The organism is Indolivaga alginatilytica (genome assembly GCF_003201355.1).
GTDB classification, from domain to species: Bacteria; Bacteroidota; Bacteroidia; order Bacteroidales; family Dysgonomonadaceae; genus Dysgonomonas_A; species Dysgonomonas_A alginatilytica.
Map to the genome: position 1 here is coordinate 17265 of NZ_QICL01000008.1, position 57671 is coordinate 74935.

General features: G+C 37.4%; 38 protein-coding genes. 19 read left to right on the forward strand and 19 right to left on the reverse strand.

From position 1 onward, the window contains the following. The first annotated feature begins 314 nt into the window (after positions 1-314). The gene (locus CLV62_RS08185) at positions 315-1064 is read left to right on the forward strand and encodes a potassium channel family protein (RefSeq protein ID WP_110310298.1); all 750 of its coding nucleotides are present in this window, start codon (positions 315-317) and stop codon (positions 1062-1064) included. Positions 1065-1161: 97 nt separating this feature from the next. Here CLV62_RS08185 and CLV62_RS08190 read toward each other — a convergent pair whose 3' ends face one another. From CLV62_RS08190 to CLV62_RS08245, 11 genes are all read right to left on the reverse strand, one after another. Then, complete coding sequence (locus CLV62_RS08190) at positions 1162-2754, reverse strand: RagB/SusD family nutrient uptake outer membrane protein (RefSeq protein ID WP_110310299.1); 1593 nt, start codon at positions 2752-2754, stop codon at positions 1162-1164. A gap of 13 nt (positions 2755-2767) precedes the next feature. Beyond that, a complete protein-coding gene (locus tag CLV62_RS08195) occupies positions 2768-5818 on the reverse strand; it encodes a SusC/RagA family TonB-linked outer membrane protein (RefSeq protein WP_110310300.1) in 3051 nt (1016 codons plus the stop codon). Positions 5819-6471: 653 nt separating this feature from the next. Then, entirely contained in the window at positions 6472-8634 is a 2163-nt protein-coding gene (locus tag CLV62_RS08205; protein ID WP_110310302.1) for a helix-turn-helix domain-containing protein, read from the reverse strand. Positions 8635-9016: 382 nt separating this feature from the next. Further along, entirely contained in the window at positions 9017-10027 is a 1011-nt protein-coding gene (locus CLV62_RS08210) for an aldose epimerase family protein (RefSeq protein ID WP_110310303.1), read from the reverse strand. A gap of 64 nt (positions 10028-10091) precedes the next feature. Continuing rightward, positions 10092-11630: a RagB/SusD family nutrient uptake outer membrane protein gene (locus tag CLV62_RS08215; RefSeq protein ID WP_110310390.1), complete on the reverse strand. Its 1539-nt coding sequence runs from the start codon at positions 11628-11630 to the stop codon at positions 10092-10094. A gap of 49 nt (positions 11631-11679) precedes the next feature. After that, a complete protein-coding gene (locus CLV62_RS08220) occupies positions 11680-14727 on the reverse strand; it encodes a SusC/RagA family TonB-linked outer membrane protein (protein WP_110310304.1) in 3048 nt (1015 codons plus the stop codon). Positions 14728-14815: 88 nt separating this feature from the next. Continuing rightward, entirely contained in the window at positions 14816-17011 is a 2196-nt protein-coding gene (locus CLV62_RS08225) for a glycoside hydrolase family 97 catalytic domain-containing protein (protein WP_110310305.1), read from the reverse strand. Positions 17012-17163: 152 nt separating this feature from the next. Next, positions 17164-19122 (reverse strand): glycoside hydrolase family 97 protein, encoded by a 1959-nt coding sequence (locus tag CLV62_RS08230; RefSeq protein ID WP_170120039.1) that lies wholly within the window; start codon positions 19120-19122, stop codon positions 17164-17166. Positions 19123-19138: 16 nt separating this feature from the next. Next, on the reverse strand, positions 19139-21313 hold the full coding sequence (locus CLV62_RS08235) for an alpha-galactosidase (RefSeq protein ID WP_110310307.1): 2175 nt from the start codon (positions 21311-21313) through the stop codon (positions 19139-19141). A 112-nt stretch (positions 21314-21425) separates the two neighbouring features. Next, entirely contained in the window at positions 21426-24767 is a 3342-nt protein-coding gene (locus CLV62_RS08240; RefSeq protein WP_110310308.1) for a DUF5107 domain-containing protein, read from the reverse strand. 113 nt (positions 24768-24880) lie between these two features. Next, entirely contained in the window at positions 24881-26254 is a 1374-nt protein-coding gene (locus CLV62_RS08245) for a sugar porter family MFS transporter (protein ID WP_110310309.1), read from the reverse strand. Positions 26255-26413: 159 nt separating this feature from the next. On the opposite strand from CLV62_RS08245, the gene CLV62_RS08250 reads away from it, so the two are divergent. From CLV62_RS08250 to CLV62_RS08305, 12 genes are all read left to right on the forward strand, one after another. After that, the gene (locus CLV62_RS08250) at positions 26414-27310 is read left to right on the forward strand and encodes an AraC family transcriptional regulator (protein WP_110310310.1); all 897 of its coding nucleotides are present in this window, start codon (positions 26414-26416) and stop codon (positions 27308-27310) included. Between the two features lie 855 nt (positions 27311-28165). After that, the gene (locus CLV62_RS08255; RefSeq protein ID WP_110310391.1) at positions 28166-29164 is read left to right on the forward strand and encodes a malate dehydrogenase; all 999 of its coding nucleotides are present in this window, start codon (positions 28166-28168) and stop codon (positions 29162-29164) included. Between the two features lie 296 nt (positions 29165-29460). Further along, the gene (locus CLV62_RS08260; RefSeq protein WP_110310311.1) at positions 29461-30051 is read left to right on the forward strand and encodes an RNA polymerase sigma-70 factor; all 591 of its coding nucleotides are present in this window, start codon (positions 29461-29463) and stop codon (positions 30049-30051) included. Between the two features lie 53 nt (positions 30052-30104). Next, on the forward strand, positions 30105-31094 hold the full coding sequence (locus CLV62_RS08265) for a FecR family protein (protein ID WP_110310312.1): 990 nt from the start codon (positions 30105-30107) through the stop codon (positions 31092-31094). Positions 31095-31325: 231 nt separating this feature from the next. Next, positions 31326-34727, forward strand: coding sequence for a TonB-dependent receptor (locus CLV62_RS08270; protein WP_110310313.1), 3402 nt, complete (start codon positions 31326-31328; stop codon positions 34725-34727). Between the two features lie 104 nt (positions 34728-34831). Continuing rightward, on the forward strand, positions 34832-36352 hold the full coding sequence (locus CLV62_RS08275) for a RagB/SusD family nutrient uptake outer membrane protein (protein WP_110310314.1): 1521 nt from the start codon (positions 34832-34834) through the stop codon (positions 36350-36352). A gap of 96 nt (positions 36353-36448) precedes the next feature. After that, the gene (locus CLV62_RS08280; RefSeq protein ID WP_394337196.1) at positions 36449-39382 is read left to right on the forward strand and encodes a GH92 family glycosyl hydrolase; all 2934 of its coding nucleotides are present in this window, start codon (positions 36449-36451) and stop codon (positions 39380-39382) included. A 76-nt stretch (positions 39383-39458) separates the two neighbouring features. Further along, positions 39459-40310: an endonuclease/exonuclease/phosphatase family protein gene (locus CLV62_RS08285; protein ID WP_110310315.1), complete on the forward strand. Its 852-nt coding sequence runs from the start codon at positions 39459-39461 to the stop codon at positions 40308-40310. Between the two features lie 51 nt (positions 40311-40361). Next, positions 40362-42329 carry an alkaline phosphatase gene (locus CLV62_RS08290; protein WP_110310316.1) on the forward strand — a complete coding sequence of 656 codons (1968 nt, stop codon included), beginning with the start codon at positions 40362-40364 and terminating at the stop codon, positions 42327-42329. Positions 42330-42333: 4 nt separating this feature from the next. Continuing rightward, the gene (locus tag CLV62_RS08295) at positions 42334-43797 is read left to right on the forward strand and encodes a PA14 domain-containing protein (RefSeq protein ID WP_110310393.1); all 1464 of its coding nucleotides are present in this window, start codon (positions 42334-42336) and stop codon (positions 43795-43797) included. Positions 43798-43835: 38 nt separating this feature from the next. Then, positions 43836-45452 carry an MGH1-like glycoside hydrolase domain-containing protein gene (locus CLV62_RS08300; RefSeq protein ID WP_110310317.1) on the forward strand — a complete coding sequence of 539 codons (1617 nt, stop codon included), beginning with the start codon at positions 43836-43838 and terminating at the stop codon, positions 45450-45452. A 22-nt stretch (positions 45453-45474) separates the two neighbouring features. Further along, positions 45475-46302, forward strand: a complete 828-nt coding sequence (locus tag CLV62_RS08305; RefSeq protein WP_110310318.1) for an ROK family protein — start codon at positions 45475-45477, stop codon at positions 46300-46302. 177 nt (positions 46303-46479) lie between these two features. Here the strand turns inward: CLV62_RS08305 and CLV62_RS08310 are convergent, their stop codons facing one another. Beyond that, positions 46480-46797, reverse strand: a complete 318-nt coding sequence (locus CLV62_RS08310) for a hypothetical protein (RefSeq protein WP_110310319.1) — start codon at positions 46795-46797, stop codon at positions 46480-46482. Positions 46798-47080: 283 nt separating this feature from the next. On the opposite strand from CLV62_RS08310, the gene CLV62_RS08315 reads away from it, so the two are divergent. Beyond that, positions 47081-47608, forward strand: coding sequence for a hypothetical protein (locus CLV62_RS08315; protein ID WP_110310320.1), 528 nt, complete (start codon positions 47081-47083; stop codon positions 47606-47608). A 52-nt stretch (positions 47609-47660) separates the two neighbouring features. Here CLV62_RS08315 and CLV62_RS08320 read toward each other — a convergent pair whose 3' ends face one another. From CLV62_RS08320 to CLV62_RS08350, 7 genes are all read right to left on the reverse strand, one after another. After that, a complete protein-coding gene (locus CLV62_RS08320) occupies positions 47661-49604 on the reverse strand; it encodes a heavy metal translocating P-type ATPase (protein WP_221409230.1) in 1944 nt (647 codons plus the stop codon). Between the two features lie 223 nt (positions 49605-49827). Then, on the reverse strand, positions 49828-50004 hold the full coding sequence (locus CLV62_RS08325; protein ID WP_050708179.1) for a histone H1: 177 nt from the start codon (positions 50002-50004) through the stop codon (positions 49828-49830). Between the two features lie 62 nt (positions 50005-50066). Beyond that, positions 50067-50543, reverse strand: coding sequence for a hypothetical protein (locus CLV62_RS08330; protein WP_110310322.1), 477 nt, complete (start codon positions 50541-50543; stop codon positions 50067-50069). Positions 50544-50561: 18 nt separating this feature from the next. Beyond that, positions 50562-51905 carry a DEAD/DEAH box helicase gene (locus tag CLV62_RS08335; protein WP_110310323.1) on the reverse strand — a complete coding sequence of 448 codons (1344 nt, stop codon included), beginning with the start codon at positions 51903-51905 and terminating at the stop codon, positions 50562-50564. A gap of 186 nt (positions 51906-52091) precedes the next feature. Next, a complete protein-coding gene (locus tag CLV62_RS08340; RefSeq protein WP_110310324.1) occupies positions 52092-52304 on the reverse strand; it encodes a hypothetical protein in 213 nt (70 codons plus the stop codon). A gap of 17 nt (positions 52305-52321) precedes the next feature. Then, positions 52322-53299 carry a UDP-3-O-acyl-N-acetylglucosamine deacetylase gene (locus CLV62_RS08345; RefSeq protein WP_110310325.1) on the reverse strand — a complete coding sequence of 326 codons (978 nt, stop codon included), beginning with the start codon at positions 53297-53299 and terminating at the stop codon, positions 52322-52324. Positions 53300-53325: 26 nt separating this feature from the next. After that, complete coding sequence (locus tag CLV62_RS08350; protein ID WP_110310326.1) at positions 53326-53757, reverse strand: thioredoxin family protein; 432 nt, start codon at positions 53755-53757, stop codon at positions 53326-53328. 181 nt (positions 53758-53938) lie between these two features. Here CLV62_RS08350 and CLV62_RS08355 point away from each other — a divergent pair, with 181 nt between their 5' ends. The 5 genes from CLV62_RS08355 to CLV62_RS08375 all read left to right on the forward strand — a co-directional run bounded on the left by CLV62_RS08355 (position 53939) and on the right by CLV62_RS08375 (position 57352). Further along, positions 53939-54823, forward strand: a complete 885-nt coding sequence (locus tag CLV62_RS08355; protein ID WP_110310327.1) for a helix-turn-helix domain-containing protein — start codon at positions 53939-53941, stop codon at positions 54821-54823. A gap of 312 nt (positions 54824-55135) precedes the next feature. Next, positions 55136-55573: a MarR family winged helix-turn-helix transcriptional regulator gene (locus tag CLV62_RS08360; RefSeq protein WP_110310328.1), complete on the forward strand. Its 438-nt coding sequence runs from the start codon at positions 55136-55138 to the stop codon at positions 55571-55573. A 64-nt stretch (positions 55574-55637) separates the two neighbouring features. Further along, positions 55638-56273, forward strand: a complete 636-nt coding sequence (locus CLV62_RS08365; RefSeq protein ID WP_110310329.1) for a nitroreductase family protein — start codon at positions 55638-55640, stop codon at positions 56271-56273. A gap of 78 nt (positions 56274-56351) precedes the next feature. Continuing rightward, on the forward strand, positions 56352-56852 hold the full coding sequence (tpx, locus tag CLV62_RS08370; protein ID WP_110310330.1) for a thiol peroxidase: 501 nt from the start codon (positions 56352-56354) through the stop codon (positions 56850-56852). A 20-nt stretch (positions 56853-56872) separates the two neighbouring features. Further along, entirely contained in the window at positions 56873-57352 is a 480-nt protein-coding gene (locus CLV62_RS08375) for a glutathione peroxidase (RefSeq protein WP_110310331.1), read from the forward strand. Positions 57353-57671 lie beyond the last annotated feature (319 nt).

The window sequence follows — 57671 nt, forward strand, 5'->3', positions numbered from 1 at the left end:
ACCCCCCCCCCCCCCCCCCCCCTAAAGTTTTGAAAATCTGATAAATATACATTTACTACTAAGTTTAAATCAAAGGTAACAAAAGTGACACTTTTGTTATCGTTTTATTTTTTCTTATTTACTGTTTACTCCCCTTATATAAATAGATAAAAAATTGTCGATTGTTGTATTCATATAGGTTTAAATCCTCCTTAAATATACCCTCCTTAATTGAAGAATTATATATCATCTCTTAGATCGTGAGATTGTTTTGTGAAACAAATGATTAATGATAATTGTTTATTAGAAATGAATAACTTATACTTTTAAAATCAATGAAAAATACGTTGAGAAATTTCTTTTATCAGAAGACAACTATTTGTGATATTCTGCATATTATCATTATTTTACTTTCTATTTTTCTTGTTATAAGTATCTCTATTGATACCTTCAAGAATATTCCATTTCAGACGCAAGGTTCTTACTTGAAAATACAGTTATGGATATGTATATTCTTTTTATTCGATTTTCTATTCGAATTTATATTATCAGACCGTAAGTGGTATTTTTTGCGTACTCATTTTATCTTTCTACTAATATCTATTCCCTATCTCAATATAATAGATTATTATGATCTTTCATTCTCTCCTGGGGTTAGTTATTTTATTCGCTTTATTCCTTTGATCAGGGGAGGCTATGCTTTGGCTATTGTTGTTAGTTGGTTGACAAAAAATAAGATATCAGGACTATTTGTTTCTTATTTGACTATGTTGTTGGCAACTGTTTATTTCTCGAGTCTTATATTTTTAGTTGTCGAGCATAAAGTAAATCCTTTGGTTACAAATTATCCCGATTCGTTATGGTGGGCATTTATGAACGTAACAACAGTTGGGTCGAATATTTATGCAGTGACTACCGGTGGTCGAATATTAACTGTAGTTTTGGCTGCGTTGGGAATGATGATGTTTCCTATTTTTACAGTTTATATAACCAGTATAATGCAAAGGGTAAACCGAAAGAAAAAAGGACTTTATCATTCTAAAAATCAAAAAGAAACTGAGATAAATGAGATTGTTAAATCCTGACTAGTTGTAGGGTTGTTATGAAAGTAAATAGATTGAAAAATATAAAACCCTGCTTTATTTCTAAAGCAGGGTTTCGAAAATGTCTCTCTAATAACAATTAGTATCCCGGATTATTGGGTAATAAGTTATTATTCTTATCAATTGAGGATTGAGGAATAGGCAGAAAAATATTCCTGTCTGCAAATTTTCTCTTTTCTACAAAGAAATTTTCTTCATTCAAATTCAGATTTCTGTCACCATTCGGTAAAGCCTCATCCAAAATAGTGCCTTGGCGACAACCGAGTGCATCACCATTCATTACTTCATGAGCAAGCCCCCAACGGATAATATCATAACGTCTCAAACCTTCGAATGCAAATTCGGAGCGGCGTTCGCGACGAACCAGTTCCCGTAATTTAGCTTGAGTATTGTATTTGGTTCTATCTACAATCGGCATTCCGGCTCTTGTTCTTACCTTATCCAAAGCATCATACATTTCGGTATCCAGTTGGTTCGATTCTATTTTAGCCTCTGCTAACCCCAAAAGGACTTCGGCATATCTGAAAAGTATAATACTTCGACCTGTATTCCAAAATCCGGAAGGGAATTGCTCTAAATTATTGAAATATTTTTTGAAATTATAACCTGATTTGGTTGAGTTATTTTCTTTAGTCGGATGATCGGCATTTCCTCTAACAATCGAACTGAAAATCTGACCCTCCCAAAGTTGCCCCGGATAAATAAGAGTTTGTCGCAAACGCGGATCTCTGTTTACATAAGGATTAGTTTCATTATATTTACCTATAGCTTTAGCCTCGGCTATTGTTAGCCCGTCCGCCATTTCGTAATTATCTACTAATGATTGTAAAGGCACTACCGACGACCATCCGCCTTTACTATTGGGCAAGAATGGAGTTAAATCCATAGAAAGATTATTTTCAACGTGTTCGTACTGAAGTATAGTCTCTCCATTATTGTCCCTGTTCGACATTAAAAACAGACCTTCGAACGAAGGAAACAAATCGTAGCCTTTAACCGATTTTGCTGCATCAATAGCTTCTTTATACATTCCTTTGAATAAGTACATTCGCATGAGCAGAGCTTGTGCCGCACCTCGGGGGATGCGTCCGGTTTCGCTGGACGAATGTTTTTCGGCAAGACTCGGAGCAATTTCCTTTAGCTCGGATATTACAAAATCTTCTACGGTTGCTCTGGGATCTCTACCCACTCTCGCTTCTTCGGGAGTCGTAAATGTTTTGGTAGCCAGAGGAATATCGCCATACCACTGGGTCATTAAAAAATAACGGTATGCTCTGATAAAACGAACCTCGGCTACATAGTTTGTTTTTAATCCTTCAGTTCTGAAATTGACACGGTCGATATTTTCCAGAAATTCATTGCATTTGCGAATGGTAATAAAAGAAAATATAGCGGTCGAACCTGGATCACCGGGAGACATTGTTCCATCACCTAAAGCCTGATATCCTTCGGCTCGGTGAAAGTTATAAGCATTATCGGAAGCACAATCGCGGTATAAAACACCCCAACTATCTTCGAATCCTCTGTAGCAACCGGTTAAAGCCAGTTTAGCATCATTTTCGGTTTCCCAGAACGTACCGGGAGAAAGAGCATCACCCGGTGCCCGATCTAGAAAATCCGAGCAAGAGGTAAGAGCAAATATTGAAACTAGAAATAAAATATATTTTTTCATGATTTAATCCTCCTTAAAATGTAACGTTAATACCAAATGAATTTACCATTACCTGAGGATAATGGCTACCTCTTCCTACAGGTGATTCAGGATCCCAGCCTTTTACGAAATTTGTAAATGTCAACAGATTTTGGGCACTGTAAAATACTCTGACTTTAGACATTTGCATATTGTGAGTCAGTTTTGCCGGAAGTGTATATCCCAGTTGTAGATTTTTGAGACGCAAATAAGTACCATCCTGTAACCAGTAGGAAGATATTACAGTTGGCATACTCGGTCCGCTTTTGCCTTGGCTGCTCAAACGGGGGATATCTGTATTTTTATTTTCGGGAGTCCATCGGTTACGCCAGAAAGAAGTCGGTTTACCATTATCTCCGTTTAACTCACCAATAGCCTCAGATTCCATGTATCCCTTTCCTCCTGCTGTTCCCTGAAAGAATACCAATATATCGAATCCTTTATAAACAGCTCCTACATTAAATCCGAATACAAATTTGGGATCTGTGCAACCTATTATCACTCGGTCGGCAGCACTCAGTTTTCCATCATCCGTTACATCTACATAGCGTAAATCTCCGGGTACTACAGTTCCCTGAATATTGTTTGTCGCCCAATTGTCAATATCTTCCTGCGATTGATATAAACCATCGGTCTTGTATCCATAAATGCTATTCAGGGCATTTCCAACTCGTTTGATGTCCTTCCCGTCAATAATCTCATTTTGTCCTGCAAGTTTTAATATCTTATTTTTATTATATGCAATATTACCACCGAAAGAAAATACTACATTCTTAAATTGTTTGTTATACTGTGCCGAAAATTCAATACCTTTATTAGATACTTCTCCTACATTATCCCAAAAATCCGACAAGGCATATGTATCCGGCGTGGGTACTTTCATTAGAATGTCCGATGTCAATTTATCGTAATAGTCAACAGTAATATTCAAATCGTTGGTGATACCAACATCAAGACCTATATTCCATGTGCGTGTTTCTTCCCACTTAAGGTTCGGGTTTTTAGCATAAACAGTTGCCCCTCCCGGTACTATCTTTCCTCCGAAAGCATAATCCTGATTACTCAATGATAGGGTAGGGATGGTAGGATAATAATCATCTAAAGCAGCTTGATTCCCTAATTTTCCCCATGAAGCTCTGACTTTTAGATTCGAAATAGAATTTCTTACAGGCTCCATGAAATTTTCTTCCGAAATACGCCAAGCTCCCGAAAATGAAGGGAAAAAGCCCCAACGGTTGGCTTCAGCAAAGCGAGATGATCCATCGTAACGGAAGTTGGCTTCCAGTAAATATTTACCGGCATAATCGTAATTCATACGGCCAAACCAAGATAGCATTGACAGTTCTCTGGTATATCCTTCATTCTTCATTCCTGCGGTACTACCGCCATTTAAGTCTGTCAGGTTGTTGCTGGGAAATTTTTCACGATATGCGTAGGTGTATTTGTAGTGATAATATTCGGAGTGAAATCCACCTAAGAATATCAGGTTATGTTTGCGGTCAAAAGTTTTGCTGTAATTTAAGAAAATATCACTCGCAACCGTTTCATCGGAATAATTTCTTTGGTGCATTCTGTTTGGACCGTGGTATTTATTCGGATTGTATTGAATGTCTTTTATAAATTCGTTTTGGTCCTCATTGAATGTTTTATAAGAAAACACACCTTTTAGCGAAAGGTCTTTTATAAATTCATATTTAATTGTTCCTATTCCTAAGAAGTATGCTCTTTTTTTCAATATTTGTTGCCCCAGATCGATCCATGCAATCGGGTTTCCATCACTAATAGTGCCATAATCTCCGTTCGATTTGCGATAAGGAATCCAAGGTGAAATTAAGTTTACTTGTCTGAAAATCTGATCTGCTCCACCTCCTACATATGAGTTAGTTGCTTCTTCCAGATCCATGCGTGTATACGATAAGTTAACACCCACATCGAGTTTCGAGATAGGGTTGATGTCCAGATTCGTTCTTATATTATATTGTTTCTTACCTGTCAGTTTGATAACTCCGTCTTGTTGCAGATAACTTACCGAAGTCATATAGCGGGCTTTATCTGTTCCCCCGCTGACGTTTATATTATGATTGGTTTGAAATCCCGAACCTTGATAAAGCAAGTCTTGCCAATCGGTATCGGCAAAATTATCAGGATCAGATCCGTCCCTGAACTTTTGAATCTCTGCCTCTGTAAATTTAGGGCTTTTGCCGTCATTTTTTAAGGCTTCATTGTACATCTCTGCATACTCAGCCGATCGAATATAATCGGGTAATGCAGTAGGTGCTTGCCAGCCGAAAGTGCCTAAATAACTGATTTGAGATTTACCTGCTTTTCCTTTTTTAGTAGTTATCAGGATAACACCGTTAGCGGCTTTTGCTCCGAATATCGACGAGCTTGCCGCATCTTTCAACACGGTTAATGTTTCAATATCATTAGGGTCAATATTGTCCATTGTTGCTTCTACTCCATCTACAAGTACCATCGGGTTGGCGTTATTTAAAGTTCCTACTCCACGTACTCTGATAGTACCGCCGTCACCTCCGGGCAGCCCGCTTTTTTGAGTAATGGTAACACCCGGTAATAAACCGGCTAAACCGGCAGAAACGTTACTCAGGGGTCTGTTTTCGAGCATTTTGCTATCTACTGTAGCAACCGATCCTGTCAGGTTCGCTTTTTTCTGAGTGCCAAAACCAACTACTACCACTTCATCGAGTAGTTTGGTATTCTCTTTCAGCCTTACATCTATTACCTTACGTGAGCCTACAGGAATTTCCTGCCTTTCGTAGCCTATATAGGAGTAGACCAATACCGAATTACTATTGGGGACAGTTATTGTATATTTTCCATCCATATCAGTAGCTGTTCCAATTGCCGCATTTTTAACAGCAATTGTAATACCAATCATCGGTTCACTGTTTTCGTCTGATACTGTGCCCGTGATGGTTATTTGTGCATTGGCCGACATTCCGAAGCCAAGCATTGCCATCATTAGAATTAGCACTTTAAAGAAACTTCCTCTTCGTTGTTTCCTTTCCTTTAATTTGTAGTTCATGCTTTTAATTGATTTAGGTTAAACATTGATTTTATTTAAGGGTATTTATTATAGTATGCAACCAGGCACACGTAAAAAAGACCAAGCCGATTATATCGGTATGGTCGAACATAAGTTTAAATAAATAGGTAATATAAGGCTCTTCCCCAAAATAAGCTTTCGGGAAAATTTGTTGCTAAGAAAAGAAAAGGGTATTTTATAGCTCTCTCTCTCTCTCTCTCTCTCTCTCTCTCTCTCTCTCTCTCTCTCTCTCTCTCTCTCTCTCTCTCTCTCTCTCTCTAATATTTCAGCGCACATGACCAAACCTAAATAGTTAAAATTTAGATTAAAGCCTATGTTTTTATATATTAGTGATATTGTCATTTTCTTCTATAGTAAATTAAGGTTTTGCTAATGATAAAATAATATATTTTATCCCTATGGAAAGGTGTGTCGATTGCTAAATCAAAGGTTAATAAATTACTAGTTATTTCAATCCGAAAAAACATAGCCGTTTATGCTCAAAGACAGAAAGAGTCTTTAAGCAAATGTAACAATTTAATTGAAATATTGTTATATTATTCTAAAAAAAACTATTTGAATAAGATATCTAATAATCTATATGCCCTTGAACAAAAGAATCTTTGCTGCTTATTAATTTATAAATTTAGGATTTATTGTTTTTTAGACCATCTGATGTGATTCATCATGGCTTTAATATCCAGATAAGTATATTCTTTGGGTAACTCCTCTTTGATACTGGATAAGGGAGTATTAGGCTGGATATCCTTTAATCGTGGGAGAAGATAGTTTTGTTTTTCTTCGGAGATTAATTTATCGACAGATAATTCACCCGTAAGAATAAATTCCGATAAATGACCTTCGATAGTTGTTGTAGATAAATTACGCTCGGTAGCGATTTCTTTCAACGTTTTACCTTCATTAAACAATAAGAGTGTGATACGCTGGCTATCTCCTTTTTGAGGTTTCGATTTCTTTTCACTTTCTATATGCACTTCGATTTGAGGGGCGGTCAATTGTTTGAAAACCAGATCGGAGGTGAGTTCAATATTTCCATAATGGATACGTTCCAACTTTTCCAGAAGTGATAATAATGTAGCATGAATTTCACGTACACCTTTCAAATACAGTTTTACTTTAGATGCTTTTTTTAGGCTGTTTATATGAGTTTCTATCGGTATAATAATATTCTGTTGCAAATCTTTATGAAAATATCCGACCGCCTTTTTTACACGATCCGTTAATAAGTTAATATCGGGATTAGCCACCGATAATATTGTGTTAAGCTCTTTTCTGAAATTTTCGGCTATCTTCTGTTCTTCTCTTGCTCTTATATACAGTTCAGAAAAGAGAGCCTGCATTTTTTCCTTTTCGGGAATGTTTTTTTCAGCTGCTAATTGGTTCAAAGACTGAATACTCCGAACTACTGGTGACCAATCGAATGCTTTTTTTAATCGGTTAGCAGAATAGAGGGGTTTTTCTTGTTCCAATATTTGTTGGAGATAGTCTTTCTTCAGTTCTTCTTTACTGAAGGCTATAGCGCTTTGATCGGTATGTATACTATCGGCTGTAATGCGTGAAAATAATACAATTCCTTCGAGGGATGTACAACGGCTGAGTGCAACGTACACTTGCCCTGCGGCAAAAGCTTGCCCTGCGTCTATAACTACCCGGTCGAAGGTTAATCCCTGACTTTTATGTATGGTAATAGCCCATGCTAAACGGATAGGGTATTGTGTAAAGGCTCCTAATTCTTCCTCCTGAATATTGCCCGAATCTTCATTTAATGAATAACGCACATTACGCCATGTTTCTTCTTCGAGTTCCATTTCGTTGCCATCTTCGAACCGAACAACTATTTTTTCTTTCGACAGATGGCTGATTACAGCTAGTTTTCCATTATAATAACGGCGTTTTTCTCCTGCGTCATTTTTTACAAACATTACCTGTGCACCCACTTTCAGCAGTAGATCAAAATCTGTAGGCAGTGAGTTATCTGCAAAATCGCCTGTTATCTTTCCCGAAAAAGAAATTCCTTTTGTTTTCAGACCATCCAGTTGTTCACTGTTTATCTTATCGGCTTTATAGTTGTGAGTACATAGAACAATATACCTGTTTTCTACTGTTAATTTAAAAGACGGGTTGTAACGTTGATTGAGTATTTGTAAATCGCTTGTTGTAGTACAGCTATTACGAATACGATTCAGTATATCGATGAAAATCTGATCGCTTTGCCTGTAAATTGTTTTTAACTCTATGTAGAGAGGCATATTGTTTTGTAATGCCTGAGCGTGAAAAAAGAATGGGGAAGGGTAGTATTGTTTCAATTGATCCCATTCGTGCTGTTGTGCTACGGGAGGCAACTGAAACATATCGCCTATGAAAAGAATCTGAACACCTCCAAACAACTGTTGATTATTACGATAGCGTTTCAACATATAATCTATAGCATCAAGCATATCGGCTCTGAGCATACTTACTTCGTCTATGATAAGGAGTTCAAGTTCGCGTAACATCTCAATTTTAGATTTACGCAATTTGAAATGGAAGTCCAGCTTCTTTTTTCCTTCCGAATTGGGAATAAACGGTTCGAATGGCAACTGCAACAACGAATGTAATGTTACTCCTCCTGCATTTATAGATGCTACACCTGTTGGAGCAGCTACAATTACGTTTTTATCCACATTCTTGCGAATATGGTGTAAAAATGTAGTTTTACCTGTTCCTGCTTTACCTGTCAGAAAGACAGACTGTGAGGTGTTGCGTACAATATCGGCAGCTAGAGTGAATATTTCGTTTGGTGTTGAGGCTTCCATTATTTTGTATTTATTCTTACAAATATAATTATATTAAAGTTGCAGACCTAGTTTATAATTAGCAGCAGGTATTTAATGTAATATTATTTGTTTATAACTACCAGTTGTATTAATACTTGCCAAAGTAATAAAAAGTTCTTAGATTGTAAAAGCACAGAAAAAAGACTAATAGGAAACTACTAGTCTTTTAGGCTTAAAATAACAAATAAGGCTTTAATAATCTGATTTGAAAATAATATCCGAAAAACTTTATTTTAAATTATATTGATTGCTGTTTACATTATTTATGCATCACTCTTATATAATAACTACTTTGAGTGTTCTTTTGTTTACATTTTTTTGATATTTATTTGCGAGTAAACCGTTATGCACTGCATATTGCTTATTTGCAACCAAATCGATAGGTTAAAGTATCCGTCTTTATTTGATCGGGTTGAAGTATATTCGAAGGGAAATGAGGCTGGTTAAGAGCATCAGGGTGGTATTGTGCTTCTAGACAAATACCTTCGAAAGGTTGGAATCCGTCGGATAAAAAATCGCCCGTATAAATTAAAACACCGGGCATAGAAGTGTATAAATCGATTGTCCTACCCGAATCCGGATCTAAAAGAGAAGCTAAAGGGGTATTTTCATTATGTTTGCTCTCTTTTATAAAAAAGGCATTGTATCCTTTTAAACTATCATTCTTCAAAGGGAGCATTTTTGCTATTTCTTTATATTCTCCGAAATCGAAAGCGGTATCTTTGACAGGGTATATTTTACCTGTCGGTAAAAACTCGTTATTCGATTCGAGATATTCCTGTGAGTTTACTTTAAGTTGGTTATTCAATATAGTATTTCTTTTTCCGGACAGGTTAAAATAAGAATGATTGGTGAAATTTACAGGAGTTGCTTTGTCTGACCAAGCCGTATATATAATTTGCAATTCGTTGTTATCCGAAAATGAGTATTCGACAGAAAAATTTAAATTTCCGGGAAAGCCTCCTTCTCTGTCATTGCTTTGTGTATATAATAGGATGCTATTTTCTTTTATCCGATAGTCGAATATTTTCTTGTTGAAGCCATTATATCCTCCGTGATTACTGTTTTTACCATCATTTTTATCTAAATGATAACTGTTTCCATTCAACATAAACTCAGCTTTAGATATCCGATTGGCAACACGTCCTATGGTACTTCCCAGATAGAACTTATCTGAGAAATAATCGGTCGGATTATCATAATGCAGGACAATATTATCAAGTCTGCCTTCCTTATCGGGAACAACTACCGATACAATGGTGGCTCCATAATTGAGCATTTCAATATAGGCATTCGATGAGTTTGTTATTCGGAATAACACGATCGGTTTTTCTTTATAAATCGTAATTTCTTGCGTTGTAACCTTTTCCATACTAAATAATTATTAGAATACTCTCCCGAAACTTTCGGGAGAGTATTCTTGTCATAACCTAAAATCAATAATTGCCATATCCCGGATTTTGATCTTCCTCGCTGATATCTTCATTTTGTTTTATTTCAGTCAACGGAATAGGATATCTGCTATGGAATTGTTGTATGGTTCCGCTCGCTTTAGTCCATTTGTTATGTGTTTTTACTAATTCAACAAATTTACCTGTACGAATCAAATCCATGCGCCTCCAGCCTTCGAAACAAAGTTCGCGCATACGCTCATCCATGATATTCTTTCTGAAATCTTCCTGAGACATTCCCGTACTCCATTTTTTATTATCGGGTAACGAACCACCCCATGCACGGCTGCGAATGTTGGCATTCACTATATTAACAGCATCAGATGTTTTTCCTGTCTCATTGAGGCACTCGGCATAACATAAATATATATCAGCCAAACGGAGGTAGTGAACATTCTTTCCCGAATACCAGAAGCTGGTTACTCTATCGGTACGTTTATCCTCGTATTTTTTAATGTGAGGATCCAGCTCATCACCTCCAAATCCACCGGGGAGTGTAGGTTTATAATCATCATATTGGAAATCGTACCTGATGCTCTCACTCTTACGTAGATCTCCGTCTTCCCATATACCACCTTCCGACGCATTATTATAGCAATATATAGTAGGCAGTATAAGGTCGTAACCTCCGAAATAACAATATCCGTTTGCTACATCGGCAAGAGCCCGTGAACCTGTTTGCCATTGAATCTGGTTATTATCAGGGTATACAATACTAAACTGATATTCATAAATAGATTCTGTTGTATTGGGTTTATTAGGATCAAATAAATCGGCATAATTAGCAACCAATCTGTAATTGCCATTATCTATTACTTTTTTGAAATATTCGGCTGCTTTAGCATAATCCCGTATTCCCGATTCGATTAAAGCCGAGAGATACACCTTTCCGAGTAATGCTTGTGCAGCACCTTTAGATACTTTCCGTTTATCGGTTTGCTTTTCAGGCAAATATTGTTCGGCACGTTCCAGATCCTTGATGATTAAATCATATACAAGGGCTAATGGTTGTCTGGTCAGTCCATGCACTGGAGTAATTTTAGCATCTATAAGGGGGATTTCGCCCCAATATTGTGTCAATTCGAAATTTAATACAGCTCTGATAAAACATGCTTCTCCCAGCAAAGGTTTTAGTTCTTCGGGAGTATTTATTTCTAAATTCTTTACAGCTTTAGCTGCGGCACTAACCAAACGCCAACGACTGTCCCATTGCTGAGTAAGTGCATTATTGGAAGGAGAAAGTGAGCCGTCGTATCTGTCCAATGCAGCCTGATCGCGGTCGGTACTAACCTGAAATGCCCCTTGTTGAGATTCGTCCGAACCCAATTGAAACATCAAACCTCCTCTATCTTTCCGTATATCCCGCCATTGATTATACAGACTTCCTATAAGAGCTTCCGTATGATTGAGGTATGCTTCTTCTTCAGTAAGGGCTGTTTTGGGATCATTATCAAAGAAATCCGAACACGATGTTGATAATAATGTGATTATCATCATCAATCCTATTATTTTTTTAGCATTCATAATATTCATTTTTTATTAATGTCTAACTGTTACTTATATAATAAATAGCTTAAAATCCAAATCGTACCCCAACCACATACATTTTGGTTGCAGGATATGAGTCTCCTGTTTCAGGGTCATAACCTTTAAAGTCCGTAACAGTGAGTAGATTATTTCCGGTGAAGTATAGGAGCGCATTATTCAACTTAATATTTTCCAATACCGATTTAGGAAGATTATAAGACAGAGTTATAGCGGCCATCCTCAGGAAAGATGAGTTTTGCACACCCAGATCTACATCTCCATAAGTAAAACGGCCTCCATCGCGATAGGCACGTGGAATATTGGTATTTGTATTTTCAGGAGTCCATCGGTTTTTCAGATCTTCGTGTGAGGCGGTCATTCCGCTTCCCGACATCATGGTTTCATAAAGTCCGCTTAGTTTCTTTCCTCCGGAAGAATAATTGAAAATAGCACTTAATCCTATTCCTTTATAATTGAAGTCTGTCGAAAATCCCCCGAAGAATTTAGGATCTGTTTTACCAACTATGGTGCGGTCGAGATCGTCTATAACATCGTCTCCATTCAAATCTTTAGGTAAAATGTCTCCTACTTGTACAGTACGGCCGCCAACATCTAGTTTTCCGTTATTTATTCGTTCAACATCGGCTTGAGTGGCTAGCCTGTCAAACTTATAGGTATAGATAGAGTTAAGAGATTCTCCTAAGAAAATATTACCTTCTCTTTGGATTTCAACACCGGTATACCCTCCTTTATTCCAAATCACATCTACATCACCATAGAGTTTCTTTATCTTATTCTTATTGAAAGAAATATTACCCGATACATTCCATTTAAAGTCCTTAGTATCAACAATAGCTCCGTTTACCGAAAATTCGAATCCATTGTTTTGCAGTTCTCCTACATTAGCTATAGTGTTAGTATATCCACTCATAGAAGACAAAGATCTTTGCATTAGCAGATCGGTATTTTTAATATTATAATAATCGGCAGTGAAAGATAATCTGTTTTGAAGAATACTCACATCAAGACCAAAGTTCCATTGTTTTTGTTTTTCCCATCTAAGGTCGGTATTGCCCATTTTTCCATCCGATCTGGGAAGAACAGTTCCTCCTGAAACATAAGGAAGCCAAAGCGAATAAATGGCATAAAGAGGTATGTTCTGATTACCGACAATACCATATCCTGCTCTAAGTTTCAACTGATCAAAAATATTTAATTTCTTCACAAAATCTTCGTTAGCAACATTCCACGATAATGCCAGTGAAGGGAAAGTACCCCATCGGTTTTGAGGTGAAATTTTGGATGAGCCTTCTTGTCTTACGGTTAATGTTGCAAAATATTTGTTGTCATATGAATAATTAGCTCTTTGAACAAATGCCATAATGCTGCTATTCGTGAAATCCGAACTGAGGTCAAAGACGTCTTTCTTTGTTGCTCCCTTCAAAGAATAATAGGAAAATTCGTCAGAAGCAAAACCTCTGCCTTTTACCTGATTAAATTGCCATTGGTTTTTAGAGACATTGATTGCCACCATAGCGAATAATTTGTGTTTCTTGGCAAATGTAGTTTCGTAAGAAGCCGATCCGTCCCACTGCCAGTTAAACCATTCGTCTTTACGGTGAGAAGCTTCTCCGTCATAAGCATTACGGATCGATTGTCCTACATTTTTGGGTGTATACCAATATTCCTGCTGATCCATTTTATCGATAGAAAGAGTATTTCTGATGTTTAACCCTTCCATCGGGTTTAGATTTACATAATTGGCTGATATCAATCGGTTTTGCATTCGATCCCCATCTATAGTAAGACTTAAAATCGGATTATAGACACCTGTTTGTACGGCCGATCCCCATTTCATATAAATATCGGTATCGTTAATCGGATACATGGGGTTTGCTGTCATGGCATTCCAAAATACACTGCTTTCCGTTAAGCCATAACTACCCCTTATATAAGAAGTTGTTGTGCCTACTTTTACCCAGGGCTTAAGGCTTCTCTCGATATTTACTTTACCATTGAATCGTTCGAAATCGGAATTCTTAACTAATCCTTCTTGTTTTGAATAACCAAAGCTCAGGTAGTAATTTCCTTTTTCGTCGGCATCCGAAAAACTTACAGTATGGTTTTGTTGAAAACCTTTTCGGGTAACTTCGTCCAGCCAATTGTAGCTTTGCCCGGCTTTGTAGGAAGCATGTTCATAATCAGCAAAAACATCAAAATTCTCAGGCGAGGTTATTTGGCTGATATAATTCTGCCTGTTAGCTGTAGGATTTTTATCCATATATGTATTAGCGGCAGCATCTACGCGCAGATTATAGATATCATTGGTTCCCATAAGTGGCATTTTCTTGGTGTAATCAGAGAATCCAACCCATCCGTCATAGGTGATCTGACCTCCTTTTTTACCTCTTTTGGTTGTAATAACTACCACTCCGTTAGCACCTCTCGATCCGTAGAGAGAGGTTGCAGAGGCATCTTTAAGGATATCGATAGATGCTATATCCTCGGGGTTGACAAGGTTAAAACCTCCGTCTAATACAACCCCGTCTATTACATAGATAGGATCAGTCCCGAATTGAATGGAGTTGTTCCCACGTATTTTTATCTGCGTACTTGCTCCTCCCGGATTGGGGTCTTTCGAAATGTAAACACCCGCAACTCGTCCCTGTAATGCTTCGTTTACACTGAGTACAGGAAGTTCTTCCAGTTTGTCGCTCGAGATCCGACCTACTGCACCCGTCAGATCACTTTTTTTCATCGATACCCCGACAACAACTACTGACTCGAGGTCGATAGAGTTTTCTGTCATTTTAACATCGATAAAGGACCTCCCCTGAACAGGAATATTCTGACTCTGATATCCCAACAGGGTGATTATTAATGTACTGTTTTTATCAACCATAAGGGAAAAGTTACCATCGAGGTCGGTTATTGTACCTTTGGTCTTATCTTTTGTATCAACAATTGTAGTTCCGATGATTGCCTCTCCGGTTGTTGCATCGGTTACCTTTCCATCCACTTTTATTGTTTGCGAATGTACATATCCGCATATTAGCAGAAATATACACATAATTAGCACTCTGCACTTTTTCATGATACTATGTATTAGTTTATTTAATTAAAAAGGTTTCTGTGAATAGCTGTTTTTCTTCGTTTTTCTTTACATACGATTTCGATTTTAGTTATTTAATAAATTTATTAGAGTAGTGGTTGTTTTCTGTTTCTACCCTGAGAAGATGTACTCCTTTGTTTAGTTCTTCAATATTCAGGGTGTATTCTTTTACGTTATTTTCTGCTATTGTCTTTTGAAAAGATAGTCTCCCCGTTATATCATATATCCAAATATTTCGAAGTAGTTCGGGTGCTTGGATATATAATTGAGAATGTTTCGTATAGGAGAGAAAACCATTATCTAGAGTTTCTTTTTCTATGCCTGAGGTTGATGATTCGGTCACTCGTAAAGCAAATCCGCCTTCGGGTGATAATTTGAATTTCACTTTCGATTCACTGGTCACTTTTAGCGTTTCATAAGTGTAAGCTGTTGCATCATTATCCGTATTATCGTTGTCTCTGTATACTTGTATCTCATACGGTTTACCTGCATCAAGAAAGTCGAAGCTCACTTCAAGTTGTCTGCCTTTGCTGTTTGTCATTCCTCCGACAAACCACTCATTTGCGTTCTTCTTTGCTATCACAGCATATTCTCCTACTTCCGCATCAAGTGGCAGGGTTTTATCCCATACGGTGGGTACATGTGAGAAGAATTCCGAGATGTTTTTATATTTTGCATATTCTATCGGTGAGTCACAGAGATAACCCATAGGTTGGTCAAACATCACATACATGGCTAATTCGTGCGCACGGGTTCCTATACTCATAGGCACACCTGTGCCTATTGGAGTGAATTGAGAAAGGTGTTTGTTTCTCATCGATCCCGGAGTATAATCCAGAGGACCTGCCAACATACGTATAAAAGGAAATTGCAGATGGTAATCGGCATTGGGGGTGGTGTCCCATTTATCACATTCTGCACCGCGTACGGCTTCGAAGTTTATAATATTCGGGTAAGCTCTTTGCAATCCTGTGGGTTTAGGGCAACCGTGCAGAACAAGGAGCATTTCTCTGTCGGCACAATCTTTAGCCAGTTTTTCGATCCAGTTCATAGCTATCTGGTCGTCTCTTTCTATCAGGTCGATTTTTACTCCTGCTGCTCCGTAGTTTTTTAGTTGGGTGATTCTGTTCGGATTTGTAACAGGAAGGTTGATAAAATCCCAAAGAATTACTTTTACATTTTTCGATTTGGCATAATTACAAACCTGCACAACAAAACTATCGCTCCATCCCGCATCCATAGTCAGGTATTCAATCTTGTTGGCTGCTGCATAATCGATGTAATATTTGTAGCTTTCGTAGCTTAGAGTTCCCGATGGATTTACTCCTTCCAGTATGCCGTCATGCCACCATTCCCATACCGATTTTCCGGGTTGAATCCAATCCGTGTTTATTATTTCCTGAGTTTTGGCAAGTTTAAATATCAATTCGTTATTTAGTAAGTCTTTGTCTTCTTCGGAGACAATTACTACTCTCCAGGGATATGTACGGGTACCCGATGTACGTGCCAGATAATCGTAACGTTCTGTAACCCGGTGATATTTATATACATCATTGGGATCAGTTACAGTTTTGGGATATTGAGCCCATTTGCCTTTCATGGCATTTGTTCCCGACGGTTGGATATACATTCCCGGATAATCCGATAAATCGGACTCAGCTATTACTACACGAATGCCCGTAGGGTACGAAAACATGGCAGGCGTAATAGAGAAAGAGCCGGAAGGTATTTCTGCAATACTGTTGTGGAAAGTGTATACACGTTCCCACGATTCCATTTTTTGATCGGCTTCGGGATACCATACGGTAGGAGTACCCGAAAAGTTGAATTCTGCCTGTTCGCTGTTTACAACGACATCGCCTCCCAGCCGGGTACGGAAACGATAAGCTACACCTTCGTCGTATGCACGGACGATCAGCGAATAATTCTGATCGAAGTCTATTGTCGTTTCGTTGTAGTTCTCTTCCATAGTTTTATTTTTTCCATAAACCAATGGTATATCTCCTTTGACTTCTTTTGAAGAAGAATTGCTTACAGTTCCGTTTTTGCCTATAGTAATTCCGTTGTTTAAAGCGATGGATATCAGAGAGGGTTTGATAAGTTCAACATTATCACATTCTACAGAATATGTAATGTCTTGTCCTATATCCACTTTAATGGTCAGGGCTTTGTTCGGAGACTGAACAATGTATTGAGTCGCCTGCACAAATTGTGCTGAAAACAATAGTAGCAGGCTATATGCCACGAACCGGATTTTTGTTTTCATAATGCTGTTTTTTTAAGGATTAGGATTATAAATTTGTTTCCTTTTTTGCATATACAGTAAGGTTGAAGCTTGTTGTTACGGTTTGTAAATGACCATAAAAGGCGTTCCCTACTATTAAAACAGGGTGATAAATATTACGTTACTGATTGTAATTATTTAGCGTATATGCGCATTGCTGTCCCCCCTCCGGCGGCTAGTGGAATTGTCATTCTTGTAGTATTATCTACATTTTTTGTTTCGTAGATATATCGATCTGCATACAGATTGGCATCTGTTCCGTCTTTGTAGATTTCTGCCGTATACTGTACTCCTTCTGTGAGGAACGAAAAATCGACTACTACATCCCGTGCAGTCCAATTGGTCATTCCGCCAACGTACCATTCATTGCCCTTTTGTTTAGCTATTAAAGCATACTGTCCAACCTTAGCAGCTAGTACTTTGGTATCATCAAAAGTGGTGGGTACTTTCGATAAGAACTTCATTATATCGGGATATTTGCGGTACTCACTCGGAGAGTCACAAAGCATAGCCAGATATTGATCGTAGATAACGAACATCGACAATTCGTGGCAACGAGTTCCTTGTGCAGAAGGTAATCCCGGATCAATCGGCTTAAACATCTGAGGCGATTTGTTACGCATAGCTCCCGGAGTATAATCCAACGAACCTCCTAACATGCGGATAAAGGGAAATGTTACATGATGTTGTGGGTTAGCTGTCAAATCCCATTTCGAACACTCGGCTCCCCGTACAGCTTCGAAATTGACAATATTAGGATACATACGTTGAAGCCCTGTCGGTTTGCTGCAACCATGAAAATTAACCATCAGTTTATGTTCCGCAGCTTTTTTGGCAATGGTTTCGTACCATTCCATAGCCAGTTGGTCGTCACGGTCGAAGAAGTCAACTTTGATACCTACCGCACCCCAGTTATGCATCATTTCCAGATATTCGTCGGCATGATCGGTCAAAGCCATAGCAACGCACCATAAGAAAACACCTACATTTTTAGATTTTCCATAACTGATAACCTCTTGCACGTCTACTTTAGGATTGGTTTGGGACAGGTCGAAAATGTGTGACCATCCTGCATCGATCATTAAATATTCGAGACCGTTTTCGGCTGCAAAATCAATGTAATGTTTATACAATGCCGTATTTCGGTTATCCATCCCCGAAGGTATATCCGCATTGGGAAGCATAGCATCGTGCCACCATTCCCAGGCTGCTTTTCCGGGTTTTATCCAATCAACATCAGTCAATATTTGAGGTTTCGCCAGTTTATAAATGATTTCATTGGTAAGTAGTTCTTTATCATCATCGGTAACTATGATTACCCGCCAGGGAAATTCGCGTTTACCTTCTGTTTTAGCTATATAATCCCGGGTCTTTTGTACTACAGATACAAATCCCCAACTGCCCAAAGCGGTACTATCGGGATATTGTGCAAAATTAGAGTTGAATCCTTTGTTATTTTTCACCAGATACATTCCCGGATAATCTCTTACATCCGACTCGGTAACCACTACTTTTGTTCCGTCAGGCATGGAATAGAGTACAGGTGTAATTGCTTTCTTGCCATCCAAAATGGCTGAGGCTGAGGCATAATCCATATACATCAATTCCCAAGCGGTGTAATTAGCTGTCTCAGCAAATATTACTGCCGGATCATCGGTGATATTGACATTCATAACCTCGTTGCGAACAATGATGTCGCTATCCATTTCGGTGACAAAACGATAGGCAACCCCATCGTTATAGGCTCTGATTACGAGAGAATAGTTTCCCTCGAAATCAATTCGGGTCTCATTGTATTTATCGGAAAGTTCTTTGAATTTCCCATATAGAGGGGTTATCTTTTCATCTGCCGAGCGGCTTACTACCTTCTTAATCTTAGCATTTACAGCCAGATTTTTATCTTGTAGTTGGAGGCCAATAACAGAAGGTGCGATAATTTCTTTTCCTTTAAATAATACTTTGTATGAGATGGAATCTTCGGTATTGATCTGTATAGTCAATCTTGAATCGGGTGATGAAACCACAAAGTCCTTCTCCTTGCAGCTTGCAAAGAGAAGAACACTCAATAGTAATATAACATGTGCTTTTATCATGAGTAAGTATTTTAGATTAGTTGGCAGTGAGTCGAATAACAACACTTTCGTATTCATTGTACATGGCAAATGTGAGCCCGACTTTCATCAGATATTCACCCGTAAATACTTTCCCATTATATTCTGAGAATCTCGACCAATTAGGCGACTCGCGGTTAACCTCTTGCATGGTATAAACCTTATTCGGGTCTAATCCTTGTAAAAAGAGGGTTTGTGTATTGGTTTTGATTTCCTTTCTTACCAGAAAGTTGAAGACAATAGCTTCATTTTTATCTTCCGAAACATACATAAATGCAGTACGGTTATTTTTGTATGGAGATAACAAACGGTATAAATCGCCCATCAAAACTGTTTTGCGGATTTCTTTATAAGTGGCGATTGCATTTTTCGAGAATTCGTATTCCTTCTCTGTCATTTGCGTTGGTTGCAAGTCCATACCCAATTTTCCAGCCATAGCAATATCGAAACGGTATTTCAGAGGTGTACTGCGTCCACTGATGTGGTTTGGAGAAACCGACACATGGCTTGCCAAGCCGATAGTAGGGAAGAAATGCTGTGCTCCCCATTGAGTAAATATCCGTTGTAGAGGGTCGTTATTATCGCTGATCCAATATTCATCGAAATATTTCAGTGTACCGTAATCTATTCTACCTCCACCGCCTGAGCATGCCATGAAAATAACATCGGGATAGTTTTTATTCACCTTTTCCATTATTTCGAGAAGTGCCCGGCTATAATCGATCCAGATATGAGATTGTTTGTCGGCAGGCAGATAAGACGAGCCGGGATTTCCGACAAAGCGGTTACAGTCCCATTTCACATAATCTATACCCGGATTGTTTTTCAATATCTCATCAATTGTATTATATACAAATTCCTGAACTTTAGGATTACTCAGATCGAGAATCAATTGATTGCGTTGAGTAGTTCTTTCTCTATGAGGTTGAGCGATTATCCAATCTGGATGTTTTTCATAAAGCTCACTTTTAGGGTTTACCATTTCGGGTTCTACCCAAATACCGAATTTGAGATTGCGTTTTTTACACTCTTGTATCAGATATGGAATACCCTGATGTAGTTTCTTTTTATTGGTTTGCCAATCTCCTAATCCTTGGGTATCGCCGTTACGTGGATATTTATTACCGAACCATCCATCATCAAGCAGAAATAATTCAAAACCCATTTTAGAAGCATCATCAATAATCTTAGTTAACTTAGGTTCATCGAAATCAAAATAAGTGGCTTCCCAGTTATTCAGAAGGATATCTCTTTCGCGATCTCCGTTTTTGATACCGTATTTACGTGCCCAACGGTGAAAATTGCGTGTTACTTTCCCTGTTCCCTCTTTGCTGTAAGTATATAACAAGGCAGGTGTTTTGAAGCTTTTATTTTTGTCCAGAGTATAGGTTGATGCATACGGATTAGCACCCGATAGTACTCTAAGTTTTTTATCATTATTCACTTCAAAACAGAACTGAAAGTTTCCCGGCCAAGCCAATGTTCCCCCAATCACTTCGCCTGTCGATTCTTCAGCAGGAGCATTCAGAGATAAGATAAAGCATGGATGTGTGTATTGATTAGTACGTACTCCCAGTTTAGAATCGATGATTTTGATACCTGATGTCAACTCTTGTTCTGCTATATTCATCTCTTCTGACCAGTCTCCGTAAAATTGACTGACATAATATTTGGGTGACACAAATGAAAGATCGGATGAAGCAAAATTTTCCAGTGCAATGCTTTTATCTTCATTGTTTTTAATTTCAGTCCATTGTTCGATAATATCTTCCTTCTGATACGCATTATAATGCAGGTCAACAAACAGGTTATAATATTCGTCTTTCAGGGAGATCACAGTGTGGGTGATATTGTCGCTTACCTTATCGGTTTTCGATGACACGTAAGCCAATTCGGTAGAGGTATTTCCATCGGCATGAGTAATTCTCAATGCAGCTTCAAACACGTGGTTAGTGCCAAAAGTAGAATATGCACTGAAGTTTTTTAGTGAAACTATTTCCAGTTCATTCAATTGCTTGATACGCTCACCAAAGTAGGTTTGTTCTAACCTGTTTTTGTCGTTTACCTTATACAGCAAACAAGTATTGTCGGTAGTTATACGGACAAAGTTGTTTGCAAATAGTGCTGAGGTAAACAACAAGCAGAATACGGTTACTAAATGTTTTACTTTCATGGTATTTATTATTGGTTCCAAAATTGTGGTCTTTGTGCTTTCCTTAGTGTTCTCCGTGTTTATATTTTACCACCAAGAACACTAAGTTTGACACAAAGAATATCAGTATACTTTACTTAATACTACTTAGCAGCAATTGGCTATCTTGGTGATTAATATCCAATTGTTTCACTTTTTCCAGATACTCTTTGGCTTTAACAATATCCCCTAAGCCCAGATGTCCCAATCCCATTACATAGTAGCAATGAATCTGATTACGAATATTCAGGTCATCTTCCCAGATTGCAAGATCGGGTAACGATACTGCGAAGTAATCGATTCGGCAATTGTCGAAGAGATGCTTCTCACCATGATTAATCAGTTTATTATAACGGCTTTTCGCTTTGCCCGTATTACCCAGTGCTTCCCATGCAAGACCTTGATAATAAATCTTGTCGGGCTGCTGATCGTTATAGAAGAAGGCTTGTTGTGGCTCAGACGATCCTACAGTTGCTTTTTGCAGGTAAACAAGGGCTTGTTTTTCATCACGAAGTCCACGATAAGCTATTCCTTTGTAATAATCGATGTCGTTTTCTTCCGCATTGGAAAGTTTACCTTCTCCCAGATTATGCGGATAAGTATCTATTTCGTGAAGTAATATTAAAGCCTCTTTAAACTGTTTATTATCGATAGCTTGCTTAGCCAGCTCCAGCCTACAGATAGTATATTGCTTGGTGATTTTACCTTCGCCGCCTTCCCATGGATGGAATTTACGTGAAGCTATCAGGTCTTTTGCTTTTGTATACTCGCCCAATTGATTGTATAGGGTGATTCGCTCAATGCTAAGGTCATCACGTTGATCTACAAGAGTCGGGTGTTTTTCGAGGAACGTCAAACGCTTACGATGCGATAAGCCTGTTTTTTTATACAATTGATCGAGTTCCATTAATAAGCGGTCGTCTGTTTGGTCTAATTTGAACGCTTCTTCCAATAATACTTTTGCCTGTGATTTATTGTTGGTCTTGTTGTAATATGCCAGTGCCAGATTTCGCAATACAGTAGGGAACTTGGCATTCACTTCTTTTGATTTTTCCCAACATACGATTGCTTCATCGTATTGGCGAGCAGCATACCAGAAATTTCCTAAATAATAAGGAGCGAACGAATCCGATGGATTTAGACAAATTGCATCTTTTAAGATATTTACCTCTTCGATACGATTCGGGAAACACTTGTCAGGACACATTTGTGACGCTTTTATATAATATTCTTTTGCTTTAGAGGCATCGCCCGATTTAGACGCAAAATAGCCCAGTGTATAATATACCATTGGATAGACGTTCTCAGGATCGGCAATGCTTAATCGTAAAAACTGGTCGGCTTCGCTGTACATTCCACTGTCTGAAAAATCAAGAGCATACTCTATGTATGGATGAGTAGAACCATGCATCAATGCTTTTAATTCCTGTAAATCTTTAGCATCGTTAGTCAGCAAGTACTTTTCGAATCGGCATCCCATGTTGAATTTATCGATTTTTAAAGACTCCTCAATTAAAGCTACAGCTTCTTCTTTTTTACCTAGTTTTCTTAAAACAGATGCCTTTAACTGACGTCCTTTATGATTGTGCCAATTACGTATCAACGAACGGTCTATTCTGTCTAGAGCATCTTCCCATAATCCTTTGGAGGCATCTATCTGAGCTAAAGCATAAAAGCCCGAATCTTGCCATGCAGCATTCCATGTTGCTTTAAAGAATGCATCATAAGCATCCTCTTGGCATCCTTGCATATTGAGGCTCCATCCCAGATTGAAATAAGGTTCGCCGTCATATGGATTGGGGTTACGTTCGGTTTGCGTTTTTATCGCTTCTTGGAAATAAGCTTCGGCTTTGGCGAATTGCCCTTTACGCATCAACAGAAGTCCCATTGCATTGTTGCATCGGATGTTACTTGGCTCGCGTTTGAGTGCTTCGATGTAATAATCCATCGGATTATAAGTAGCATGACGATACTGCTCCAAGTGTTGACCGGTAAGGAACAGCTGTTCGATAGAAGCTATATCCTGCGGGTCTTTAGCCGCCTTAGCAGGGTCGGGCGTAGGTTTAATCTCAGGCTTGTCTGCCTGATAAGTCAGTAGCTCTTTTCCGTCTTTCGTATATAGTTCAAATATCAAATCTTCGGGAAGGATTTCACCAACCTTTACGCTCTTAAAATAAGATTCAGAAGGACTGGTATTTGCAGTATCATCTACATATACTTTACCATCTTTATTTTTCAAGATGATGTGCAAGTTCTCAAACTCGGAAGTAGTATAAAGTATAATGTTTGCCTGTCCATCTTTGATATTTACATTTACTATGGCATCTTTATTGGCATTTTTCACATAACCTACTTCGGCATAAGGCATGAAATATTGTACCCACGATTTTTCTTCGTTAGGTTGCAGCCAGGTGAAATCGGGTTGATTATCGGTAAATACACCGGTCATCAATTCGATATAAGGTCCGTCTTCGTCTGTCAGGTTTCTGTCCCAAGCCACGCCGAAGTCGCCGCATCCCCATGTCCATTGTTTTTTTCCGGGTGAAACATGGTGATTGGCAATGTGCAGCAATCCGCCTTTTGCATCTTCTTCATAGCCGCCTACAAAGTCGAACTTCGATTGTACAGCCATATAAGAGGTGGGTACAGGTATATTTTTGTATTTGGATATATCTACACCTTCCGAATAATCTTGTTTATAATACACGCCTGTTGCTATCGGAAAATTAGATACATCACGTTTTCCGTGATCGAATACTGCATGTACATCAGGTGGAAAAACTGTATGATATCCGTCATTAACCACTACGGCAGGGTTTGCCCACCATAAGAATGTTTGAGGAAAAGTGGTTCTGTTGTATACTTTTACTTTTATTTCCAGATATGATTTTCCGGGATGAAGTGTAAAGCCTTGCATACCTTTGGTGCGAAACATGCGTTCTACTTCGTTGCACCAAACGGTTATGCTGCCATCCTCGTTTTCTTCGATGCAGTAATCGGTAGGCAAATAAGTACTTGGACGATGATGTTGAGGCCAGTTAAACTCTATACCTCCCGAAATCCAAGGGCCTGTCAATCCGACTAACGCAGGTTTAATTACCTGATTATAATATACAAAGTGGCGTTTTTTTACTTTGTCGTATGCCATTTGTACACGTCCTCCCAATTCGGGAAGAATCATGATTTTCAGATATTCATTTTCGAGGAACAGAGCCTTGTAAAGTTTATCTTTCTTTTCGTCCGAAATTTTTTCGACTACCGGATATGGATATACCACTCCCGAGCTGCCTTGATATACTCTCTTTTCAGAGAAGATAGGGTTCTTTTCTTCGGCGCCTATTTCGTAAGTGGGGAGTAGTATGTCTTCTTCCCATGCCTTAACAATTCCTTTTTGATTAACGGTTGCCTGAATCAGGTGTTTAGTCATTTTCTCCATTTCAATGAATTTAAGGTCTCAGACCTAATTATTATTTTAATTTCCGTTGTAGGGGCGAACCTGTGTGTTCGTCCGTTGAGGGCAGACACATAGGTCTGCCCCTACAAGGTGTCTTATTTTGTCAGTTCTTTTTCTATTTCTTCCAGTGATTTTCCCTTGGTTTCGGGTAAATTTCTTTTTACGAATACAAATCCCAATAAGCAGATAACGCCATATAGCCAGAATGTGCCGTATGCACCTAATGCATTGTTTAATAGAGGGAAAGTGTAGGTAAGGAAGAAACATGCCGTCCATAACGAGAAAGTAGCAACAGCCATAGCCATACCCCTGATCTTGGTTGGGAATATCTCGGAGATAACTACCCATGCTATCGGTGCTAGGGTCATTGCATAGCATCCTATGGCGAGCATTACAAGAATTAATACTGCAATACCGGATATATGGAAATAATAGCATGCTCCCAATATGGCGTATATACATGCCAGTCCTAAAGCTCCGAATAATAATAAAGATCTGCGCCCTAGTTTATCTACCATATACATTCCTACGATGGTGAATGCTACATTGGTTACACCTGTGATCACTATATTGAAAAGTATATCGGATACTCCGTATCCGGCGGCAGCAAATATTTCCTGTGCATAATTGAATATAACGTTGATGCCGCACCATTGCTGAAAAGCTGCTATAACAATACCTATCAGAAGTATCTTGGGCATTTTTCCTTTGAAGAGTAGTCTGTAATCGACCTTTTCTTTAACTGTTGAAGTTGCCGCTTTTAATTCGCCGATTTCGGATTTGGCATATTCTTCCCCCCCGATTTTAGCAAGTATTTTTTCAGATCTGTCAAATTGTAATTGTGCTGCCAGCCATTTAGGGCTTTCGGGTACGATAAAAATCATAATAAAGAAGAATATGGCCGGAACTCCTCCTGCCCAGAACATCCAGCGCCATCCCATCTGACCATTCCACGATTGAAGGATATCCGTGCCGGCGGTTATCGGTTCGGCAATGAGCCAGTTTACCAGTTGAGCGGCTAAAATCCCTATAACAACAGTGAGTTGGTTGAGCGATACAAACCGTCCCCTTACATTTGCCGGAGCAACTTCTGCGATGTACATAGGCGAAAGATTAGATGCGATACCTATGGCTATACCTCCTAAGACACGGTATACAATAAACCACGAAAGGCTATCGACCATTCCTGTGCCGATGGCGGCAAGAATAAAAACCAGTGAAGCGGTAATCATCAACGGCTTCCTTCCGTAACGGTCTGACAAACCTCCCGATAACATCACTCCGAGTAGGCAGCCGAGAATAGCACTCCCCATTACAAATCCTTGTATTGATGGAGAATCTGCAATGTCAAAGAAGACTTCATAGAAAGGTTTTGCCCCTCCGATCACTACCCAGTCGTAGCCGAATAGCAACCCTCCCATGGCTGAAACGAAGGTGATGAGATTTAAATACGATTTATTGTTCTTCATGTGTCTTAGATTAATTAAATGATACTATTTATAAAAGCAAAATTAGATGGTTCGAAAGCAGAAAAAATGTATTATTATTTTGAAAACATGTAAAATATTACTATTATCGCATTTCCAATATATTTAACCTTATTCTTACACCGTTTAACGAAAAATAAAATGGAAACCATTGCTGACGGATTTAAAGGTGAAAAGGCTATTGTAACTCCTTACAACATAAGAGAATTGCAGGCTGAAAATGAAATAACCAGACAATTGTATATTACACATATCGGTTATTACCCAAATGCGAAATACCATTATCGGGAAAGGTTAGCGGGGACTAACGAAAATATTCTTATTTATTGTGAAAAAGGTAAAGGCTGGATCGAATATCAGGATGAGCGGCATACGCTATCCGGCAATCAGGTTTTTATAATACCCCAAAATGAAGCGCATTCGTATGGTTCAGATCCCCATAATCCGTGGAGTATATACTGGCTGCACTTCAAAGGAGAAAATATACACATGTTTAAACCCATTATCGGGAAGGTATTGTCTATCAAAGATACAGCTAACAGCAGACAGCAGGATCGGTTTATGCTTTTCGAAGATATGTTTCAGAATCTGGGAATGGGCTATAATCCGGAGAATCTCGAATATATCAGTTTCTGCTTAATGTATTTTCTTGCTTCTATAAAATACTTACCCCAATACAGAGAAATAAAGAATGTGAAAATAGATGATGTGATTCAGAAAAGTATCCTTTTTATGAAGGGTAACTTAGAAAATAAAATAACTCTGGAAGACATCGCTCATGCCGTCGGTTATTCGGTTTCTCATCTGATTACTCTGTTTACTCAGAAAACATCTTATTCACCCTTTGTATACTACAATCAACTCCGCATACAAAAAGCGTGCTCTTATTTACAATTTACAGAATTGAAAATAAAAGAAATAGCCTTTAGATTAGGTTTTTATGATCCTTTTCATTTTTCAAAAACTTTTCTCAAAGAGATGAGGATTACCCCTAAAGAGTACCGAAAAAGATACCATGAAAAATTAGATTTTGATTAATCCTAAAAATTTCTTTCTTACAATAAAGTGACAAATATAAACGAAAAGTATAAGAGAGAAAGTTAAGCACTCTTAAATTAATTTAAAACTATATCGAAATCTTATGGAGACAGTAATAATGCTGTAGGTCTTGTGTTGGTTACAGTAATAGATTCTGCTGAATTTATGGAAATTATATCTCTGGAATAAATGAATAGTGGTTGATATTCAATGGTATGTGTCGATTTGGTGAGTGTTTTATACAAAAAAGAAATGGTTGTCATCCCGACAACCAATCTTCATTATTAACCTTAAATCTAATACTATGAAAAACACATACTTTAAACATTTGACTCTAAGGAAAAGTTCAATGAATTGTTTCTATATTTAAATAGATGTATTTGATAACTTAATCCAAAGAGAAAAATCTTATATTTTATATCTATTTCCTAAATACTCTTATTCGGATTTATAAACTAAACAGAGCATTTATTGTATTAGCTAAATGCTGCTTTATTATATAGTTAACGTATTGTATAGGAAAAAGTTCTGTCTCTCTTCGTTAAAAAAATATAAGTGTAATTGAGACTGAGTATATGTTGAGATCTGCATACAAGATCAGGTGAAAAAATCCTCTTCCAATACTTCTTTATGATACTTGAAATCCTGAGGTTTTTTTAGCCTTAAAATATGTACTTAAATAGGAAAAGCTATAACCAAAAGTAATGGTGCATAATATTAAAAAAGTATAGTTATTCGATAATATTTAATAGCTTTGAAATGGAAATTAAGGTCGTAGACCTAGTTGTTACTTTGGCAGTAGTGTGACCAGAGATAGTTAGGGTTGCGTAATATAAACTATATAAAATGAAATTTATGAAGACTCTTACAAACGAAAAGTTGACAATTATCGGTGCTGCAGGTATGATCGGTTCTAATATGGCACAAACCGCTATAATGATGGGACTTTCATCTGAAATTTGTTTATACGATCCATACCCTACAGGTCTGGAAGGCGTTGCCGAAGAATTGCTGCAATGTGGTTTCGAAGGTGTAAATCTAACATATACTTCCAATGTGAAAGAGGCATTAACCAATGCTTCCTACATAATATCTTCGGGAGGTGCCGCCCGCAAACAAGGCATGACACGTGAAGATCTATTGAAAGGCAATGCAGAGATTGCAATTGCTTTCGGGAAAGATATTAAAGCCTATTGCCCCGAAGTAAAACATGTGGTTGTAATATTTAATCCTGCTGATATTACGGGATTGCTTACACTATTGTATTCGGGGTTGAAACCAAGTCAGGTAAGTACGCTTGCTGCATTAGACAGTACCCGGTTGAGAAACGAATTAGCTAAACATTTCAAGATAAGCCCCGATAAAATCAAGAATTGCCGTACCTATGGAGGACATGGAGAAGAAATGGCTGTGTTTGCATCGACAACTACAGTAGATGGCAAACCTTTAAATGATTTGATTGGGTGTTCTGAGTTAAGTGCTCAACAATGGGAGGATATAAAACTAAAAGTGATACAAGGTGGAAAGCATATTATAGATTTACGTGGCAGATCATCATTTCAAAGCCCAGCCTATCTATCTGTCGAAATGATTCGTGCAGCTATGGGAGGCGACTCTTTTAAATGGCCTGCCGGGGTATATGTTGCTAATCATAAATTCAATCATATTATGATGGCTATGGAGACGACAATCAATACAAATGGCATCACTTATCAAGAGGTTGAAGGTACTCCTGCTGAATTTGCAGATCTTAATAAGAGTTATCAACATCTTTGCGATTTGAGAAATGAATTAATTAATTCAAATGTCATACCACCGATTAGCGAATGGCAATCCATAAACAGCAATTTATAATAATGTGGGTTTTAGAGATCAATAATATATAGATAAGTTCTATATGTGAACAGAATAAAGGTAGTTGCAAGCATGCAGCTATCTTTTTTTATAAAATAAGGCTGAGTATGAATTACTTTTGGTCTGTTTGTCACATTTGTCTTATTAAGGAATTTTTAGAAAAAAGGCATCTTAATGACAGTATTAAACAAAAATAAACGATTATCTGAAACAAATTTTCTACTTTAGCACCTTCCCTATATGACAAAAAGAGTTTAAGAATTTTTGATACCCTATTTTTTAGACGAAATATATTAATGGAAGTCAAGGATACATATAATGCATTATTTGAGGAAATTCGGAATGACAATACGGAAGCATACCGCAATTTGTATAGCCAATTTTATGCTCCTTTATGTATGTTTGCTTTACGATATATTCAGGATTCGAGAGTTGCAGAAGACTGTGTGCAGGATGTTTTTTTGAAAATATGGAAAGATCGCCAAAAAATTACAATCTCAACCTCAGTTCGTTCTTATCTACTGACTTCAGTTCGCAATATGTGCCTCAATCTGATTGAGAAACAAAAACTAGAGCTTACTTACGAACAATATATCCTTACCAACTACGATGAGTACGATGCCGAAGATTTATATTCGGTTCAGGAACTTACCCTGTTGATTGAAAAAGCAATAGCCAAACTTCCTGAGAAATATCAAACTGTGTTTCGGATGAGCCGTTTTGAAAATCTAAAGAATAAAGAGATTGCCGAACAATTAAATGTGTCAGTAAAAACAGTCGAAGCATATATGACTAAATCGCTGATGATGATTAGTGTAGAGGTTGGTAAGTACTATCCTGTATTATTAATTATTTATTTTCTCGAAAAGATTTCAAATAATCCCTAGGGTATCGCCCGACTTCTTTGTCTATTATATAGAAAGCCCTTTTTAATGATAGCATGGACAAAGAGAAATTAGAAGACTTAATCAATAAATTTTTCCTCAAACAATTGACGCTTGGCGAAAAAGTCCTATTTGAAGATATACTAAAATCTTCGGATGAGGCTCGGAAATTGTTCCGTCAATGGAGCTTTATCCACCGAGGTGTCGAAACTATCCAATTTAATAAGACTTGCACTCCTCCGGAATTTAATATCACACTGAAAGAAAAGACGAATCGTGTACGTCTTTGGAGACAGCGTGTTATAAATATAGCGGCTGTTCTTACTATTCCTTTATTAATAGGCTTTTTGTATTTATTTGTAGGAAAAGAGAGTCTTTCAAAACAAATTTCACATGAATTGAGTTATACGAATACCAATAGTAAGGCAATTCTGATCACGTTGCCCGATAGTTCAAGAGTGTATTTGTATGCGAAATCGACACTCAGGTATCCGAGTGTATTTACCGAAAACGAACGTCATGTGAAATTGACCGGTGAGGCTACTTTCGAAGTTGTGTCCGATCCTGAAAATCCTTTCTATGTAGAAACATTAGACGGAGTGAAAGTAAAAGCCTATGGTACAAAGTTTAATGTATATGGATACGAAGACGATGATATCATGCAGGTATATCTTGAAAGGGGCAAAGTCAATTTCAGTTCTCCCGACTTAAGTGAGCCAACTGTAATGAGAGCCTCGACGAAGCTTGAATTTAACCGTAAAAGTAAAAGTATTCAGATTTTACCTTCCGATGCATTCGAATATGAAGCATACGAAAAAGGGATTTTACTATTCAGAAGTACCTCATTGGAGCGAATTACCAAAAAACTATCCAGAGTTTATGATGTGGATATAGAGATAAGAGATAGTCTGTTGTGCTATTATCCGATAACAGGAGTATTCGAAAATAAAACGATCACCCAGATATTGGATGTACTGCAAATGAGTTCTCCCGATTTAAAGTGGAAAAAAGAGAAAGAGAAAATTATTCTATACAGAAAGCCTTAAAATCAGATATTTACTTTGTTTTTTTAATCAGATTTCTGATCGTCAATTAGTTATTTTTGACATTAAATGAGAATAAACATTAAACAGGACGTAACTGTGTTGTAATATGAGTTGATTTTCTTTGATGTGCATAAAATAATATCAAACAAATTGTATAAGTATGTGTAAAACAGTTATTAAACCAAGAAAAAAACGAACGTTATTTTTAATTGAAATAATTAACCTAGAGCCATGAAAAAGAAAAAAGAATTTTTAGGAAAGAGATATTGGTATCTCTTGTTGGCTGGATTGTGTTTGTCCTCATTCACAGCCCATGCAAAGCAGAATATTTCTATTTCGCTAAATAAGCCTCAAACTACCGTTAGAGACGTATTGAATGAAATAGAGAAAAAAACTGATTATAGTTTTGTGTATAACGACCGTCTGGTGGATGCAAACAAAATTGTATCTGTAAAAGCAACCGATAAACCTGTATCGGATATTCTGGATGAAGTATTCGAAGACTCCAATATTTCTTATACAATAGTGGATAATCAGATTGTATTATCTGCCGGAACAAAGGAGGTTCAGCAGGACCAAAAAAGAATAGTGAAAGGTACGCTGAAGGATTCAGAAGGTGCAGAACTTCCCGGAGTAAGCGTCATTGTAAAGGGTAAAACCACCGGAACGGTATCTGATCTGGATGGTAATTTCAGTATTGAAGTACCCGAAAACGCAACACTCATATTTAGTTATATCGGTTATCTGCCGCAAGAAGTAAAAGTGGGAGGTAAATCGGATATAAATGTTGTGTTGAGAGAAGACAATAAATCTTTAGATGAAGTCATTGTAGTAGGTTATACCACACAAAAGAAAGCAGACCTGACGGGTGCAGTATCTTCCGTAAAGATGTCGAATCTCGAAGATATGGCGAACGTAGACATTAGCAGTGCCCTTCAAGGGCGTATGTCGGGAGTAACCGTACTGCAAGGTAGTGGAGCTCCGGGTTCGGGTACATCTGTCCGTATTCGTGGTATGGGAACCTTCGGCAACAACGATCCGTTGTATGTTATTGACGGTATGCCTGCTGATAATATGAATGATTTGAACCCCAGTGATATAGAGCGTATCGATGTATTAAAAGATGCCGCTTCGGCTGCTATTTACGGTTCGCGTGCAGCCAATGGTGTAGTTATTATCTCAACCAAAAAAGGCAGTAAATCAGATAAGGTAAATGTTACTTTCAATACATTCCAAGGATTTTCGGCACCACAACATAAAATAGATGTATTGAATGCCCAGCAAAGAAATATGATTCATCTCGAAGCATATGCAAATGACTTCAACAGCATAGCAAATCCTACGCAGGATCAGATCAATGCTTATAATAAAAATATAGCCTATTATTCAACTCCTTTTGCACAGGAAACAAGAACAAATTGGCAGGATGAAGTATTTACCAATTCGGCTTATCAGGGTAATTACGACTTGTCGGTAGCAGGAGGTTCCGATAAAATAAAATATAACATTATGGGAGGACACCTTACTCAGGATGGTATATTGAAAGGAACCAGCTTTAAGCGTACGACTTTCCGTGTGAATACAGAGACCGACATTACCAAGAAACTGAAATTTGGAGAGAACCTGATGATCACTCACTCTAAACAAAACATTGTTCCCGATATGTCGGCTTCATCAGGTGCTATCATTTCGGCATTACGTGCAGATCCTTCTGTTCCTGTATATGACGAAAATGCTAACTTAAGTGGAAGTGGTCCATTGGGAGCTGATATCCAAAATCCTGTGGGGATTATTCAAAGAGCTGACCGTGTAAGAACGAGAGACCGTATCTTCGGTAACGTATATGCACAATATAGTATTATTGATAATCTGGTTCTTAAAACCGATTTCGGATATGACTGGTCTAAATGGCAGGACAAATGGTTTACTGCACGTGTACCCGAAGCAGGACGTGCTTCTAACTCAAATGAGCTGACACAGAGAGATTGGCAAAGTACAAGATGGATCAATACAACTACTTTGAAATACGATAAAACCATTGATAAACATAAGTTTATGATTCTAGGCGGGTATGCTTATGAAGAATTTGATGTCAATTATACCAATGCCCGTGGTACCGGTTTTATTTCGGAAGAGCCTTCACAACGTTATTTAAGTGCAGCGACTAATATTGCATGGATGCAGGGAGAGCGTGAGCAGTGGGCGCTTCAATCGTATTTTGCCCGTTTGGATTATTCTTTTGCCGACAGATACCTGTTATCGTTGAATTTCCGTGCTGACGGTTCTTCTAAATTTGCGAAAAACAACCGTTGGGGATATTTCCCTTCTGTATCGGGAGGATGGCGTATTTCGGAAGAACAGTTTTTCGAACCATTGAAAGCTTCGGCGATTCAAAATCTTAAAGTACGTGCAAGCTGGGGTAAATTGGGTAACCAAGATATTAATGATTTTTACCCAACCAAAGTAGCTATACAAAATACGACGGATGACGATGGCTACAATGTAGTATTCGGACAGAACGAAACTGCTACAATCGGACGATATGAGGCATCTATGGCAAATCCCAATATAAAGTGGGAGGTAACTACACAAACCAATCTTGGCTTGGATGTTACATTCTTAAATCACTTTGATTTTACATTTGATTATTATAACAAAAATACAACAGATGTATTGATTCAGGTTCCCGTTCCTTCGCTTGCAGGTGTAACAAGTAATCCTTGGTTAAATGCAGCGGAAGTTCAAAATAAAGGTATCGATCTGAATTTATCGTACAATACGAAAATTAATGATTTACAGATAAACACATACGGAAACTTCAGTACTGTGAAGAATAAAGTACGTTCGATGGGAACAGGTAACAGTGCTTTATTTACAAGTGCTTACAGAGGAACTAATATTTCGAGGACTTTTGCCGGTCAACCGATTGCTCATTTTTACGGTTATAAAACAGCCGGAATATTCAGAAGCGAGGATGAAATTAAGAATTATAAAAATAGTACAGGTGCTCTTTATCAGCCCAATGCGAAACCGGGTGATATTAAATTCGTAGATGTAAATGGTGATGACCAGATTGATGGTAATGACAGGACAAATATCGGTAGCGGATTTCCTAAATTTACATACGGTCTTGGTACCGATCTTGCCTATAAAGGGTTCGACTTAAGTCTTTTCTTTCAGGGAGTAGCCGGATACAGTATCTTTAATGCCTTGAAATACGAAGGTATGTTTGTGAATGCAAGATATAATCAGTATACCGAAATAATGGATCGTTTTCATGAAGTAAACAACCCTAACGGTTCGTTGGCACGTGTAACACTTGAGGATAAAAATTCGAATAAAAGAATGTCTGATTATTATGTAGATAAGGGAGACTATCTGAGACTGAAAGTACTTACCCTCGGTTATACATTAAACAAAGAAACGACTCGGAAAATAGGTATCCAGAACGTGAGGCTGTATGTAACTGTGCAGAATTTATTTACAATAACAGGCTACAAGGGATATGATCCCGATTTAGGAAATGCATACGTTAATGAAATAGAGCCAAACGGACCTTCTGAAGTGGGAGTGGACAGAGGACAATTCCCTCAGACTAAATCTTTCATTATGGGGCTTAATATCAACTTCTAAGGTCGAAGACCTTTTTATTACTTTGGCAATCATAACAGCCATAGACTGTTATAATTACGAAATGTAGTAATAAAATATTTTACATTACTTAATAAATGAGTATCATGAAACTATATAAACTATTATTTATACTTCCTTTATTCATGCTCGCATCTTGTGACTTGGATAGAGAACCTTTCGGAATATCTAATTTCTGGAATACAGAAGCCGATGTATGGCTGGGATTGAATGCGGCTTACGAACCGTTTTATAATGAAGAAGGCTTTGGACGCGGACATTTTTGGGCAGGCGGACCTTCGAGTGACGATATGGTTATTAACAGGGATAAAAACGATGACGATCAGTTGACCAAGTTTATTGCTACTTCAAATGCTTCGGGCGGACAGTTCAGTAACTGGCAATTAATGTATCGTACCATTCGCCGTGCCAATGATGTAATGGCTAATACACCTAATATTACTATGCCGGACAAAAGCCGTGATTTGATTCTCGGTGAAGCTAATTTCTTATGTGCGTACTCCTATTTCTATCTGGCTAAAAGATATGGAGGTCTTCCATTTTATGATTGGAGGAAACCGTTGGAAATAAATAAACCAAGAGAAACTAAAACCGAAACATATGTGCGTATCGAAGCTTATTTGAAAGAAGCAATCAATCATTTTGAGGCTCAGAACGCATGGGTAAGAAGCAATGATGATTTGGGCAGACCGAATTTAGGTGCAGCTTATGGACTATTGGCTAAAGTATATGCTCATTGGGGCAAATATGCAGAAGCTAAAGCCGCTGCCGAAAAGGTAATCAATTCGGGTAAATATTCTTTGGATAAAACAGGCAATAATGGCTTTGCTCATTTGTTTTCTTTGGCAGGAGAGAAAGGTAACGAAGTCCTCTTCAATCTGGTAAATAAACCTGTAAGGAATCAAGGTTCTGTAACTTCTGTTATTCTTCTTTCGGGAACATTATCAGGCGGTACGGGATGGTTTTATTTTGCTCCTACAAAGAGTTTGTACGATGCTTTTGAAGCCGGTGATTTACGTCGTAGGGTAACTATGGCGGGAGCTGGTGACGAAGTTAATTTCTTAGGTAAGACTACGGTTCTGACCTCTGCAATGATAAGTGATATGAGTACCGGATATATGGGTACAAAATACAGTTCGGCGTACAATCAGCTTACATCTTGGAATTGGGAAACAGGAGCCGATGTTCCATTATTGCGCTATTCGGATGTGTTGCTGATACATGCCGAAGCTGAGATATTTTTAGCCGGTGGAGGTTCAGCCAACAGAACTAAGGGAGTGGCTGCCGCAGCAGCTTCGTTTAATGAAGTGCATCTTCGTGCCTTTGGAGGTGATCCGGGTAAAGCGATTGCTGCACCTACATTCAACGATTTGGTTAAAGAGCGCCGTTGCGAGCTGGCTTATGAAGACGAACGCCATTTCGACTTGGTTCGTTGGGGATTGGCAAAGGAAGTGTACGCTGCCGCAACTACTGCAACAGACCCAAGAGGTGCACGTACATTTGACCCTGTAAAGAATGCACATTTCCCGATACCTCAAAGAGAAATCGAAAACACCGATTATCTGTTAGTAAATAATCCAAAGCCGGGATATTCAACTTTTGAGTAAGTAAGTAATTAATATATAAGTTTACGGAGGAAGAAATTCCTCCGAAACTTTTAGCTTTACATCCGATCTTTTATAGCCTTGCTATATAAAATATATATGACCATGAAAAAACTTATCGTTTCTATATTCTCTACGTTACTGTTGGTGGGATGTTCATCGTCACCCAAAAGTCCGATTGAATATGTAGACCCTTTTATCGGAACAGGATTCCATGGGCATACGTACCCAGGAGCAACTGTACCTTATGGAGCAGTTCAGTTAAGCCCCGATACCCGTAATGAGGGTTGGGATGCTTCGTCCGGCTATCATTACAGCGACAGTACTATTTTAGGATTCTCACACACACATCTTAGTGGAACAGGATGCTCCGATTTAGCGGATATTCTATTCCATCCCACTACACAAGAATTAAAGTTGAAACCGGAGGGATATATTTTCGATCCACTTCCGTTTTCGCATAAAGATGAAAAAGCATCACCGGGATATTATTCCGTTGACTTTAAAAACGAAGGTATAAAAGCCGAACTAACAGCTACCACATACACAGGTGTTCATAGATACACCTTTGCTAAAGACAAAAGCATGTCGATAATTGTTGATATGGCACATCTTATTACAGAAGAGGTTATAGACTCTGTAATTATCAAGAAAACTGCTCCGAATGAATTGACTGGAATGCGAAGAACACAAGGATGGGTGCCCAATCAGTATGTATTCTTTGTGGCTCAGTTTTCAAAAGATTTCGAGAGCGTTGATATTGTGAATGATGGTGTAATATTAGCAGCAAATGCTGATCCTAAAACCAACAATGTACAAGCCGTTTTAAGATTCGGAACCTCTAAAGGCGAATCTATTGTTGCTAAAGTCGGTATATCCGTTGTAAGCCTTGAGAATGCAAGGGAAAACTTGATGAACGATGTAAAAGATTTCGATTTTGATAATGTGCATCAACAAGCCAGAACACTTTGGGAAGAAGCACTCTCGGATATTATTGTAGAAGGAGGTTCGGAACATGATTTGAAAAACTTCTATACAGCACAATATCATGCCAAGATTGTCCCCAATATTGTAAGTGATGTAAACGGTCAATACCGCAGACATGATATGACCATCGGACAATTGGACAAAGGTAAAAAGCATTATTCCACTTTTTCTATTTGGGATACATTCCGTGCTTGGAATCCATTAGTTACTCTTACCGATAATAGATTGGTATCCGATATGATTACTTCGTATCTGGATATGTACGATGCTTCGGGCGAATTACCTATCTGGCCACTTTCGGCAGGTGAAACAGGTACGATGATTGGTTATCATTCGGCTTCGGTCATTGCCGATGCATATATGAAAGGTATTCGAGAGTTTGATGTAGAGAAGGTTTTTGAATCCATGAAAGTATCGTCTAATATCAATAAAAAAGGCTCGGATTATTATGTGAAGTATGGTTTCATACCTTCCAATATAAAGAAAGAATCAGTATCGTGTTTACTTGAATATGCTTATGACGATTGGGCAATTTCTCAAATGGCGAAAGATTTAGGACATGAGGACGATTATAAAGAATATTCGGAACGTGCTTTATCATATATCAATGTATTTGACGGGCATACCAAGTTTTTCAGAGGCAAACGTATGGATGGAAATTGGGACGCACCTTTCAATCCTTTCGAACCCGGACGAGCATATACAGAGGCTACGGCTTGGCAGTACCGATTCTTTGTTCCTCACGATGTAAATGGTTTAATTCAATTGTTTGGTGGAGAAGAATCTTTCACTGCACAATTAGATAGTTTGTTTGTAGTAGAATCGAAAGTCGAAGGTACTATGGTCGATATTACTGGCTTGATAGGTCAGTATGCACATGGAAACGAACCTAGTCATCACATGGCATATTTGTATAACTATGTTGGTCAGCCTTGGAAGACTCAGGAGATGACACGCCGCATTCTTACGGAAATGTATCAGCCAACACCCGAGGGAATCAGTGGAAACGAAGATTGTGGTCAAATGTCGGCTTGGTATATATTAAGTAGTTTGGGTATATATTCTGTATGTCCCGGATCGAATGAGCTTGTTTTAACGACACCTTTGTTTGAAAAAGCAACTATTAAGTTAGCTAATGGAAAGACATTGGTTATCAAAGCAAACGATCCGCAAAAGAATATCTATATAGACAAAGTAACTTTAAATGGAAAAGCTATTGATAAAAACTTTGTTACCTATCAGCAATTGCTCGAAGGTGGAGAGTTAGATTTCACATTGACTAATGTTCCGAACAAAGAGCGTGGAATTGGGGGCGATGCCTATCCATATTCGCTAACGAAAGGGCTGGTAGTATCAATACCATTTACTACTAAAGATTTGGATTTATTTTTGGATGAAATTGATGTTGATCTGGCTTCTGCCACCCAAGGTGCTAAAATTTATTATACATTGGATGGAACGGAGCCTACCGAAGTTTCGGCTTTATATACGTCTCCTGTCAAGCTAACAGTTTCTACGTTAATTAAAGCGAAGGCTTTCAAAGAGAATTATACTCCGAGCAGAACATTTACTATCAATGCTACAAAAGCAGTGTTGGCTAATCCTAAGATTGCTCAGGCAAAAATGAACGGGACAAATTTCCGTTATTATGAAGGACTTTATAAAATAGTGGGTGATATAGAGAAGTCTCCTCTAAAAGAATCGGGAATAATGTCTGAGCCATCAATCAAGGGCGCAAAACAAGCCGATCATTTCGCTTACATATTTTCGGGTCTGATTTCTATCCCCGAAGATGGGGTTTATGAATTTATGACCCGATCGGATGATGGTAGCGTATTATATATTAATGATTTGAAAGTAGTGGATAATGATGGCTCACATGGTGCAATTGTAGCAACAGGACGAATTGCCTTGAAAAAAGGTTTCCATCCTTATCGCTTATTATATTTTGAAGACTACGAAGGAGAAGAATTGAGTTGGGGTTGGAGAGTGCCCGGATCGGACAAATTTGTTCCGATACCTGTCTTAAATTTGTTCACAAATTGAGACTGCTGTAGATACGGGCAGATCGTCTTCTGTCCTGTATCTGCAAAAGAATAATATTTACCTGAAATAAAAAAATATGAAAAATTTGATTTATATACTATTGGCAAGTTTGCTGATGTCGTGTGGAAGCAAACCTCTCGAGTTGAATATTATGTCTTATAATATTCGTTACGATAATCCCGAAGATAGTTTGAATAACTGGCAATATAGAAAAGATGTTGCAGCAAAAATAATCAAGACAAAAGATATAGATATAGTAGGTACTCAAGAAGTCCTCCACAATCAATTAGTCGATTTGCAAGAACGTTTATCCGAATATACTGCAATAGGAGTAGGACGTCAAGATGGAAAAGAGCAAGGTGAGTACAGTGCTTTATTTTATAAGAAAGATCGTTTTACCGAAATATCATCGGGTTATTTCTGGTTGAGCGAAACGCCCGAAGTTGCAGGCTCAAAAGGGTGGGATGGTGCTTGTGAGCGTATCGCAACATGGGCAATATTGAAGGATAAAAAGACAGGCAAAGAAGTATTTGCTATAAATACTCATCTAGATCACGTTGGTAAAATGGCACGTCAGGAAGGAGTAACTCTACTCCTAACAAAGGCTGCTGAGTTGAGTAAGGGATTACCTATTATAATGACAGGCGATTTTAATGCAACCCCCGATTCGGAAGTTATCAAACATGTAACTAACACATCACTAAAAGAGCATTTGATAAATGCCAAAGATATAGCTCTAGAATTTTCGGGTACTGAATGGACGTTTCACGATTTTGGCAAAATCCCTGTTGAAAAGAGAGATTACATAGATTATATATTTGTAAGCAATACTATTGAAACTGATAAATTTGAAGTACTTCCCGAAAAACTTGATGGAGTCTTTTTATCAGATCATGTTCCGGTTGTAGCTAAGATAAAAGTGAATTAAGAAACTTCTCTATCTACTTAAAATATATGATTTCAAACAAAAAATAACAAGATGAAAAAAAGATATATAAGTGCGTTTCTTCCATTAGTATTGTTGGGAGTAAGCTTTCCCGCAACTACATTCGCACAAAAGGACATTTTTATACATTCTCACAACGATTACCAACGGAGAGTACCTTTTTATCAGGCATACGCTCAACAAGTATCGTCGGTAGAGGCTGATATTTTTCTGAGTAAAGATAATCAACTTCTCGTTGCTCATGATTTACATGAATTACCTACAGCTTCTAATTTAGATGAACTATATATCAATCCATTGGTACATTTATTCAAACAAAATGGAGGAAAGCCGTGGAAAGATTCTGATAAGAAACTGCAATTGTTGATAGAGCTTAAAACTCCTGCAACACCAACACTCGATATGGTGGTACAAAAATTAAGTGCACATCCAGAGGTATTTAATCGGGCGGTGAATCCTTATGCTGTACAAATAGTTATCACAGGTGAATTTGTTCCTAACCCTTCCGATTTCTCGAAATATCCAGCCTATATTCAGTTTGACGGATTGTTGAGCGAAAAATATACTCCACAACAATTGGCTAGGGTGGCTTATATAAGTGTTCCTTTTTTTGAGTATGCTCAATGGAATGGAAAGGGCACACTAGTAACCGATCAGAAAAAAAAAGTAGAAGCGGTTATCGCCCAGATTCATGCAATGGGTAAGCCAATCCGCTTTTGGGGAACTCCCGATCACGTAACAGCTTGGAATACTTTCCATACAATGGGGGTAGATATTATAAATACGGATGTACCCGAACTTTGCGCTGACTTTTTCCACAACTTCGATGATAAGAATTTTGTGATTTCTCCTGACCTTGCTAATGCACACGAGGGAATCACTAAGACTGACCGCTTGGATAAAACGACAGCAGGTTTTCAGGGTTTTGATAATAAGAAGCTTCAATTGTCGAAAGGCATTGAAATATACCAACCTACTTATCTGAATGATGGGGTTCGCAAACCTGTCAAGAATATTATATTTCTGATTGGTGATGGTATGGGATTAGCTCAAATCAATGCAGCTGCAAGTGTAAATAAAGGCTTGTCACTATTTGGATTTAAGTATTTAGGATTACAACAGAACAGCTCGAAAGATGCTTTTACAACTGACTCAGCAGCAGGTGGAAGTGCTTTAGCAACAGGCGAATCGAATAATAACCGTCACATCTCGATGGCTGACGATGGTACAGTTTACCCATCTATGAGCGATGTGGCTACATCAAAAGGAATGAAAGCCGGAGTAGTTACTTGGGGAAATATTGCAGATGCAACTCCTGCTGCTTTTTACGGACATTCTACCGAGCGTGACAATGCGGATGAAATAACCGAATGGTTGCTAAAAGGTAATCTTACATTGTTGAATGGTAGTGGAATGCACATTCTTACAGATAGAAAAGACAAGAGAAATTTAGCTGAAGAATTGAAATCGAAATACAATATTACCACTTCTATAGATGAAATCAATAGCAAAAGTGGTAAAGTAATTTGTATTGATGAGCGTATGGAACAAGCTGCAACTGCCGAGACTATTGGCTTGTTGGCAGATGCAACAAAGGAATCGATAAAGAAATTAAGCGAGAATAATAAGAACGGATTCTTCCTGATGGTTGAAGGAGCTAAAATAGACTATGCAGGTCATGCTAATTCATTGCCCGGATCTATTGTAGAGATGCTTAGTTTTGATATGGCAATTGCAGAGGCTATGAAATTTGCCGATAGTAACGGCGAAACCTTGATTGTTGTAACTGCCGATCATGAAACTGGAGGTCTTACTTTAGTGGATGGCGATCTCGAAACAGGTAAAATTACGGCTCGTTATATGACTGACGATCATACACCTATTATGTTACCTGTTTTTGCCTATGGTCCCGGTGCTGCTGATTTCATAGGGATATATAAAAATACTCAGGTGTTCCATAAGATGAAAGCTCTTTTGGATGCGAACAAACAAAAGAAATAAGTATATGAAAAAGCATATAATTTTATTCCTGTTACTTTTTTTGAGCTTTGGCTCGATGGTTTCTTTTTCGAAAGAAAATATTCAGTTCCGATTCAATAAAGCAGGACAATTCAAAATTGCCCAGTTTACTGATATTCACTGGAACAATACATCTGATAATTGTGCTAAAACAATAGAAACCATTAAAATGGTATTAGATGCAGAGAAACCTGATTTGGCTGTGCTTACGGGTGATATAGTGAGTGATCCACCCATTAAGGATGGTTGGTTGGCTGTGGCTAAGATATTTGAAGAGGCTAAAATTCCTTGGACTGTTGTATTGGGTAATCATGATTCGGAAAAAGGACGAGGATTCTCTCGTTGCCAAATATTTGATATAATAGAAGGCTTGCCTTATTATACTGGAGAAAAAGGTTTGCCTATGACTGGTTGTGGAAACTATGAAATTCCAGTTCAGGCCTCCCAAGGAGATAAAACGGCTGCCGTTTTGTATCATATCGATTCGAATGATTATCCTGAAAATGATAAATTAGGACATTACGATTGGATACATTTCGATCAGATTAGTTGGTACAGGCATCTGAGTGATACTTATGCTTCTAAAAACAATAATAAAGTGTTGCCTTCATTGGCATTTTTTCATATTCCGTTGATCGAATACAATAATATAGTAGGGAAACCAACAACCGTGGGTACTAAAGGCGAAGGTATTGCTTCGGCTGATGTCAATTCGGGAATGTTTGCATCTTTGGTTGAGAAACAAGATGTAATGGGCGTGTTTGTTGGTCATGATCACAATAACGATTATATCGGCATCGAAAAGAATATAGCTTTAGCCTTTGGTCGTACATCGGGTGCGGATGCTTACGGAAAACTCGAAAGAGGTTCTCGTATTATTCTTATGTACGAAGATCAGTTTAAGTTTGATTCATGGATCAGAACCAAAAAAGGAACAGAGTTGTATTATTACTATCCTTCGGGTATATCGTCTGTGAATGAGAAGACTTTGAATTTTCTGCCAGCAAAGGATATTGAGTTGAACAAACAGGGGGTAGAGTATACTTATTACGAAGGCAAATTTAAATCGGTGGATGATATCATTTCTCAGAAACCTTTGAAAGAAGGGGTATTGAAGAATTTTTCGATAGAATCTGCTGCGGTGGAAGATTATTTTGCATTCGGTTTCAAAACCTATATTAAAATACCTGAGAGAGGAGTTTATCGCTTTTATACCAATTCGGATGATGGCTCGAAACTATACATTGACAGACAATTAGTGGTTGATAACGATGGCTCACACAGTTTAAAGCGAGTAGATGGAAAAGTAGCTCTTGAAGCAGGATTTCACGAAATAGAAGTTCGTTATCTCGAAAACTATATGGGACAAACCCTCGAAGTAGGTATTGCTAGTCGCCATATATTAGAGCAAGCTATACCCGATAATATGTTGTTTATACCGAATAGGTAAATAATAGAAAGGTCTATGACCTTAAAATTAGAAAATTTATGAAAAGAACATCTTTTGTACTTCTTATTCTCGGATTGATTATTATGTTTCCGATGGCTTTGTTTTCTCAGGAAAACGAGGAAACTCCACCAAAATATAATATGCCTTATAAGAATACATATGTAAAAGAAGCCTTGGTGGCAGAAAATGAATATAGGATTGCAAAGCCTAAAATAACGAAACCTAAAAGTTTTGAAGAAGCCAAAAATATATTGCCTAATCCTATATGGCAAGGGCATGACAAAGAAATAGAAATGTATTGGAAGGCATGGCAAATAGCTATCGGGAATATTCGTCAGCCGGATGAAGGTTCGGGTTTCGTTGCCAGTTATTTGGATGTAGCTTACAATGGAAACATTTTCATGTGGGATGCATCGTTTATGATGATGTTTGCCCGATATGGTTATCGATTCTTTCCATTTCAAAATACATTGGATAATTTCTATGCAAAACAGCACCCCGATGGCTTTATCTGTCGCGAAATAAAAGCAGATGGTGCAGATTGTTTCGAGCGTTACGATCCTGTAAGTACAGGTCCTAACCTTATCCCTTGGGCTGAAATGCAATATTATAAACAATATGGAGATATAGATCGTTTAAATAAAATATTTCCCGTACTGTGTGCTTATAATAAATGGTTGAGATTGAACCGTACTTGGCCAAATGGAACATATTGGTCGAGCGGGTGGGGCACAGGTATGGACAATATGCCTCGTGTACAATCTCAATATAGCATGATTTTCAGTCATGGGCATATGGTATGGTTAGATGCTTGTTTGCAACAAATACTGACCGATAATATCCTGCTCGAGATGGGATTTTATTTGGAGCGCTGGCAAGAGATCGAAGATTTGGAGGATGAGATTAAAATGCTTACCAAATATATTCAGGAGAATATGTGGGATGAGAAAACAGGTTTTCTGTATGATCAATATGCAGATGGAAGCCTATCAACAACCAAAGGAATTATGGCTTATTGGGCATTGCAAACCGATGTGTTGAAGAAACCGCAACTAGATCGTTTGGTGAAAGAATTAGATAATCCAAAGACGTTTAATCGTCCGCACAGAGTTCCATCTCTATCTGCTGATAATCCCAAATACAATGCAAAGGGCAGATATTGGCAAGGAGGCGTGTGGCCGGGTACTAATTATATGGTGATAACAGGTCTTGATAAAAAAGATTATCGCAAAGAAGCTCATGAGATAGCAGTGAACCACTATAATAATATTTTTGAAGTATATAAAAAAACAGGAACATTTTGGGAATATTATTCTCCCGAATCGGCAGAGCAAGGCTTCATGGGTCGTAAAGATTTTGTCGGTTGGACAGGTTTACCTCCCATTGCTGTATTTATTGAATATATTTTGGGTATCCGATCCGATTTCTCTACTAATTCCGTAGTTTGGGATGTCAATCAATTAGAGGCTCATGGTATTGAAAGGTATCCTTTCGGACCCGAAGGTGTAGTTTCTTTCAAAGTAAATAAGAGAAGCTCGGCTGATGAAACTCCTGTTATTACTATTGAGTCGAATATTACTTTCGAGATGACTGTATACTGGGGTAAAGACAAGTCGAAAAAGGTTACCATTAAAGAAGGAAAGCAAACAGTCTAATCGGAACAGAAAAATTACAACCATGAAAATAGGTATAGATTTTGGTGGCACCAATATTCGAATAGGAGTTGTTGACAAAGGTATTATTGTTAAGAAAATAGCAGAGTCATGTAAAGCTGATAAATCGGAAAAAGAGATTCTCGATCATCTGATCAGTATGATTCATCAGGTGATAAATTCCGATATAACAAGCATAGGCATAGGAGTTCCTTCGGTAGTAGATGTAAAAAGAGGAATTGTTTATAATGTAAATAATATTCCTTCGTGGAAAGAAGTTCATCTGAAAGAGATTCTTGAGAAAGAATTCAAGATTCCCGTATCAGTGAATAACGATTGTAATTGCTTCGCTCTAGGCGAGCATTCGTGTGGAGAGGGTGCCAATTTCGATGATATCGTATGTGTGGCTCTAGGAACGGGAGTTGGTTCAGGTATTATATTTAATAATAAGTTATGTAACGGAGCTAATACGGGAGCAGGCGAGATAGGTGAGTTGTCTTACCTTCAACACAATTACGAGTATTATTGCAGTAGTCACTTCTTTATAAAAGAACATAATATAACGGGACGAGAGGCTTATGACAGAGCTTGCCAAAAAGATGCAGATGCTTTAAAGGTATGGGATGAGTTTGGTGTCCATGTCGGAAACCTGCTGAAAACTATTCTTTTTGCGTACGACCCTCAAGCAATAATATTGGGAGGAAGTATCTCCAAGTCGTTTGAATTCTTTTCTCCAAAAATGTATGAAACTTTGCATACTTTTCCTTATCCGGAAACTGTTACAAAATTAAAAATAGCATGCTCTAAGAAAGAAGATATTGCAATTGTTGGAGCAGCCGATTTAATTATTTAATACTTTACTAAAAACACATATTCTAAGTGGGTGATTATAGATTTCTATAATCACCCTTTTTTATAGTATACATCTAAAGAAAGTGCGTAATCAAAATTTTGATATACGCACTCCAATATTGAGTAAAATAAAAGAATTGAATTGAATAACTAAATGTAGTCTAAAATATGTATGGCTTTATTTTTCTTGTTGTTTTTGCTCTTCTTGCTCTTCTTGCTCTTCTTGCTCTTGTTTTCTATTTATGATAAATGCCATATATAGAAAAATAGCAGCAACACTTGCTGCAGTGGCATACCCTATAAGAACATTAGAGGTAAGCGATTCATAATCGAGTCTAAATAAATTAAGCACGAAAGATCCGAGTAGAGCACCTATCATACCAATGGCAAAACTTGTAAATAAACCAAGTTTATTCTTTTTGGGAAGCTTATTAGCTATATATCCTATAAGAATACCTATTACTAATGACCCTATAACGTCGAATCCTATGTCCATCTTATCTTTAAATACCTTATGTTGCACTATTGTGTGTGTTATAATGATTATATAACATAGTTCTGATTTATTTTGTTTAATGTGAAATAGTTAAAATTGATAAGTTGCCTGTAATGTATTTAAATAGAGGATTGAAAGAACTAAATACTTAAAAAAAGTGTTATTTTAAAAAGAATTATCAAGGGAAGAGAGGTTGTTTATTCGCCAAAACAATAAAAAAAACGGCGACCTTAATAAAAAGTATTAAATTTGGAATCGTTATAACTTACAGAACAACAATTTTATGGTAAAGAAACTATTATTCCTGTTACTATTCTTTTTGAGTATAGTGACTTATGCACAAAACTCGTATAGCCAGACAGAAGTAGATCTGAAACTGGAGCTCCAGAAAAAAGAAATGGATGAAAAGTTCGCAGAGCTAAAAAATGAGAAGGATAAAGCAGATCTTAAGATGATAGAACAAGATAAGCGCCTTGCCGAAACTCAAAGCCGTTTATCTAAAATCATAGATATATTCGGACTTTTAATTGCCGGATTGACAATCTTGGTAACTATTGCCGGTTTCTTTATGGATAAGAATAATAAAAAGAAAAGTCAGGAGATAGAAGACGAATTCGATCAATTAAAAGCCGAGAGCGAAAAACAAATAGACTATATCAGACAACATGCTCAGTTGGTGGCTGAGAAAGCACAGCTGATGGTCGAAAAAGCAGCACTGGAAATAGACCATATAAGGGATGAAGCTCATATTTCTTTATTAGAAATAAATACGAGGAAAAATGCGAATGAAGAGGCTGATGAAAAAGCTTGATTATGAGTTGAATATAAACAGCAAAGAGCGAAGATTATTCGCTCTTTGCTGTTTAAAATTTCTTTCTGAGGATTCGCACAGCATTCAATATTGCAAGCAATGCCACACCTACATCAGCAAAAACGGCTTCCCACATGGTTGCAACTCCAACCGCACCGAACGATAGTACTAGAAGTTTAACAGTAAAAGCCAGTATTATATTTTGAACTACAATTTGTTTGGTCGATTTGGCGATATGTATGGCTGTTATAATTTTAGACGGATGGTCTGTTTGTATAACGACATCTGCTATTTCAATAGCTGCATCAGAGCCCATACCACCCATTGCAATTCCTACATCGCTGAGTGCTAAAACAGGAGCATCATTGATACCATCCCCTACAAATGCAATTACATTTGTTTTGTCAGTTTTCAATTGTTCAACATACTTTACTTTGTCTTGGGGAAGAAGATCCCCATGTACACTGCCGATCCCTAGTTCTTTAGCTACTTTTTGCGTGATTGACGATTTATCGCCGCTTAACATAATGGTTTGTATACCTAGTTTATGCATTTCGGCTATGGACGAAAGAGCATCCTCTTTTATTTCATCGGCAATAGTTATATATCCTGCATATTTATTGTCAATGGCTGCAACAACCACTGATTCGATAATAGAATCGATATTCTTATCATATTCGATTCCATATTTCCGCATCATCTTAGTATTTCCCACCAATACATTTTTGTCGCCTACATAACCTTTAAGCCCATAGCCCGCAATTTCTTTTACGTCTTTAGTTTTGTAATGATTGGCTTTCTTTATAGTGGTACTGTATTCAACTATGGCTTTTGCTATCGGATGATTGGATAGTTTTTCGATAGCTGCTACAATCTGAATAAATTCTTGTTGATTGTATGAGGGGCAAACTATGTTTTGTACTTTGAATACTCCTTTGGTCAGTGTACCTGTCTTATCCATAACAACAGTATTAACAGAGGTCATCAGATCCATGTAATTGGCTCCTTTGAATAAAATACCATTACGGGAAGCGGCTCCAATTCCTCCAAAATATCCCAAAGGAATAGAGATCACCAATGCACATGGGCAAGAGATTACCAGAAAAATCAGGGCACGGTATAACCATGTATCAAAAACATAGTCGCTGACAACAAAATAAGGAATAACGGTTATAGCTAATGATAAAAAGAATACAATAGGTGTATATATGCGTGCAAATTTGCGGATAAGTAATTCGGTTTTTGCTTTTCGAGAAGTAGCATCCTGCACCATCTCCAATATTTTGGATAGAGAACTGTCTTCGTATTTCTTTTCTACTTTTATTTCGACTACTTTATCGAGGTTGAGCATCCCTGCCAATACTGTTTCACCTTCGCGGATAGTTTTAGGCTTGCTCTCGCCTGTTAAAGCGGATGTATTGAAGCTACTGTTGGCTGATAATAAAACGCCGTCTAAAGGGATTTTTTCGCCTGCCTTAACTTGTATAGTTTCTCCGATAAGAATAGTTTCGGGTGAAACGATTTGATAATTTCCACCTCTTAATACGCTTGCGGTATCGGGGCGAATATCTAATAAGGCTTTAATATTGCTTTTCGCCTTGTTTACAGCCGATTCTTGGAACAATTCGCCTACGGAGTAGAACAACATCACTGCGACACCTTCGGGGTATTCTCCGATGAAGAAAGCGCCTAGTGTGGCGATGACCATTAATGTGAATTCATTGAAGAAATCGTTTTGCCTGATTGCTTCGTATGCTTCTTTAATTACAGGGAATCCTACGGGGATATAGGCTACTATATACCATATTAAACGGGGGTAACCCGAAAAGAAGCCGATTGAACTGATATTATCAAGAAGGACTCCTATAAGGAGGATAATAAGGCTGAATATTGCAGGAATGTATCTTTTCCATGTTGTTGTGCTTTCTCCGCCCTCATGTGAGTGCGATCCACAACAATGCTCGTGAGATTCTGTTTGTTGAATTGTATTTGCCATCTTAATATGTATTAAAGTCATTGTCTGACTTGCTTATTACAATATACTTACTTATCTGATGACAAAATTAGTGCTTAAGGCTTGCAACCAGGTTGCAAATATAGTAGTGGGGTGGGATGATTTAAATATTATAATTTGTTGTTGTAGTTGGCTAAATAATAAAAAGGTTTGTGACCTTAAAACAAAAAAGAGATGCTTTTCAGCACCTCTTTTGTTGTCTCTCTTATTTCTTAGACTCTTCGATAGAGATTTTACGAAACTCTTTCAGAGATTTTTCAATAGCTAAAGAAGCTTTTCTAGCACGAGTTCCCGCAGCTTTGTTTCCGCTTTCAGCTTGTTGTCCGGCGTCTTTAGTAAATTCTGCGATTAGTGCATTCAAGTTGTCTAATAATTCTTTCATAATCTTATTTATTTTTTTAATTCGGGCAAAGGTAATAGAAACAATATAATTTCGAAATTTTTTTAATTCGAATTTTCTTTGTATTTGTCGAGTAATTTATATACGTCAGCTTTTTTGTCTTCGGCCAAAGTGTACCATTTGTTCTTAAATTTGGTTCTTCCGTTTTCTTTCCAAACCATCAGCCAATCACTTTCATCGTTTGATTTTCCTGTATTGTAGATTATAATGGTGTAATCGGGCGCTTGCATTTTTATCATTATGTCGCTGTTATTTAATCGTGTATCGTATTCAGCGGTCGATACTGCATCAGCTAATGTTATATAGTCTGAATTGTTGATAACTGTCTTTAAATCGTTATCAAGAATAAGCATCATCGAATCTATTTTAGAGGCATCAATAAAAATCTTAGTGCTATCATTTATTTTAGTTTCCGATGCATTTATATTTTCTTTTTCATATTCCGCTTGTACCGCTTTCTTGGAATCACATGATATAAATATGGTTCCCAAGGTAAGTATATAGATAAATAGATGTTTCATGTATTTAAAATGTTTATTTTATTCTTCTTTCTTGATAACGTTTCGGGCAACTTCTATCTTATATTTTTTTCCTTTCATTTTTTGATCTTTGATAGTTGCAAGAAGTGCTTTTACCTTGGATGAGCGGACTGCTACAAACGAAATGAAATCTTTTACTTCTATCAATCCTAAATCGTCTTTGCCGAGTTCCCCTTTTTGTAAGAAAAAGCCTACGATATCACTCTTGTTGAGTTTGTTCTTTTTGCCACCGCTTACATAGACTGTCTGGAATTCGGGGCGCTCGGGTAGGGGATTCCCTGCCTGAACACTGAATACCTTATAGTGTGTAGGAACATAATCGGGAGTCTTCTCATCCTTGTGTAGTAATATATAAGCTGTACCTTGAGCATGCATACGGGCTGTACGACCATTACGATGCATAAACTCGGTTTCTTTGGCTGGAAGGTGATAATGAACCACGTGTTTCATTTCGGGAATATCCAATCCACGTGCAGCTAAGTCGGTAGTTACCAGATAACGTAAACTATAATTTCGGAACTGAATAAGTACCCTTTCGCGGTCGTCCTGATCCATTCCTCCATGATAATAACCAGTCTGTATACCTTTGGCTGTAAGCATATCGCTGATGCGTTCGGCTACCTCGCGGTGATTGCAGAAGATAAGAGCAGGCTCGGAGTTGAAGGTACATATCAGTTGAAATAAAGTTTCTATTTTGTCCTTTTCGGGTGATATAACCATTCTTACCGAAAGTCCATCGTTAGACTCTTGTTTAGTATAATCTAGAACTTTAGGTGATATGACTTGCGTAAATTCAGGAATCTCGACATCGGAAGTTGCCGAAGTCAATATTCTTTTTTCTAAGTTAGGCAATTGGTTGATGATATGTTTCATCTCGTCTTGAAAACCCAATTGTAATGATTTATCAAATTCATCCAATACTAGAGTATGAATTGAATCTGTATTGAATGATTCTCTTTCCAAGTGATCTTTTAATCTGCCCGGTGTACCAATAAGTAATGCAGGAGGATTGCTGAGATTGCGTAACTCTGTATCAATAGAGTGACCGCCATAACATACATTTATTTTGTAGCCTGTACTCATCTTTTTCCAAACTTGCTCTATCTGAATAGCAAGTTCACGAGATGGAACAATAACAATAGCTTGAACGGTTTTTACATCCTCCTTCAACAATTCGAGTACAGGTAATAAGAATGCTACTGTCTTACCCGATCCTGTGGGAGACAATAATATTGTATTGCTACTCGAACTTAAGATGGCTGCCTTGGCAGCTATCTGCATCTCATTGAGGTTTTCTATCCCCAAATTGGATAATATGGTGGTTGTTTTATTTTCTGTATTCATACTACAAAGGTAATCTAATGTCTTGTAATTTTTAGATTTAAGAACTTAAATCCCGTTGTTTTTTACTTCCGCTCTTATTTATTTGCAGATTGATTGTACAAGCTGCTCTGCGTAGGGAAAGCAAATAGGGGCGAATATAACCTACTCACCCCTACTCAAATAGAATGTAACAACAAAAAAACTGGACTATCTGATGTGTTTAGTTTCATTTAGTAAACACATAACAAATCCGCCTATGATTCCGCCATATGCACAATTTATCCAACATTCGGCTGATAGTGGATAGGTCCCCCAATAGCAAGCAAAGTAGTACCAATGGATGTATCCTAAAACGATACCTACAATTGTGCCTGTCAATGCTCTATTGTTGTGGCGGATAAAGAGTAATATATCTTTCATTTCGATTAAAAGTTTTATTAAGGACAGTTCCAATAAAAATGACTGGGTTTAGGTTGTTGAATATTCATATCGGCTTCCGTGCTAACATTCAATTGCTTGCGAATAGCTCTTGCAAACATATTATTAATGCGGTGACCGGGAGAATTAGCTACAATTTTACCTTTTATGAAATACCCGACTAAAGCAACATCACCTATTATGTCGAGTAATTTATGACGTGCAGGTTCATTAGCATACAGCAACGGTTTGTTCATCATATAGCCTAATTTACTGGCATCTTTTCTTTTGATATCCATTAGATCTGATATCCGATCAAGCTCTTCCTGAGGCATCAGTTGGTCATAAATGACGATTGCATTGTCCAGATCTCCTCCTTTGATCAGGTTGCTCTTTAATAGGTGTTCAACCTCTTTCACAAAAACAAAAGTACGTGCCGAAGCAAAATCTTTGGTGAAATCCGATAAATCCTCTAAGCGTGCATTCTGACGTTTAAGCAGGATGGAATCAAACGAAATATGGCATTCGATGTTGAAATGGTCATCGGGTAATAAAAGCATCGATGATCCGGAGACTTCATCCATCACTTTTATCTTTTTACGAGGAAAGCTTATGTATACTCTTTCTGTTTGCTGTAAAGTGACTCCCACCTCTTTTATTTTACGAACATACAGGGTAGAGCTTCCATCCAAAATAGGGAATTCGGGAGCATTTATATCGATCAGGCAATTGTCTATTTCACAAGCATACAACGCAGCCAACGCATGTTCCACTGTGCCTACCTGAATCCCATTTTTGGATAGTACTGTTCCTCTGGCAGTAGAAGTTACATTTTCAGCCAAAGCGTTTATAATAGGTTGCCCATCTATATCTGTTCTTCTTATCTTATATCCGTGATTGTCAGGAGCCGGATTAAATGTTATACGTCCGTTAATTCCTGTATGAAGTCCCTTTCCTTCCAAAGAGAAACTTTGTTTTAAAGTTCTTTGTTTAGTCATAACACCATTTTTTCGTTACAAATTATTTATATACTTCGTTTGTAGATCATTATCAAGTTCGAAATAGGTACTATACCCATAATACGGTCGATCTCCTTACCGTCTTTAAATATTAATGTGCTCGGTGTACCCGATATGGCATACTTTCCATATTCACCCGGATATTTGTCTATGTTCAATTTGTAGAATCCGGTATGACCTTCAGAAGCTTTTATAAGCTGATTTAGGTTCTGTTCCATCTTGGTGCATACATCAGATTCATCCGTATAAAAAAGAACAAAACAAGTACCCGAAGCTACATTGTCGGAAAATGATTGATTGTCTAATTCTATTAATGCTGAATTTTCTTCTACCATTGGTGTGTTGTGTAATTCTTTACTCCAGATAATATTTGAAGAAATTACTAATATGGCAAATACCAACAAAAAATGCCACGTCTTAAGACTAACTTTACTCATTCCTTTTCGCTGCTTTAATAACCCTATTGTTGTTAACTCTAATTTCTTTTACAAAGATCACTAGTTTAAATGAATATTGTAAACTCTAAAAAGCTACAATTATGTTCTAAATGTCGCTTTTTGTGTGGTTTCCTTTTTTTATTCTATTATATTTGTCTGTAAATAAGTAAATGCTGTAATTATGAGTGAAGATCAATACGGAAAGATTCCTTGTACCGATATTTCGAAAGGAATTTCACCTTCTATACTGAAAAATTTCATTGTGTCAGATAAGAGTTTTAATGTTCAAGATTACTTTTTGGATCTTCGATATCCACATATCGTAGAAGGGATTAGCTTTGCGATTTGTGTGAAAGGAAATGCACGGATGAAGATTAATCTTCAGGAATATCATGTTACAGAGAATATGCTTATTACGATCATGCCGGGGTATATAGTCGAATTATTATCTGAAAGTGACGATCTGTCCATTGAGTTTCTCTTCTTCACCTTCGATTTTATTGCAGATCTTAAATTGACTATGGATATGGATATTCCCGAAAAGATAGGGCAGATGCCGTGTCTAAAAATAACAGAAGAGGAAACTCAAAATCTGCTCGAATTTCATGCTTTCATTGTAAAGCAATATAAAAAGACAGATAATATATATCGGGAGAAGATTGCAAAAAGCTTATTATATACACTTATATGTGAGGTGATGCAATTGTATCAAGGTTTGAAGCTTATTGATAACGCTCGAACCAAATCAAGACAAGAAGAACTTATAAATCAGTTTGTAGAATTACTGTTCAAATACCACAAACAGGAGAGGAGTATCTCCTTTTATGCCGAAAAAATGTTTTTAACTCCCAAATATTTATCAAAAGTAATAAAAGATGTTACAGGAAAACCTGTTTTGCAGTGGATTGATGAGATGGTTGTAATGGCCGCTAAAGCTCTATTGAAAACCTCAAATATGACTATCTTACAAATATCGGAGGAGTTAAACTTTGCAAATGCCTCTTTCTTTGGTAGTTTTTTCAGAAAGAGGGTAGGAATGACTCCTATGCAATATAGGGAGTGTTGATTTAATAAGGTAATCATATTTCTTTAAGATAACTTGTTATTTCATTGTTGAGAGATTTTCGTATGAAATAACCGAATCTCCAATGACTTTTTCGCAATCAAGCCCTGTGGTTTATTGATAAAAAGCCTAGGCAGATAGATATAATGTAGGTCGGTGATAATTCGCTGTTTTCCATTTAGTTATATTGTTAAATAGATGTAGCGTATATAGATATAGATATAATCATAGCTGTATTTTATAATATTTAACGTATAATATTCTTATTTTAATTGTGCGCAATATAATTTTACAAAACTAAATTGTTAGTAGGTAATGACAGAATATTTAAAACTCGAAAATCAAGTCTGCTTTCCTATATATGCTTTAGCTAGGCAGATGGCAGCTTTATATAGACCTTATCTGGATAAATTGGGTTTAACATACCCTCAATATCTGGTTATGTTGGTACTATGGGAGCATAAATCGGCTACCGTAAAGTGTATAGGTGAGTTGCTTTGGCTTGATAGTGGAACGCTGACTCCTTTATTGAAGCGGATGGAATCTAACGGACTACTTTCTCGAAAACGCTCTTGCATAGATGAAAGGGTTGTAGATATTGTAATTTCAGAAAAAGGAGAGGGACTTAGGCTGCAAGCTGAAAATATTCCAATGTATTTAAAAGAGCAGTTGGAAACGGAGGATGAACAATTGATCGCATTGCGTGAGCAGTTAAAGAGAATATTGTTGACCACCTCTAAGTGTAAACTATGAGTTTTGAGGGATAAATAGATCTGGAATACTATTATAAAACGTCTTACATTATATTTAAAATAAAATGAGTTTATTAGAACAAGCAAAATGGCGATATGCCACAAAGAAGTTTGATGCTTCTAAAAAAGTAGATCAAAAATTAGTAGATCAAATAGTAGAAGCGGCCAGATTGGCTCCAACTTCATCGGGACTACAGCCTTTCAAGGTAATTGTTATAACTAACCAAGAGTTGAAAAATCAACTTGTGCCTATATCTATGGGGCAACAGCAAGTTGCAGATTGTTCGCATTTGTTGGTTTTTGCTGCGTGGGATAATTACACCGAAGAAAGAATAGATCATATATATGGTATCACTACCGGAGCAAGAGAACAACCGGTTGATAGATATAAAGATTATACAGATCGCTTGAAATCGCTTTATTTGGCTCGTCCTCACGAAGAAAACTTTGCACATACAGCACGCCAATCATATATTGCTTTTGCCTATGCCATTGCTATGGCTGCTGAGCTTAAGGTAGATACAACTCCTATGGAGGGTTTTGATAACGAAGCTGTAGATAAATTATTGAACCTTTCCGGGCAAGGGTTGAGAAGTGTTACCCTACTGCCATTAGGTTACAGAGATGAGTCTAATGATTGGTTAGTTAAGATGAAGAAGGCAAGGCATCCTCAATCGGAATTTGTTATTGAAATAAAATAAGGTTTTAAATCCTTAAATAAAATAAGATGCGGATTGTTTCTGCGTTATAATTATATTCACAATTAAAAAATAACTCAAATGTCACAAATTACATTAGGCGGTCAAGCGGTAAATACAATTGGTAATTTACCATCAGTAAAATCAAAAGCACCGGCTTTTACATTGGTAAAACAAGATTTATCAGAATTATCTTTATCAGATCTTAAAGGTAAAAACGTTATTCTTAATATTTTCCCGAGTTTAGACACAAGTACTTGTGCTGCTTCAGTAAGAAAATTCAATAAAGGAGCTGCAAGCTTGTCTAATACTGTAATATTAGCTGTTTCTGCTGACCTTCCATTTGCAGCAGGTAGATTCTGTACAACAGAAGGTATAGAGAATGTTATTCCAGTTTCTGTTTTCAGAGATCAAGCCTTTGCTCGTGATTATGGAGTACTATTAGTAGATGGTCCATTGAAAGGGTTACTTGCTCGATCATTGGTTGTTGTAAATGCAGAGGGAGAAGTTGTTTATACAGAACTTGTCCCCGAAATCAAAGATGAGCCTAATTATGAGGCTGCTTTAGCTATCTTGAAATAAAACATATAAGATAAAACTATATGCCTACTACTATTTATGACTTTATAGTCAAAGGAAATAACGGGCAGGATGTTGATCTTGCTCAATATCGAGGACAGGTGGTCTTGATTGTCAATACAGCTAGTAAGTGTGGTTTTACACCTCAATATAAAGGTCTTGAATACCTCTATCAGAAGTATAAAGATCAAGGGCTGGTGATATTAGGTTTTCCTTGTAATCAATTTGCAAACCAAGAACCGGCCGCTGATGCTGAGATAGCCTCATTCTGTGAACTTAACTACGGAGTTACTTTCCCTTTGATGAAAAAGGTTGATGTAAATGGTAAAGAGGCAGCTCCTATCTTTCAGTTTTTGAAGAAAAAAGCAAGAGGTTTTCTCTTTTCTGGAATAAAGTGGAACTTCACAAAATTTCTCATTGACAGGGACGGACAGACGGTAAAACGATTTAGTCCAACAACTAAGCCGGAGTCACTGGAAGCTGATGTTCTTAAAATGATTTGAGCAGGAAAATAAAAATAGGGTAAGCAATATAAGCTTACCCTATTTTTATATAACTATTTTGAATTTCCGGATGTATTTGTACGTCATTTTTTATTTTACTCATATGTTATTTCACTATTTTCTAAAGCTAATTGAATTTTAATTAATTATTATTCACTTCCTTTATGTCTTAGTAGTGTCATTTATTGTTGGGTTGTTGTGTCTTAAGGAAGCTTTAATTGTTTTTCCTGCATCAAAAAGATTTTTTAATGGCTGATTTTGTTTTTTGTTGTTTATTTTTCTTGAATAGGTAATCTAAAAGATTTTCATGTGTTATATA

Coding starts and splice junctions, on each gene's coding strand:
- CLV62_RS08220 (WP_110310304.1), bottom strand. CDS start 14,727: ATGAAAAAGTGCAGAGTGCTAATTATGTGTATATTTCTGCTAATATGC.
- CLV62_RS08345 (WP_110310325.1), bottom strand. CDS start 53,299: ATGACTAAACAAAGAACTTTAAAACAAAGTTTCTCTTTGGAAGGAAAG.
- CLV62_RS08295 (WP_110310393.1), top strand. CDS start 42,334: ATGAAAAAGCATATAATTTTATTCCTGTTACTTTTTTTGAGCTTTGGC.
- CLV62_RS08210 (WP_110310303.1), bottom strand. CDS start 10,027: ATGGAAAAGGTTACAACGCAAGAAATTACGATTTATAAAGAAAAACCG.
- CLV62_RS08360 (WP_110310328.1), top strand. CDS start 55,136: ATGACAGAATATTTAAAACTCGAAAATCAAGTCTGCTTTCCTATATAT.
- CLV62_RS08230 (WP_170120039.1), bottom strand. CDS start 19,122: ATGATAAAAGCACATGTTATATTACTATTGAGTGTTCTTCTCTTTGCA.
- CLV62_RS08245 (WP_110310309.1), bottom strand. CDS start 26,254: ATGAAGAACAATAAATCGTATTTAAATCTCATCACCTTCGTTTCAGCC.
- CLV62_RS08355 (WP_110310327.1), top strand. CDS start 53,939: ATGAGTGAAGATCAATACGGAAAGATTCCTTGTACCGATATTTCGAAA.
- CLV62_RS08365 (WP_110310329.1), top strand. CDS start 55,638: ATGAGTTTATTAGAACAAGCAAAATGGCGATATGCCACAAAGAAGTTT.
- CLV62_RS08375 (WP_110310331.1), top strand. CDS start 56,873: ATGCCTACTACTATTTATGACTTTATAGTCAAAGGAAATAACGGGCAG.
- CLV62_RS08195 (WP_110310300.1), bottom strand. CDS start 5,818: ATGAACTACAAATTAAAGGAAAGGAAACAACGAAGAGGAAGTTTCTTT.
- CLV62_RS08215 (WP_110310390.1), bottom strand. CDS start 11,630: ATGAATGCTAAAAAAATAATAGGATTGATGATGATAATCACATTATTA.
- CLV62_RS08240 (WP_110310308.1), bottom strand. CDS start 24,767: ATGGAGAAAATGACTAAACACCTGATTCAGGCAACCGTTAATCAAAAA.
- CLV62_RS08250 (WP_110310310.1), top strand. CDS start 26,414: ATGGAAACCATTGCTGACGGATTTAAAGGTGAAAAGGCTATTGTAACT.
- CLV62_RS08285 (WP_110310315.1), top strand. CDS start 39,459: ATGAAAAATTTGATTTATATACTATTGGCAAGTTTGCTGATGTCGTGT.
- CLV62_RS08310 (WP_110310319.1), bottom strand. CDS start 46,797: ATGGACATAGGATTCGACGTTATAGGGTCATTAGTAATAGGTATTCTT.
- CLV62_RS08320 (WP_221409230.1), bottom strand. CDS start 49,604: ATGGCAAATACAATTCAACAAACAGAATCTCACGAGCATTGTTGTGGA.
- CLV62_RS08280 (WP_394337196.1), top strand. CDS start 36,449: ATGACCATGAAAAAACTTATCGTTTCTATATTCTCTACGTTACTGTTG.
- CLV62_RS08205 (WP_110310302.1), bottom strand. CDS start 8,634: ATGGAAGCCTCAACACCAAACGAAATATTCACTCTAGCTGCCGATATT.
- CLV62_RS08340 (WP_110310324.1), bottom strand. CDS start 52,304: ATGAAAGATATATTACTCTTTATCCGCCACAACAATAGAGCATTGACA.
- CLV62_RS08235 (WP_110310307.1), bottom strand. CDS start 21,313: ATGAAAGTAAAACATTTAGTAACCGTATTCTGCTTGTTGTTTACCTCA.
- CLV62_RS08255 (WP_110310391.1), top strand. CDS start 28,166: ATGAAGACTCTTACAAACGAAAAGTTGACAATTATCGGTGCTGCAGGT.
- tpx (WP_110310330.1), top strand. CDS start 56,352: ATGTCACAAATTACATTAGGCGGTCAAGCGGTAAATACAATTGGTAAT.
- CLV62_RS08265 (WP_110310312.1), top strand. CDS start 30,105: ATGGACAAAGAGAAATTAGAAGACTTAATCAATAAATTTTTCCTCAAA.
- CLV62_RS08315 (WP_110310320.1), top strand. CDS start 47,081: ATGGTAAAGAAACTATTATTCCTGTTACTATTCTTTTTGAGTATAGTG.
- CLV62_RS08335 (WP_110310323.1), bottom strand. CDS start 51,905: ATGAATACAGAAAATAAAACAACCACCATATTATCCAATTTGGGGATA.
- CLV62_RS08185 (WP_110310298.1), top strand. CDS start 315: ATGAAAAATACGTTGAGAAATTTCTTTTATCAGAAGACAACTATTTGT.
- CLV62_RS08190 (WP_110310299.1), bottom strand. CDS start 2,754: ATGAAAAAATATATTTTATTTCTAGTTTCAATATTTGCTCTTACCTCT.
- CLV62_RS08330 (WP_110310322.1), bottom strand. CDS start 50,543: ATGAAACATCTATTTATCTATATACTTACCTTGGGAACCATATTTATA.
- CLV62_RS08225 (WP_110310305.1), bottom strand. CDS start 17,011: ATGAAAACAAAAATCCGGTTCGTGGCATATAGCCTGCTACTATTGTTT.
- CLV62_RS08260 (WP_110310311.1), top strand. CDS start 29,461: ATGGAAGTCAAGGATACATATAATGCATTATTTGAGGAAATTCGGAAT.
- CLV62_RS08325 (WP_050708179.1), bottom strand. CDS start 50,004: ATGAAAGAATTATTAGACAACTTGAATGCACTAATCGCAGAATTTACT.
- CLV62_RS08275 (WP_110310314.1), top strand. CDS start 34,832: ATGAAACTATATAAACTATTATTTATACTTCCTTTATTCATGCTCGCA.
- CLV62_RS08305 (WP_110310318.1), top strand. CDS start 45,475: ATGAAAATAGGTATAGATTTTGGTGGCACCAATATTCGAATAGGAGTT.
- CLV62_RS08290 (WP_110310316.1), top strand. CDS start 40,362: ATGAAAAAAAGATATATAAGTGCGTTTCTTCCATTAGTATTGTTGGGA.
- CLV62_RS08300 (WP_110310317.1), top strand. CDS start 43,836: ATGAAAAGAACATCTTTTGTACTTCTTATTCTCGGATTGATTATTATG.
- CLV62_RS08270 (WP_110310313.1), top strand. CDS start 31,326: ATGAAAAAGAAAAAAGAATTTTTAGGAAAGAGATATTGGTATCTCTTG.
- CLV62_RS08350 (WP_110310326.1), bottom strand. CDS start 53,757: ATGAGTAAAGTTAGTCTTAAGACGTGGCATTTTTTGTTGGTATTTGCC.